This is a genomic window from Parabacteroides goldsteinii, assembly GCF_020091425.1.
In the GTDB taxonomy this organism is placed as follows: Bacteria; Bacteroidota; Bacteroidia; order Bacteroidales; family Tannerellaceae; genus Parabacteroides; species Parabacteroides goldsteinii.
In genome coordinates this window covers 4,844,399-4,902,069 of the sequence record NZ_CP081906.1, presented here as the reverse complement: position 1 = coordinate 4,902,069, position 57,671 = coordinate 4,844,399, and the positions used below count along the sequence as shown (strand labels likewise).

Below are 57,671 nucleotides of genomic sequence, written 5' to 3'. Positions count from 1 at the left end.
CTATCGAAACGAAATCTTCAATATCAGGTATCGGGTAATAAAATTTTGATAACTGTTTCTTCTGTGCAAACTCCGAAATCGACAGGAAAAAAAGAAGTTAGCGGAGTTGTTGTTGATGAAAGAGGCGAACCTGTTATCGGTGTCAATATTTCAGAGAAAGGAACGACTAACGGAACTATTACGGATATGGATGGTCGATTTTCTTTCAAAGTAGGCAATAACAGTAGTTTGCTAGTTTCCTATATCGGATATGACGGTCAGGAAATATCCGTTAGAGGGAAAAACCAGTTTAATATTACTCTAAAGGAAAATTCACAGGCTTTGGATGAAGTAGTCGTGATCGGATATGGTACGCAATCACGTGAATTGTTGACGACATCTGTTTCAAAGGTTGATAATAAGGTGTTGGAAAGCGTGCCTTATGGTAATCTGGCGTCTGCTTTGCAAGGATCGGTTTCCGGTGTGAGGGTGCAAAGTACTTCCGGACAACCCGGTGAAGCTCCCCGTATTGTTGTACGTGGCGGTACTTCTATTCAGAACCCGGACGGGGCTGCTCCTTTATATGTGGTCGACGGTATTACGCGCGACGACATCAATCATTTGTCAAGTAATGACATCGAGTCTATACAAGTATTGAAAGATGCTGCGTCTACTTCCATTTACGGAGCGAAAGGTTCGAACGGTGTTGTTATCGTAACGACTAAGTCGGCTAAGGCTGGTAAGGCTTCGGTTTCTTATTCATATGACTTTACCATATCAACGATAGGGAAGAAATATAAGATGGCGAATGCTAAAGATTATCTGACTATGCATCGTACGGGTATGATCATGCAGGATAAATTCCCGGATGCAAGCAGCGAATTAGGGATGGCACATGGTTATGGTACGGGAAATGATTTAACCAATCAAACAGCATTCACCACACAGTATTTGAATGATTCGAACCGACATAAACTGAATGAGGGTTGGCAAAGCATGCCGGATCCTGTAGATCCTTCTAAGACATTGATATTCCAAGATAATAAGACGTCGGATTTGGCTTATCGCACCGGCTTTTCACATAACCATCACGCCGAAGTGAGTGGTAGTTCCGAACGGGCAAAATTCCTGGCCGGTATAGGTTATCTGAAAAACGAAGGTACATTGCGTGCAACGGATTATAATCGTTTTTCTTTCAATATTAATGGCGAAGTAAAGGTATTGGATAATTTGAACGTTACGGGAAGAGTGTATTATTCCAATACAAGAACGCATTCATCGCCTTTCGGCACCGATGTTTCATTTTTCAGAAATGCTAGTTTAGCCCCGACTGCCAAGATTTATTTTGAGGATGGCTCGTATGCTCCCGGTGCGCAATGGGGGATGAGTAACCCGTTATATTCTATGTCGATTGCGAAATATACGGATAAATCGGAGAACTATACGTTGTCGTTGGGTGCGGATTGGACGATCTTGCCAGGGCTTTCCTTCAAACCTCAAATCGCCTTGTATAAAACGAATACCGATAAAAACCGTTTTATGCCGGCGTATTGGAATGGACCGAGTCAACAGATAAAAACGAGAGAGGCTTCTGCCTATCATACCGAATGGTCGCATTATCAGGCAGACGCTGTACTGGACTATACGAAGACGTTTTGGGAAGATCACAATTTGTCTGCCATGTTAGGATTGAATTACACGGAACGTATTATCGATTCGATCGAAGCTGCCGGTAGAGGCGGGGCTACGGATAATATTACGACTGTGAACGGTATTGCGGAAAGAACCAAGGCTTCAAGTTCGAGTACTATGCATAAGATGATGGGATATTTCGGACGAATTAATTACAATTACAAAAACAAATATCTGTTGACCTTTAGTGCCCGTTATGATGGCGCCTCTAACTTAGGACGTAATAACAGATACGGATTTTTCCCGGGAGTTTCGGGAGGTTGGCATATTGACCAGGAGAATTTTTATCCGGACGGACTGAAGAAAATCGTGAAAGCCAAATTGCGTGCCAGCTATGGTGTGAACGGTAATATCAACGGACTTGCCGATTGGGCCGCTGACGGTAATTATAGTGTGGGACAGACATTTTTCGGAAATCCTGCTATCCGTATCAGTATCCCGGCAAATAATGATGTGAAATGGGAACGCTCGAAGACATTCGATATCGGTGGTGATTTTAAATTCTTGAATGGCCGACTGAATATTACGGCTGATTATTTTAGAAGGAAGACCGATCATTTGATTACAATGCTTACGTTGCCGCCATCTACAGGTCTGGGGGAGGTTTATACTAATCTGGGAAGCCTCGAGAATAAAGGTGTAGAACTGGAAATCAATGCCGAAGTACTCCGTTTTGGGAAAGATGGCAGTTGGACGATCGGGTTTAACGCATCGAGGGTAAAGAACAAGATCTTGGAGTTACCGGAAAACGGTGTGGAAAACAATCGTATCGGAGGTGAATATGTATGGGATGCATCCAAAAAACAACATACCTGGCAAGGTGGCTTGCAGGAGGGAGGAACTATGGGGGATATGTTCGGATATAAACAATTGGGTGTTTATTCAACTGATGAAGAGGCAGCCAAAGCTCCGCAAGACATGCTTATAACTATTGAAGACAGAACAAAGTTCGGAGGTGATGTAAATTGGTTGGATGCAGACGGTGACGGTAAGATCGATTCGAAAGACCGGATATATATAGGAAATCAATATCCGAAATGGACGGGCGGTGTTTCCAGTAATTTGTCGTTCAGTGGTTTCGACTTCTATGTAAGGGCAGACTATACAGCCGGACATACGATTTATAACTGGGCGAGGATGTTTATGGATTACACGTTGTTCGGAAGCAACAATATGACGCAGGATGTTGTAAAATACTCCTGGAAAAAGCAAGGAGATGTAACGGATTATCCTCGTTTTTACAGAGGTAATTTTACTCAGTGTAATGCAACGGGAGCAAGACCCGGATCGATGTATTACGAAAAGGGTAATTTCCTGTGTTTCCGTGAGGTGACTCTTTCTTATTCTTTCTTGCCTGAGATATTTAAAAAAGCGAGAATCAGTAATGTACGTGTATCCGTAACAGGTAGCAACCTTTTGTATATTACAAGTTATAAGGGGCTGAACCCTGAAGATGGAGGAACCGATAACGGGCGCTATGCAATGCCTAGAAACGTGACTTTTTCAGCTAATCTTACATTTTAAAAACATGACGTTATGAAAAATAGAATCAGAATAATTAGAAACGCAATAATAGCCGTCTTGTTTACTTCGTTAGTAAGTTGTGATGTGCTGGATGTAGAACTACCGAGTGTAATCAGTGGCAATTCATTTTGGAAAACAGAAGAAGATATCAAGGCTGCAATTCAGGGAATGTATACTCACTTGAGAGAAGTTGACGAAGAATTGTTTTTATTGGGCGAATCCCGTGCCGAGACAACTGGTTTGAATGCAGCAGGTAGTGCCGGTGGGTATGATATTTATTTTAATAATACGCTTACCTCCGCAACGGTCGGGGCTGAGTGGAAAACCTTCTATTCGTTAATCAATTCGTGTAACTTGATTATCAAATATGCGGAAGGTGTCAATTTTAATTCCCAGGCAGATAAAAACTATTATTTGGCACAAGCTTATGTGATGAGAGCCTGGGCCTACTATGTAATGGTCCGCTCTTGGGGAGACTTGATTATCCGTACCGAACCGGTTGAGGGTACAGACCCTAAAGTGCTTTACAAAGAGAGATCGTCTGTCGCAGAAGTATTCACACTTATCAAAAGTGATATCGATAAATCGATTGAACTCTTTGCCGACCATCCGAATAGCGGCGCGCCTGCCAGTGGAAGAATCTATTGGAATAAACCAGCGGCAAATGCTTTAAAAGGTGATGTTTATCTTTGGACGGGAAAACGGCTGAATGGAGGGGAAAAGGATTTCACAATTGCTTTGAATGCTTTGAAGGAAGTTAAGCAACCGGGAGTTGATTTGATCGCTGATTTCGGTAAAATATTTGATGTAAGCAATAAGTTCAACTCGGAACTTCTATTTTGTGCTCATTATCAGAAAGACGAAAGAAATCATAACTTCTATTGGCATACTTGGATCATCCAGGCAGGCGTTCCGGGAAATATCGATGATGAAACCAGAAATATGCTTTTCCCGACAGGCGGCGGTCAGGCGCTTACTTGCCCCACGAAATTGTTGGTCGACTCGTATGATCCCGATGATACCCGAAAGGCAGGCACATTGTATGAAATATATACCTATGACGAAGCTGGCAACCGGGAATATTATCAAAGCGTGTGTATGAAGGGGAAAGGACTGGTTGAATCCGGACACAGATACTTTATGAGCCATGTTATTCTTTACCGCTATGCTGATGTTCTCCTGATGATGGCAGAAGCGAAAAATGCCTTAGACATGGATCCTTCCGATGAAATCAACCAGATAAGAAAAAGAGCATATGGAGAAAACTTCGACAAACATGTCTTTGTCAACGGTTCAAAAGAATATAATGATGAAGTGATTCTGAAAGAACGCTTGTTGGAGTTTGCCTTTGAATGTAAAAGATGGTGGGATTTATTACGTTTTGACAAAGCGTTCGATTTGGTTCCGTCTCTTCAGAATAAGAAAGGAAAAGATTATCTGAAATTATTCCCTATCAGCGATAATTTGATGAGTAAAGAACCCATGGTAAAACAAAACCCGGGATACGATAACTGACCAATAATAGTAAAATTCTCAAAGAAAAATTGAGTACAAAATTTTATTATTGAAGTCTATAATACAAAACAAATACTAAAAAAATGAGAATATTTTTGATAATACTCTTTGCTTTCTCCTGCTTTTCAGGCAATATACTGGCAAAAGAGTTGAACAAACAGCCGGGAGTACGAAAAATAAAAGATGTGGTTGTATACGACGACCCGCAGTTTTACGTAGCATTTCCTTCTGTTGTAAAAAGCGGTGATGATTATCTGGTCGCCTTCCGCCGTGCCCCTAACAGGGTTATGTTGAAAGAGCCGTACCCGACACATACCGATTTGAATAGTTACTTAGTAATGGTCCGTTCCAAAGATGGTGAAACCTGGACAAAAAATCCCGAATTAATTTATGCACATCCTTTTGGAGGATCCCAGGACCCCTGTCTGTTGACACTGAGAGACGGAACGTTGCTTTGTACGAGCTACGGTTGGACACATCTCCGGGAAGATGCCATTGCCCAGTTGGAGCAACCTGTCTACCACGAAGGAGGCTGGGTTGCTTTGGGCGGATATATCATGCGTTCTTTGGATAACGGCAAGACATGGGAAGGTCCCATTTATCCCACCCCTGTGAAAGGCGGAATCTATAAAGACCCGATGGGAAACCCCATATCCTCCTATAACAGAGGTGCCCTGTATGAAGGTAAAAGCGGAAGAATCTTTTGGGTAGTGGCTGCTATGGATGATTACCCGCTTACAAAAACCTCCAACCATCTGCTTTATTCGGACGACAAAGGGCTGACCTGGCAATACGCAAGTATCGTGGCAACTCATGAGAAATTCATATTCAATGAAGCTTCTGTTTATGAGACACCTAAAGGAGATATAGTCGCATTCATACGTACCGAGAACCCGGAAACACGTGCCTGCATCGCTCGTTCTACAGACGGTGGAAAAACGTTTAAATGGCAACCGATGGGTTTTTACGGACACCCGCTGGCGGCTGTAAGGCTACCGGACGACCGCGTGTTTCTGACATACGGTTACCGGGAGAAACCCTGTGGCGTACGGGCCCGGATTTTAAATGCAGAATGTACAGACTTTGCAACCGCAGAGGAAATCATACTTCGTGATGATAACGGACCCGGTACAGACGTGGGCTATTCATGGCCGGTTGTGCTAGATAATAACAAAGTACTGGTCGTTTACTATATAACCAAAGACGACGGTCAGCGCTATATCGGGGGTACGATCCTGGAAGTAGACCCAAAGAAAAAATAGCATATTGATTTTCTGCTTAAAATAAGAGGGGGAGAGGTCGACAGACCTCCCTCCGCTTTATAACTCCTAACATGTAAGATATAACTCAAAATGAAAAGATACTTCGTATATCTGTTTTTTTATTCTTTCATATCCTGCCATCTTTCTGTGGAAGATAAAGTGTACAATTCCGGAATACATATCATACCGGAACCCTTACAGCTGGAAGTTCGACAAGGCGTCTTTCCTGTCAGCAACTCGACCACTTTATCATTGGAAAATGGTGATTGGGAAAAAGAAGCCTCTATATTAATGAATAAGCTGGAAGAAGCAAGCGGATATAAACTCTCTTTTTCGGATAACTCTTCCAATAATTGCATTAGGTTCAAAACGAATGAAAACCTGGGAGAAGAAGGATACGAAATAGAAGTAGACGACCGGCAAATATCACTTTCGGCCGCCACAGAAAAGGGTATGTTTTATGCCATACAAACATTCTTCCAACTCTTACCGGCAGAAATCGAAAGTGCGAAACCATTGAAAATGAAACTATCTGTTCCTGCTGTTAAAATTGCAGACCATCCACGGTTCAGTTACAGAGGAGTGATGATAGACGTGAGCCGCCATTTCTTTACCGTGGAAGAACTGAAAAAACAGATATCCGTGATGGCCATGCTTAAACTGAACCGCCTGCATTTGCATCTGACGGATAATCAGGGATGGCGTATAGCTATCGATAAGTATCCGCAACTGGTTGAATATTCTGCCGTACAGGAAACATATAATGAAGAGTTATACGGTCCTTGCTATTATACAAAAGAAGATATAAAAGAACTGGTAGCCTATGCCGACCGTCATCATATAGAGGTGATACCCGAGATAGAGTTCCCGGGACACAGTTTGTCGGCCCTGGTTCCTTTCCCCGGATTGTCATGTAGTGGCGGACCTTTTAAAAGTGAACAGGTCTTTGGCTATGAAGAGAATGTCTTTTGTGTAGGCAACGACTCCGTATTCACTTTTATGGAAAATGTATTGACGGAAATAGCTGAACTATTTCCAGCCCGCTATTTACACATCGGGGGAGACGAATGTGTTAAGAGATATTGGCAAACATGTCCCCGTTGCCAGGCATTAGCCAAAAGGCTGAACCTCCGCCCAACTCCGGAGCACTCGGTGGAAGAACAATTGCAAAGCTATGCCATCAAACGGATGGAGCGTTTTATCTCCGGTACGTTGGGTAAACGCATGATCGGTTGGGAAGAAATTCTGGAAGGCGGATTGCCTGAAGATGCAACCGTAATGAGCTGGAAAGGCACCGAATGCGGAGCCAAGGCAGCAGCCACAGGCCACGACGTTGTTATGGCTTCCATGGCCGACGGTCTCTACCTATGTGCTGCACAAGGCGCCGATGAAGTAGAACCGGCTGCTATGGGCGGACAATCTTACCTGAAAGACGTATACGATTTCGAGCCGCTTCCAAAAGAGTTGGCTCCCGACAAAAGAAAACATGTAATCGGTACCCAAGCATGCTTATGGAGCGAATGGACGCCCTCCGGAGAACTGTTGGAATACATGCTCTATCCCCGAACCATGGCTTTGGCGGAAACAGCCTGGACAACACCCGAAAAGAAAAACTGGGACGACTTCCTGCGCCGTCTGGAAAACATGCAGGTCCGTTTGGATTTGAAAGGCATCAATTACCACATTCCGCTTCCGGAAGGAGAATTGACGACCAACAAAGTCTTTACCGGAGATTCTGTCGTGTTGCAATTTAAAAACAGCCGTTCCCTGCCTATGGTCTATACGACAGACGGATCAACTCCCGACATGCATGCTCCCTCTTTGCCGGAGCGGTTAGTACTGCACCAGCCTTGTACACTCAAAGTCTGTACAAAGACTGCAAGCGGCAAACTCAGTCCGATACGTACCATAAACGTTGACAAGCAAACACCCAGACCCGCAGTCGACGGTATCTGCAACGGACGAATCCACCTCCGGCTGGCAAACGGCCTTTTTAAGGATCATAACGACTTTGCAAAAGCAGTATACGAAACAGATACGATAATAAACTCTTTTGCTGCATATAATAACAATAAATTCGATTTCAAAACCCCCGGACTGGCATGCTATTCCGGCGAAATCGAAGTACCGGAGACGGGTATTTACACTTTTAAATCGAACGCGGATGAGTTGTGGATTGCACAAAGACTAGTAATCTGTAATCCCACCTCTTCCCGCTTTTATGAGCAGAAGACGCAGATCGCCCTCGAAAAAGGTATTCATTCTTTCGACCTCGTGTTTTCCAACCGCTTGAAAGAAGGATTTGCCACCTGCTGGTACCCAATCGATTTTCAATACCTTCCGCCTTCCGGTGGCGAGTGGATAAAAAGCAATTAAAATTTTGTATAAACCATGAAGCACATATATAAACTATTGTTGGCAACTATCCTGTTGGGAAGTTGCCAAACCGACGGAAGCCAGACGGATTTGAATATAAACAGAAATCCGGACGAACTCTTCCTGAATACAACTCCCCATAAAAAAATGATCGTCGACGTTGATATGTGTACCGATGTAGACGACGCTTGTGCCCTGCGGATCGCAACAGCACTCGACGACGACGGCATCATTGACCTGCAAGGAGTAGCCTTTTCCGTAAACGGACCCAATAACCTCGATGCCCTGCGCGGTTTTCTCCTTCACGAAGGCAAGCCCGATGTATTGATAGGAAAAAGCGCGGTAGCCAACCCGCCTGAAGAATCACCCTACTGGGATCTGATGGCCGAATATAGCGATGGTAAGGTGGATGCCTACGAAGCTGTAAAAATGTACCGCAAAATACTCGCCGAAAGCGATACCCCAGTCGATATCGTTACAACCGGCTACACCACCAACATCGAGTGCCTGCTGAAAAGTGAACCTGACGAATACTCCGAGCTTACGGGCCAGGAACTCGTCAAAAGAAAATGCGGACAACTCTACGTCGTAGGCGCAACCTATCCGGAAGGGCGTTGCAACAACATCTGGTTTGCCCCCGCAGCCCGTACGGCGGCAGATTATATCAGCAAGAATTGGCCCTATCCGATACTCTTTTTCACCAACAATGTAGGCGGATTGCTCGTATGCGGCGCCGGCTTGCAACAGGTAGACACCGAACGCAAAGACATCGTAACCCGTGCCTTATACGCCTTCGGAACCGATACCGGACGGCTTGCCTGGGACCCTTTCGGCGTATGGTGTGCCGGATATGCCTGTGGTAAAATCAACCGGCTGGGCTTCAAACGAGTAAATATATTCATTGATACCGAAACGGGGCGCAATACATTTACCGATGCAACCGATGGAAAGCATTACGTCATCTATCCGCTATGCAATAACAAAAACTATTATAATGCCATGATGGATCACCTGTTAATTAAAAAAGCCAAACTTTAATTGCTGACCGAATTATTTAATACCCATTTAAAACACATTTTTTAATACATAAAAGAATATGGAAAAGATAAACAGACGACAGTTCATAAGCCAGTTCGGACTGGCCACAGCAGCCATGTGCGTTTCGCCACGCTTCGCATTTGCCAAGCCACTCGCTTCGGATAAGAAAATCCGTCTGGGCGTAGTTGGAGGCAACTTCGGTTTAGGTTTTTTCTTCCACGAACATCCCAACTGCATCGTTGAAGCTGTGAGCGATCTGGACACCCAACGGAGAAACAAACTGATGGAAGTCTACCAATGTAAAAAATCATACGAATCGCTGGAGAAACTGCTCCGCGACCCCAAAGTCGAAGCCGTAGCCCTTTTCACTCCGGCACCCGACCATGTGCGCCACACAATCCAATGCCTCGAGGCCGGCAAACACGTGCTCTGCGCCGTTCCGGCCGCCATGAACGAAGAAGAATGCCATCAGTTGTTTGAAGCCGTGAAACGTTCCGGACTCACGTACATGATGGCCGAAACAACCACCTACCGCGAAGAAACCATGATGGCACAGGAATTCTATCGCGCAGGCAAGTTCGGAAACATCTTCAGCAGTGCGGCCCAGTACTATCATCCCGGCCTGGAAACCTTGTATTTCGACGACAACAAGAAACCGACCTGGCGGCATGGCCTTCCACCGATGCTATACCCTACGCATGTTACCTCTTTCCTGATCGCCGTTACCGGCGAAAGACTCGTAAGCGTAGCCTGCAACGGTTGGGGCGACGGAAGCCCGCTTTTGAACAACAACCCTTATGGTAACCCTTTCTGGAATGAGACTGCACTCTTCCGTACCGACAAGGGCAACTCCTTCATGGGCGAAGTATGCTGGCGAGGTGCGCTGGTAGGCGTTGAAAGAGGCCAGTGGCATGGCGACAAAATGAGTTACTATTCCGAATATAAAGGCCTGGGCTCGCATCAGGTAGTCTCCAGCGAAATGCAGGGCAAAGACGAAGGCGGTTTCGTTGTCGACGAACCCGAAATGCACTTTGTCGAAATGAAACCCTTCTGGAAGACCGGCTTGCCCGGAAAGATCAGCCATATCAGTGGACACGGCAACTCGCATTGTTTCATTACCCACGAGTTCATCAGCTCGCTTGTGGAAAACCGCAAGCCCGGGGTCGATGTACATGAAGCGCTGGCTTACACCATCCCTGGTATCATTGCCCACAAATCGGCCATGCACGACGGCGAGTTATTGAAGATACCGGTATTCGATTAAACATTTATACATGTATAAAATATACCATGACTAATACATTTTTACATTTTTTTTCATGCTATAGAATTGTGTGATAACCAATGCAGCCGGTCTGTGACAGATCGGCTGCATTCTTGTATGTTCTGCCTTCAGTGATGTTCCACTTGTAAGGAATGGCGTAATATAGGTAGTTCCCCGACTAATTCTCCTTCTTGGAAATAAAATTTGAAAAATTTCAGTAAGAAATTGAGTACAATTTTTTAATATTAAAGTCTGTATAATAAATAAAGGAAAATGAGCGACCAGATGCACATAGATAGTCTATGGAAGCGCTTTCTTAAAGGCGACGACCGAGCATATACAGAGTTGTACAACCTGTATATAGACGACTTGTTCGCCTACGGCATGCACTTTACCACCAACCGCGAGTCGGTTAAAGATTGTATTCAGGAGGTTTTTATCTCTCTATATAAAGATCGTTCCAAACAAAGGAAAGTAAATAATATAAAAAGTTACCTTTTTGTATCGTTGAAAAACGAACTGTTCGATCTGTTCAAAAAAAGTGTTGAATATTATCAGATAGAGACAATAGAACCTGTTTTTCAAACGGAATATTCCGTAGAAGACCAGTTTCTGAAAAATGAGACTGCTAGTAATAATGTTGCCAGGGTGAAAAAACTTTTGCAGGTCTTGTCGCCCAAGCAAAACGAAGTGATCTATTATCGCTATGTAGAAGAGATGTCGTACGATGAAATAGGAGAACTGATGCACATGAACAATCAATCTGTACGTAACCTGGTTCATCGCTCTATCCTGAAGATAAGAGAACTCATGCATAATGATATATTTGTTCGTTTTTGATAAATTGATTATTGGATTAACAAGATGGAGAAGAAATATAAGAAATATACAGTAGATGAATTATTGCAGGATGATTATTTCATATCATCTATCTTGCATCCTACACAGGAGAGCCGCGAGTTTTGGGATTTTCTGATACAAAGTGGCAACTTGTCGGCACAGGATTTTGAAGAAGCGGCTTTTTTTATCGAGGTAGTACACTCTCCTAAAGAAAAACTCCTTCGTAAAGAAAAAGAAGCATTGTGGAGTAAAATAGAAATAGAAAATAAAAGTTCTCTGAAGAAAAAAATACGGACGCTTTATGCCGCCTGCTTCTCGGCCGTGGCATGTGTATTTATTTTGTTGGGTGTATCGCTCTATTTCTTTTATGAAAGCAACCGGCAGGGAGATAATATGATTGATATGATTGCCGCTTTCAAAAAAGAGAAGAATGTACAGCCCGGATCAGACATTTGCCTGGTGTTGTCGGACAACAAACAAATGAGATTTGAAGAAGACAATACAGATGTCAAATACGACGATAAAGGACAAATCAAGGTCAATTCCCAAACGGTAATGGAGGGAAATAAGGATAAAAAGGCAGTTGGCGATAAAAAAGAAAAAGAGGCGACAGTTACCTATAACCAGTTAATCGTACCTAAAGGCAAACATTCCACCTTGTTGCTGTCTGACGGCACCAAACTTTGGGTGAATGCCGGATCGCATGTCATATTTCCCGTCTCGTTCAAAGGCGATAAGAGGGAGATTTATGTAGATGGCGAAGTCTTTCTCGACGTAACCCGCAACGAAGGCAATCCCTTTGTTGTGAAAACAGACCGGATGGCTGTCGAGGTGTTGGGAACCTCCTTTAATGTCAAGTCGTATGGTCATGAAGAGACGGATGATGTCGTATTGGTGACAGGTTCCGTACATGTCCGCACGGAAGCAGGCCGGAAAGCCGAGTTGATTCCTAATCAACGGTTCCGGTGTACATCGGCCGGCGATGTGGATATTCAGACTGTAGATGTATATGATTATATATCCTGGAAAGATGGTTTGTTGCAATATAAAAAAGAACGTCTATCCGTCATATTGCAGCGATTGTCGGATTATTATGGAAAACCGATCCAATGGGAACCGGAATTGGAACGCCTGACTTGCTCGGGTAAACTGGATTTGAAGGATGATATGGAAAAAGTCTTGAACGGATTAACCAAGATGATTCCCGTAAAGTTCGTGAAACAAGATGATTGCTATTATTTTAGCGTAACCCCCTTAAACAGCAAGCCTATGGAGTAATGAGTATAAAAAACCGGATAACATACCCCTACATTATCCGGCATAATTCAAATTGAAAATTTCACAGAGTATCAACTTAAATCAATACAAATGTATGATAAATAATTTAAAAGGCAGCCATACGCATGCCGTTTTTAGTAGATTCATTCGGATTATGAAACTGATAAACCTATTCTTCATAGCAGGTATATGTTTCGCGAATGCTGCAAGCAGTTATTCGCAGTCCACTTTGTTAACCTTGGAAGCAGACAACAATACCCTGGAAGAAGTATTCAAAATGATAGAAAAAAATAGCGAATATGTTTTTTTCTATAGTGACAAAGCTGTTAATCTAAAGAAAAAGGTCAGTATTAATGTGAAAGACCAGACGATCGACAAAATACTCGACCAGGTGTTGCTGCAAACCGGCAACGCTTATTCGATCGACGACCGCCAAGTATTCATCGGCGTCGCAGCAAAAAACAAACGAAACACCACTCCACTGCCCGCGGTTGCGCAGGTAGAGCGCATCGATGTGACAGGCGTTGTTCAGGATAAAGCAGGAGAACCTGTTATCGGAGCAACTGTTGTGGAGAAGGATAATCCGACGCATGGTACCATTACCGACCTGGACGGCCGTTTTGAGTTGCGTGGTGTACCTAAGAATGCTGTATTGCAGTTCTCTTTTGTAGGTATGCAAGCAAAGGAAGTGGCTGTGAACGGAAAGAAAATATTCAATGTCATTCTGGAGCCAAATACAGTACTGGATGAAGTCGTTGTCGTTGGATATGGCACACAGTCAAGGGCTACATTGACTACCTCTGTCTCCAAAATGGATACGAAAGCGCTTGAGAGCGTACCTTATTCAAACCTTGTTACAGCGTTGCAAGGAACCGTATCTGGTGTCAGAGTACAGTCTACTACCGGACAGCCGGGTGCAAACCCCCGTATCATCGTGCGTGGCGGTACCTCAATCAACAGCCCCGATGGCGCTGATCCGATCTATATCGTGGACGGTGTGATCCGTAACGACATCGATGGTATTAATTCGGATGATATCGAGTCTATGCAGGTACTGAAAGATGCCGCATCCACTGCCATCTATGGTGCACGCGGATCAAACGGTGTCGTTCTGATTACAACAAAAACAGGTAAAGCCGGAAAAACCAGTGTCACTTATAAATACGACCTTACACTTTCCCAGGTAGGAAAAAGATATGATATGGCATCTGCCCGCGACTATATCTATTATAGCCGTATCGGACATCAGATTGCCGATCAGCGCTGGGGATTCGGCCTGAATGATCTTTATACGGCCACAGGTGCCGGTACGGGTAACGACCTGACAGCGAATACAACTTATACAACACAATATCTGACTCCGGAAAACAAGCATAAATTGAACGAAGGATGGGAAAGTATGCCCGACCCGATCGATCCGTCGAAAACCATCATCTTCAAAGGGACAGACTGGCAGGATGTGTTGTTCCGTACAGCCGTTTCACACAATCATAATGTCAACGTTTCGGGTGGTTCCGAAACAGCTACTTTCAATGCCAGTGCAGGCTATATGAAGAATGAGGGTACCGTTATCACTACATACTATGATCGTTTGACATTCAACCTGGGTGGAGAAGTGAAGCTGCGTCCTAACCTGAAGATCGGCGGACGTGCTTCCTACAGTAAATATACCAATAATGGTGTGAATGAAACAAGTATCTTTGCTCGTGCCATCGGACAGGCGCCGACAACGAAATATACTTTCGAAGACGGTACGCTTTCTCCCGGTATCAAAGGGAACGGAAACCCGGCTTATCATTTGCATCGGAATACCAATAAGAATAGCGATGAGAATATTACGTTCATCTTCGATGGAAACTGGGAGATTATTCCGGGCCTGACATTCGCGCCGTCATTCTCTATTTGGAAAGAAGCTTTGGATACATATTCCTTTACCCCTTCTTACAAGGATGGTGTGAACAACGTGAATACAGTACGCCCGGCTAGTGCCAGTTATTCTAAATGGTGGCAGACACAGGCGGATGCCGTATTAACATACAATAAAGATTTTACGGATCATCACTTGAACGTCATGGCTGGTTATTCCTACTATTTCAAGTCGAGCTATGGTATGTCGGCCAGTGGGGATGGTGCGTTGACCGATTTGATTCCGACGTTGAACGCAGTTTCCAATTACAAGCATATGACCAGCAATTTGTCGAAACAGATTATGTTGGGTTATTTCGGAAGAATCAATTACAACTACAAACAGCGCTATTTGTTGTCGGTGAATGCCCGCTACGATGCTTCTTCCATGTTGGGTAGAGAGCATAAATGGGGGTTCTTCCCCGGCGCTTCTATCGGATGGAATGTGCATGAAGAAGCTTTCTGGAAAGATATGAATGCAGATGCTTTCCGTTTGAAACTGAGAGGCAGTTATGGTGTCAATGGTAATATTACCGGCATGGGACCGTATACGGCGCAGGGCGAATACTCTGTTGGCCAGGGAAGGTATATGTGGGTAAACGGAATTGCGAATACGGTTTTGCCGAATGAAGATTTGCAATGGGAAGAATCTAAAACGTTCGATGTCGGTGTGGATGTCGGTTTGTTCGATCAACGCGTGGATGTTATTTTCGATTATTTCAGTCGTAGGACCGATAATTTGATTACACAGTTGCCTATGCCTTTGTCGTCCGGTTTTGATGTGATTACCACTAACTACGGTAGTCTGGACAACCGTGGTATCGAAGTAGAGGTAAAGGTGCAGGTAATGCCGAAAAGATCCGAATTGCAGTGGGAGTTAGGTTTCAACGCCTCTCATGTGAAAACCAAGATTCGTAAACTTCCGGAAAACGGTGTGGAAAGAAACCGGGTAGGAGGTTATTATGCCTGGAATCCGGAAATCAATGACTACGACTGGGTAGGTGGTCTTCAGGAAGGTGGCCGGATCGGTGATCTTTTTGCCTGGAAGTCGTTGGGAATCTATGCTACCGATGAGGAAGCGAAGGCCGACCCCGTGGTTGATATGATGGACCCGTATGAAGATAAGACCAAATACGGTGGTGATACCCGCTGGTATGATGCCGATGGTAATGGCCAAATCGATGAGAAAGATATTTGTTATATGGGTAATACGTATCCGAAGTGGACAGGCGGTATTTCAAGCTCCTGGAGTTGGAAGAATTTCGATTTGTACCTGCGTATGGACTATATGACCGGACATACTATCTTTAACGAACAGAAAATCTTTCTTTGCGGACGCTGGGCTGGTAACCTCAATATACCGCAGGAAATGATCGACAAGAGCTGGAAAAAGCAAGGTGACATAGCTGCATTGCCGGTGTATATACCGAATGAAGATTATAACTTGTGGAGAGGTGGCGATTGGTATGGATTGGGTATGATGAACTCTGAATTTTATGAATCGGGTAATTACCTTTGCATCAGAGAGCTTACGTTGGGTTATAAACTGCCGCTTACAGGTATGATGAGTAAAATTTTTCAGAACCTGAAAGTGAATGTAACCGGAAACAACCTTCATTATTTCACGAAATATTCGGGTGCGAATCCCGAGTTCGGAGGAAAAGATTCAGGGCGTTATCCTCTTCCCAGAAATGTGATTTTCGGCGTATCTGCTACATTTTAATTTAATTTCGTAAAACTCGATAAGTTATGAATAAGTATAGTAATTTATTTATATGCCTGTTTGTTCTGTTATTTTGCTCATCATGTGGGGATCTTTTGAACCAGAAGCCTGAGAGTGCTATTACAAACGAGTCTTTTTGGACGAATCAAGATGATGCAACAGGGGTCTTGACGCATTCGTATGTACAACTCAGGTCGATGTCGTGCGGTGAGTTGTTTACGTTGGGAGAATCCAGAAGTGATGTGATTACGAGGGCAGTCACAGGGGATATCTATGAGCGGTATTATAAAAATACGTTGAGCCAGGAATTACCGGGTCCCGACTGGACTTCACTCTATAAGATTGTCAATGAGGCGAATCTGCTTATTAAATATATACCTCGTATCGATGCGGTTGAGGCCACAAAAAATAACTTGTTAGCAGAGGCTTATTCATTGCGGGCTTATCTGTATTTTGTGTTGGTTAAAACCTGGGGCGGTGTTCCGCTCCGGGTAGAGCCCACCGAAGGTTACAATCCGGAAACCGTACATAAAGGCCGGGCTACAGTGGAAGAGGTTTTCAAAGTGATAAAAGAGGATTTGGATAATGCGATCGCTTTGTTTCAGGACAATACTTTCTGGGCCTCCAGAAACCGTTTCTCCCAGCCGTTTGCCAATGCCTTGAAGGCCGATGTTTATTTGTGGACAGCCAAACGGTGCGGCGGAGGGAATGCCGATCTGGAGACTGCTTTGGCGGCTTGCAATGAAGTGCTGAAGGCTGATGTGGCGTTGCTTCCGAACTTTGCCGATCTGTTTGAATTTGGTAATAAAAGCAATGAGGAGATAATCATGTCTATTGCAAACACTATTTATGATGGTGGGGAGAATTATTTTAAGGATAACTATTCCGGAGCAGACGGCGGTATGATAGATCCAATTAGCGGAGAGGTGATAGGTACTACCGGGAATGGTATGGCTTGGACTGTAAGCGATTTGGTTAAAAATCAATTTACAGATGACGATAGCCGGAAAGAGGCTTCTTTTGTCGATGGGTTGAGATATGGTGAAAATAATGAGATGGAGTATCCGGCTTTGATTCGTAAAGGGCGGGGAGTCGTACAAAATGGTCAGAGGTATTTCAGGAGTGATTTCGTTTTATATCGCCTGGCAGACGTGCTGCTTATGAAGGCTGAAGCCAAGAATGCATTGGGACAGGATCCGTCTGAAGAGATGAACCTGATCAGAAAGAGAGCGTATGGTGATAATTTTGACAAACACATCTTTGTGAACCGGTCTAAAGAATTGAATGACGACGAGATTCTGAAAGAAAGATTGCTGGAATTGGTGTTCGAAGGAAAAAGATGGTGGGACCTCATACGATTCGGAAAAGCATTTGATATAGTGCCTTCATTGAATAATAAGAAAGGGCAGGATCACATGTTGTTATGGCCGCTTAGCTTGACTGTATTGACTCGTGAACCGCAAGTCGGACAGACTCCTGGTTGGGGAGACTGATTCTCTTGAAAATAGAATATAGGGATGAGATATTTACTTGTTAGTGTAATAATAAGTATTGGTATTGGTCTGTTTGGTTGTAAACAAGAACAGAATGCTGGGGAAAATACATCACTTCCCCAGCATGTTCAAGTACGAAACGTGATTATTGATGCCGATACGGATAATGAGCTGGATGACTTGCTTGCAATCGCTGCTGCTTTGAAGTCGCCTAAGCTGGAAGTCATCGGAATGACTGCTGCGCAATGGGATGGAAGGAATAATACGGTGCGGGAAGGACATGATCCTTGGTGGAATGATAATTCTGCCTATACCAGTTGGCTGATGAATGCCGTATTGGTGCAGTTATTAGACCGGACAGACCTTCCCTTACCCGTGGGAAGTGAGAGGAAGATCGTTTATAAAAAAGGGAGTCCTGAAAACAACCCTCGCAGAAGTGAGGCAACGGATTTTATTATCCGCAAAGCATCAGACTTGCCTCCGGGAGAAAAGTTGACAATCATCAGTACCGGAGCCCTAACGAATGTGGCATCTGCTGTAATGGTGAAGCCTGAAATAGCTAAAAAGATAGCGCTTTACTGGCTTGGGCAAACCTATGATTTTGAAAAGGATGTATGGATAGGCGAACATGAATTTAATGTGGCTAATGACTTGGAGGCCTTTGATCTTCTTTGCGATGCAGAAGATTTGGAATTTCATATTATGCCTAATAACGTAAGTGGATTACTGCGTTTTCATAATGCCCATTCGATCAATAAGCTTGAAAAGGTGGAAGGTATAGGTACTTTTATAGCGGATCGGTGGAGAAAGAGGATTGGAGACAATATGACTTCTTCCTGGACCATGTGGGATGTCGCTCTTGTTTATGCGATCATCAATCCGGAATGGGCGGAAGAAAAGAAGGTCGATACGCCTCCGGGTACAACCAAAAGAAAGGTCGATATATACACGAATATCGATGCGGAGAAAATGGAGAATGAGTTTTGGAATGCTTTAGGTTGTAATGTCCCTGAGGGACAGCAAGCGGCAGCACAGCCACAGATACGAAAAGTAAAAGATGTGGTTATTTATGAAGATCCTAAATTTCATGCAACATTTCCTTCGGCTGTAAAGCTGGGGCCCAATGAGTATACGGTGGCATTCCGGCGTGCACCGGACAGAAGAGTTTTTGGTGAACCTGGGAATGCGCATGTCGATCCTAACAGCTATTTGGTGCAGGTTCATTCGAATGATGGTGAAAACTGGACGAAAGATCCGGAGTTAATCTACGCCCATCCTTTTGGTGGTTCACAGGACCCTTGTTTATTGCAATTAAAGGATGGAACTTTGCTTTGTGCCAGTTACGGCTGGGCTTTTTCCTCTCAGGAGGGTATAGACAATTTAGGAAAACCTGTTTTGCATGAGAGTTGGCATGGTGGTGAAATTGCATTTTTAGGAGGATATATCTTGCGGTCTTTTGACAAGGGGAAAACATGGGAAGATCCGATTATTCCTCCAACGCTGGGTTCGGAAATTTATATCAGCGCAACGGGAGAGCCTCTGCCGACTTATAACAGAGGGGCCATGTGCGAAGGTAAAAACGGCAAGATTTATTGGATTGTGGCTGGTCATGATCCAGCCCCGTTAGGAAAAACCAGTAATCATTTGCTTGTATCTGAGGACAAAGGCGAAACCTGGCAGTATTCCGGACTGGTTGCTACCGATGATAGTGTTGCATTCAATGAAGCTTCCGTTTATGAAACACCGAAGGGAGATATAGTCGGTTTTCTACGGACTACTTTGTATGATCATGCATGTATTGCCAGGTCGACCGATGGAGGAAAGACTTTCGAATGGAAATCAATGCAATTCCAGGGGCATCCTTTGGCGGCTCTGAGGCTCCCTGATAATCGTGTGTTGTTGACATATGGCTATCGTCATAAGCCTTTTGGCATCCGGGCAAGAATTTTGAATGCAGAATGTACGGATTATGCCATTTCCGAAGAATTTATACTTCGTGATGATGGTGATGGACCGGATTTAGGTTATCCTTGGCCGATTATGCTGGAAGATAATAGAGTTCTTGTAGTTTATTATTATAATAAAAATGGCCATCGTAATATTGAAGGTACCATTTTGGATATAGACTGTAAAAAATAAAGAAATATATACCTTTAAATTCTAAGATCATGTAAAAGAACGCAGACAGAACAGATGACGCGGATAAACGCAAATTTATTTTATTAAATAACTTTGCCGTAATCTGCGTTCTGTCTGCCTTAATATCAATTATCTTCTGGCAGTGAGTGGATAAAAAATGAAATATGAGATGAAAGATAAATTTAAAATAATTTTGTTGGTCATCTTTTTGACCGGTTGTAAGACATACGAGAACCGGCAGGAAGACAGAAACGTGGATGAGCTGTATCTGAATACCACTCCCGGAAAGGAAATGATATTGGATGTCGATATGTGTACGGATGTGGATGATGTATGTGCGGTAAGGATTGCAACGGCACTTGATGATGATGGGACTATCGATTTAAAGGGTGTCGCATATTCAATAGTCGGAAAGAATAATCTGGAAGCATTGAGAGGTTTCCTGTTATATGAAAATAAACCGGATGTATTGATCGGAAAAAGTATGGCAAACAATCCGGATGAATCCCCTTATTGGGATTTGATGGCAGCATATAACGATGGTAATGTAAATGCGTATGAAGCTGTAAAAATGTATAGAAAGATATTGTCAGAAAGTAATACGCCTGTGGATATTGTCACTACCGGGTATACGACAAATATAGAAGCCCTGTTGAAAAGCCAACCGGATGAATATTCTGATTTGTCGGGGCTTGAGTTAGTAAAACAAAAATGCGGACAGTTGTATATCGTCGGTGGAACTTATCCCGAAGGGCGTTGTAATAATTTTTTCTTTACTAAGGAAGCCCGATTGGCTATTGATTATGTAAGTAAGACCTGGCCTTATCCGATACTATTTTTTACAAATGAAGTGGGGGGAATGCTCAGGTGCGGTGGTCAATTACAGGCTGTGGATATAGATAAGAGGGATATTGTAACTCGTTCATTGGTCGCGTTCGGGACTCAAAACGGTCGTCATGCTTGGGACCCTTTTGGAGTATGGTGTGCCGGGTATGCTTGCGGAAAAATTAACCGGTTAGGTTTCAAACGTGTAAATATAGCCATAGATACTGAAACGGGACGTAATACATTTACAGATGCCGCCGATGGAAAACATTTCGTGATATATCGGTTATGTGATGATGATAATTATTATAATATAATGATGGATCATTTACTAATAAAAAAAGCCAAACTTTAATTGTTAACACATCAAGGATTGAATTTAGTAATAACGTAACTTAATAAAAATAGTAGTATGAAAAACGTAAAAAAATGGTTGATACTAAGTATTTGTGTATTGGCCACAACTTCATTATTTGGCCAACAGGCAGTCGACTGGGCCAATTTCGAACGGTATGCAGAACAGAACAAGACTGTAAAAACACCTTCGAAAGTCGTGTTTATAGGAAATTCGATTACCGAAGGTTGGTGGTATGCTGATTCGTTGTTCTTTAAGAAGAATGAGTTTATAGCTAGAGGAATCAGCGGACAGGTCACATCTCAAATGTTGGTTCGCTTCCGCAAAGATGTGATCGACCTTAAACCTAAAGCGGTAGTAATCCTTGCCGGAGCTAACGACATTGCGGAGAATAACGGTTATATCTCTTTGGAGAATATCAAGGGAAATATTGTTTCTATGATTGAATTGGCGAAACTTCATAAGATAGATGTGATTCTGTGTTCTGTTTTGCCAGCTTATGACTTTAGTTGGCATAAGGGACTGGAGCCGGCGGAAAAAATTATCGAGCTGAATAAAATGCTTAAAGCATATGCAGACCGTAATAGAATTACCTATGTAGATTATCACTCTAAAATGGCAGACGAACGGAATGGATTACCTGAAAAGTATTCCGGAGATGGGGTACATCCTAATGCGGAAGGATATAAGGTCATGGAAAATATACTTCTGCCGGTGTTAAAACGGTACTAGCGTTGATTCTTTGATCAAAAAACAGTTTTTTTAATCCATAACTACTAAAATGAAAGATGAGGGTATCCGACGGATACCCTTTTTTCTGTTTTTTGTTTTGTCATTTGATAATTCTTTTACCTTTGCACAGGTAACTGCATACGTTATGGATAAGGAATCACAACACATCTGTAATCTTAGGAAAGGAGACACTACATCTTTTGAATATCTTTATACTGTTTGGAGCGGTAAACTCTATAACTTTGTTATGCGTATTTCGAAAGGGGATAGTTATTTGGCGGAGGAAATTGTACAAGCTGTATTTATCAAGGTTTGGGAAGGGAAGGAGTCTCTTGATCCCGGAAAATCGTTTGGAGCTTACCTTTGTACAATAGCCAAAAACCAACTCGTAAATATTTATCAGCACAGAATGCTGGAACAGCTTTATCAGGAAAAAGTAATAGCCTCCGAACCAACAGAAAACACAACTGAAAAAGAAGTCGATTATCACTTACTGGAAGAATACATTGACTCATTGATAGACCAACTGCCCCCTGCCCGTAGGGAGATATTTGTACTAAGCCGCCGGAATATGCTGACTAATAAGGAAATTGCAGAAAAACTCAATCTTTCTGAAAATACGGTAGAATCACAGTTAACCAAGGCTATTTCATTCATGCGTAGCCGGATAAATCAACACTACGGTTTATCTGTTTCTTTACTCCTTTATTTATTAATTGATTAATAAAAGTTAAATACACGAGGGCGGGTAACGGATTTGTATCTGTTGCCTGTATACCTAATAGACACAATAAAATGGAAAAGACTGATTACATACAATTATTTGATAAGTTCCTGTTAAAGCAGGCTTCTGCAGAAGAAATTCAGGTTCTCATCCAATGGCTGAAAAGCGAAGGTTCTTTTCTGGACTGGGCGGATGAGGAATGGAATGTAGCGGCTTCAGAAATGGATACGAAATTACAACGGCAGTTGTTTGGACAGATAAAAGAAAAGATCAGTCAGATAGATAAGACGTGTTTGCCGGAAAAAGAGAATAGACGTCGCAAATTCTATCTGTGGTTCGCCCGTGTTGCTTCTGTTATTTTATTATTGTTGATGACGGGCTTGTCCGTGCATTATTATACCATGAGCCAGATGATTATGCCTGATATGATTGTTTCTGTAGAGAAAGGACAAAAGGCAAATGTTGTACTCCCTGACGGATCGAAAGTTTGGGTTAATTCAGATTCCCGGTTGTCTTATGGTAGCCGATTCAATCAAAAAGAGAGAGTTTTGTCTTTGGAAGGGGAGGCCTATTTTGAAGTGACGCCGGATAAAGACCGTCCGTTTATTGTAGAGACGGACGAACTGGCTGTCCGTGCATTAGGAACCAGTTTTAATGTAAAATCTTATGAAGAAGAGAAAGATGTTTCAACTGTCCTCATGACCGGCAAAGTGGAAGTTACATCAGACTATGACCGTCTTGTCTTAAATCCGAATGAAAGGATCGTTTTCAATAAACAGACCGGACATATGGAAAAAAGTACTGTAGAGAATACCGGTGATTATATCAATTGGAAATATAATGCACTGACATTTAACGGTGAGACATTTGAAAATATTGTTCATACGCTGGAACGATATTATAATACCCGGATTGTATTCGAATCGGAAACATTGAAAAAATATCGTTTCACAGGAACTCCAGGTAATACCAGTCTGGAAAGTATATTGCAGATATTATCTCTGACTTCTCCTTTGTCTTATGAAGTAAGGGATAGTATGATTATTTTACGGGAAAATGTAAAACAGAAAGCTTATTATGAAAAAGCATTGAAATAGATAAATAATTTGTTTAACACTAAAGTATTGGAATATGGAAAACACGGGATAGAATGATAAAAAAGGGATAGTGTCAGACACCATCCCCTCTACTGTAATTTATAAACCGCACTTCGGTATCTCGCAAATAACAAGTGCAATTAATAAATACCTTTAATCTCTACAAATTTATGAATTATTTAATTAGTAGGACTATTTATGTCCTTAAAAAACGGCAATTTAGCTGGGTTAGATTAGTTTTATTAATATTGTTTATATCTCCTTCCCTTTTGGGGCAGATATCGATAAGTATACAAAAACAAACTTTACGTCAGGCTTTGAAAGCAATCGAACGTTCAGGTAATTATCAGTTTTTCTATAATGAAGATTTATTCAGTCTGGATAAAGTAGTGTCTCTGTCGGTAAAGGATGCTCCGATAGAAGATGTATTGGATAAACTATTGTCTGGTACGGATATCACCTATAAAAAAGAAAAGGAAAACCTGATTGTGCTGACATTGAAAGCAACATCTGTTACTCAGAAGCAAGAGAATCGGACTGTAAAAGGGACCGTTGTCGATGCTGCCGGCGAACCTGTTATTGGGGCAAATGTGGTGGAAAAAGGAACAACAAACGGTACAGTAACTGATTTGGATGGTAATTTTACATTGAATGTGTCTGCCGGTTCAACCTTAAGTATTTCTTATATTGGTTATACAGAACAATTTGTTTCAGTAGGCAACCTATCAACATTCAATATTAAATTGATGGAAGATACACAGAAGCTGGAAGAAATTATCGTTGTTGGATACGGTGCTCAGAAAAAAGTTAATCTGACGGGATCTGTTGCTTCTATTTCCAGTCAGGAACTGGTACAACGTCCTATTACATCGGTTGCATCCGGTATCCAGGGAATCGTTCCCGGTCTGACCATTACATCCGGTCAGGGTCGTCCGGGTTCCAGTGATAACACCAGTATCCGTGTACGTGGTACGGGTACATTAAACAATTCAGATCCCTATATATTGATCGATGGAATAGAGTCCGGTTCTATGAATCAGATTGATCCGAATGATATTGAGTCTATTTCTGTACTGAAAGATGCGGCTTCTGCTGCAATTTATGGTTCGAAAGCAGCCAATGGGGTAATTCTGATTACAACAAAGCGTGGTGTTTCCGGGCGTCCTGTTGTTTCTTATAATGCTACTTTCGGTTGGCAGACAGCAACTGGTTTTATCGAAAGAATGAACTCAGCTGATGCTGCAACTTATTACAATAAAGCATTGGAGTCAAGTGGTAAAGCCCCCCGCTTTACTGAAGAAGATATTAAGTTGTTTCGTGACGGCAGCGATCCTTACGGACATCCTGATACCGATTGGAATGATTTGGGTTTCGCGGGAAACGGCTTTATGCATCAACATAATATCAACCTGTCAGGTGGTTCGGAGAATATAAAGTATATGGCTTCTGTCGGTTACCTGAATCAAAATGGTATTATGAAACACAGTAACCGTGAGCAGTTCAATATGCGTACCAATTTGGATGCCAAATTATCGGATCATATTAATGTGCGTGCGAATATGTCGTTTATTCATAACGATTATGCAGACCCGACGAACTCGTATGTAGGAGGTGGTTCTGACCAGATTATCCGTCAGTTGAATCGTATCGCTCCCTGGATACCTTATAAGAATGAAGATGGAACATATGGAACCATCGGTGATGGAAATCCTGTAGCCTGGCTGGATCTGGATCAGACATTGAATCGTAACAATCAGAATTTCTCTGGTATCCTGGCTGTTGATTATAACATAATGAAAGGTCTGAAATTTACAGCGCAGGGAGCATATGTATCCGATGTTCAGGATAGAAAAGAATTTGTCAAGGATATTCAATATAATACGATCAAATATCATGGTCCCAACTCATTGGATGAACGTACTTACCTATGGGACCGTACTTCATTGGATCTGTTGGTCAATTATGACAAAAGTTTCGGGAATCATAACCTGAAAGCAATGGCAGGCTATCGTATTGAAAAATATAATTATAAGTATACGAAGGCTTATCGTCAGAGTTTTCCGAATAATGATATGACGGATATTAATGCCGGTACCCAATCAACCCAGACAAACGAAGGTTATTCCCGTGAATTGGCTATGATGTCTTATTTTGGACGTATCAATTATGACTATGCAGGAAAATACTTGTTCGAGGCGAATTTCAGGGCGGATGCTTCTTCCCGTTTCAGTCCGGATAACCGTTGGGGATATTTTCCATCTCTTTCTGCCGGATGGCGTTTGTCTGAAGAAGGTTTCATGGAAGGAGCCAGTGACTGGATGCAATCACTGAAAGTCCGTGCATCATGGGGCCAGCTTGGAAACCAGGAAGCATTGGATGATTATTATCCTTGGTTAATAACTTATGCGATTGGTTCAAGTAGTGGGGGGAACTATCCTTTTGACGGAAATGTAAACACTGGTATTATGCAGAAAGCTCAGAAATTATCTACCATTTCCTGGGAAAAGTCGTCAAACTGGGGTATCGGATTTGATTTGAGCGTACTTTCTTGTCTGGATTTTACAGTCGATTATTACAATCGTAAAACAACTGGTATTATTATGGATGTGCCTGTTCCCGGTAGTTTTGGATTAGATCCGTATAAAGATAATGTGGGAGCCATGCGCAATTCAGGTTTTGAAGTGACGGCTGCTTTTCGTAAACAATGGAATGACTGGAAATTCTCAGCAACAGGGAATATGGCTGTGAATAAAAATGAAATTCTGAATTTGGGCGGTGTCAATGAGATGTTGGATAAAAATAATAACTATTTTATCAATCGGGTAGGCTCTGCCTATAAATCATTTTATGGTTATGTTGCTGACGGCTTATTTAGAAGTCAGGAAGAGGCTGATGCTTATACTGAAAAATACGGTAATCCGTTTGGTAATGCATTTAAAGCCGGTGATATTAAATACAAAGATGTCAATGGAGACGGTAAGCTAACTTCAGCCGACCGTGATGTCTCCGGCTCAGAGCAGCCGAATGTTACTTTCGGTCTCAATTTATCTGCTTCCTGGAAAAATTTTGATCTGTCGGTATTTATGCAGGGAGCCTGTGGTGTGTCACGTTATTTTAACAATGAAGTATTTGGTGAATTTACAGGAGATAGTTCACATCCTTCGACAGCCTGGTTTGATGCCTGGTCGCCTGAAAATCCGAATGGAACTTTCCCGCGTGTTGCGGAGTCTGACCGGACCAGCAGTAGACCGAGTAACTATTCTACATTCTGGATCTTTAAGACAAATTATTTACGTGTCAAAAACATTCAGTTCGGATATAATCTGCCGGATAACTGGTTGAAAGGAATTGGCGTTTCACGTGCCAAGATTTATTATTCAGGTGAAAACTTGTTTAAGTTTGATAACCTGCCGGTTAATATTGATCCGGAAGCTCCTTCTGGTCGTGGTTCTCATTATCCGCAGGTATGTACAAATTCAATTGGAATAAATATAACCTTCTAATATACAGGAATTATGAAATTATTAAAATATCTTTCTCTTTCTTTGGTCGCATGTGGAGTTGCATTGAGCTCATGTGATGATTTTTTCGATACGAAACCGTACGATCAACTATCTCCTTCTACTTTCTGGCAAACAGAAGATGACGTCTATAGTGCAGCTACTGCATGTTATGATAAATGGAATGAGGCGAAAAACGGCTCTACAGATATTCTCTATGCCGATTGCCTTTCTGATATTGGATTTAATTATAGTAATACAAGTTCTCTGAAAGTGACAGGCAACGGAGCAATGACGCAGGCTGCGACTGTGACTTACTATAATTATGAAACGATCCGTCGGTGTAATACTTTTCTGGAAAATGCAGAGAGTGTGGCTTTTGCAGATGAGGCAGAAAAGAAAGACTTGTTTGCCCAGGTTCGTACGATCCGGGCATACCGTTATTTTCATATGAACTTTTGGTATGGAGGTGTTCCATTGATTACCGACCTGCCTCAAACATCTTCAGAAGCACAGGTTGAACGTGCTTCTGAAGAGACTGTGAAAAAGTTTATTTATGGCGAACTGGATGCTGCTATATCCGACCTGAAAGATAAACCGTCACAGCGTGGACGTATTGCCAAAGGAACGGCTTTGGCAATCAAAATGCGTGCAGCCTTGTATTGGGGCGATCTTGACCTGGCTATGAGTGCTGCTCGTTCGATCCAGAATCTGAACCAATATGAACTGGATCCTAATTTTCAGGAAATGTTCAGTATTAAAGGACAGGGATCGAAAGAGATTATTTATGCCATGCAGCATGTTAGCAATACCTATGCATTTTCCAATATGATCCGTATGTTTAATAATCAGGACGGAGGTTGGGCTTCAATGGTTCCTACCCAGAATCTGGTTGATATGTATGAAATGAAATCCGGGTTACGTCCGGAAGAAGAAGGCTCTGGTTATGATCCTGTGCATCCTTTTGCAAACAGGGATCCCCGTTTGGCTTTGACGATCCTGTATCCAGGTATGGATTGGGTCGGTTCCGACGGAAAACAGCGGGTTATTAATACCTTGGATAAAAGTATTGATGGCAGTTTGAATGCCGACTATATGGATGCCGCTGATAATTCATCAAGAACCGGTATGATCTGGGCCAAATATACAGTTCCGCTGTCTCAGTATTCGGCATCATTAGGAAATGAAAATACGTGTCCGATCCTTTTCCGTTATGCGGAAGTCTTGCTGACAATTGCAGAAATTAACGTAGAAAAGAATGAGAATACAACAGAAGTTTATGATATACTCGACCAGCTTAGAGCACGCTGTGGCCATGTCGCTGTTGACAGGGCGAAATATAATACGCAGGAAAAACTCCGTGAACTGGTTCGTCGCGAACGTTGTATTGAAATGGCAGGAGAGGGTTTGCGCAGAGCTGACTTATTGCGCTGGAAAGACCAGAATGGAAAAATGCTGGCAGAAACGCTTATGAACGGCACATTGTATCGTATGATAGGTACTGTAAATGTAAATGAACCTGACCGTGACTTACGAGCAACTATTTCTGCTCCGACAGCAGAAAATGAGTCGTTGCGTAAGATTGAAGATCGGGTGTTCCGTCCATACAACCGTTATTTGCCATTTCCACAGGCCGAATTGGATAAGAACCCGAATTTAAAACAGAATGAAGGATATGAATAATAATAAGTATATGAAAAGGCTATTTTTAAGTTTGATCTGTATCTGTATTTCTGTGCTTGGTTTTGCACAAGATCGTATTACAATAAAGCATGGTCCGTATCTTCAAAATTTGAAGGAAACGGAAGTAACGGTTGTATGGATGGTAGGCAAGCCGTCTGTCGGATGGGTAGAACTGGCACCGGATGACAATAGTGATTATTATCAACAGGAACGGCCGAAATATTTTGACTCGACTAATGGAGTAAAAAATACATCGTTATTGCATGCTGTGAAAATAACCGGTTTGACTCCCGGTACAAAATACCGTTACCGGGTATATTCGCAGGAAGTACTGGATCACCAGGGGGTGGAAGTTATGTATGGTAAGGTTGCTGCGACTGATGTTTATGGAGCTGAACCATTAATCTTTACAACCAATGACCGGAATAAACCGGAGACATCCTTTGTTATGATTAATGATATTCACGGTCGTACGGATGATATTCCTCAATTATTGAAGGTGGCTGATTATAAAAATACGGATATGTTGATTTTCAATGGGGATATGTTGAGTCAGTTGAAAAATGAAGAAGAATTGTTTACTGGTTTCATGGATGTATCGATCGATATGTTTGCCAAGGAAACGCCTATGTATTATGCCCGTGGAAATCATGAAACCCGCGGTATTTTCGCAACTTTCTTCCAGCATTATTTCTCACCGAAGGAGCCGCATTTGTATTTCCTGCTTCGCCAGGGTCCGATCTGTTATATTTTCCTGGATACAGGTGAAGATAAACCGGATTCGGATATTGAATATAGTGGCATAACTGATTATGATAATTATCGGACGGAACAGGCTAAATGGTTGGTAGAAGCTGTAAAATCAAAAGATTTTACAGAGGCAAAATACAGAGTGGTTATTGCACATATGCCTCCGTTGCCTGACAAAAGGTTATGGCATGGACAAAAAGAGGTCCTGGAAAAATTTGTCCCTGTTCTGAATAATGTAAATGTCGATGTCATGCTGAGTGGCCATTTACATCATTATTTTAATAATAAGCCGACATCTTCTGTGAAGTTTCCTGTAATAGACAATGCCCACAAAACAGTGGTAAAAGGTGTTACGAAAGATAATAAGCTGGAATTAAAAGTAATGGATCTGGAAGGAAAGATGGTTGATCAGATAACATTAATCGCAAAATAAACAGATTATCTATTGTTGTCCCTATACGGAAAATTAAAAAAGGAGATTATCCCGATGAAGCCGGAGATAAATCTCCTTTTTGTCTCTAATAAAATCAAGAAACATTGTGTGGAAAGAAATAGGTGCCTTTCATAAAGAAAAGTAATTCACGTTATATTATTATCTTTGCCAGATAAAGAAACAAGGAATATGGAACGCTTTGCCGCAATAGATTTTGAGACCGCCAATGGGAAACGCAGTAGTGTATGCAGTGTCGGGATTGTCATTATGGAAGATAATCATGTGATCGATCAGGTGTATAGCCTGATCCGCCCGTATCCTAACTATTATACTCAGTGGACAACGGCTGTTCACGGACTGACACCGGAAGATACGAATGAGGCACCTGATTTTGAAGAAGTCTGGGCGAAAATTGCACCGAAGGTTGCCGATTTGCCACTGGTAGCCCACAACAGCCCTTTCGATGAAGGATGCCTGAAAGCTGCACATATGGCCTACGAACTGGCCTATCCCAAATATCAGTTCTATTGTACCTGCCGACTGTCACGAAAAATGTATCCTTTTCTGGTGAACCATCAGCTACATACTGTGGCTGCCTATTGCGGATATGACCTGAGGAATCACCATCATGCAATGGCGGATGCCTATGCCTGTGCACATATCGCTATTACAATGATGCGGGAAAAAGGTGTAAATACTTTACAGGAATTATTATAAAGGTTTTTCGGATACACCTAGGTCTAATTCGATTTAGAGGTAGGTGTAAATGAATTTAGAGGTACGTCTAAATCAAAATAGACGTACCTCTTTTTTATTTTTCATTGGGAAGACTTTCAATGAATAATGTGATGTCTCCTGAAAAACTATTCGGTTATGTCGGGCGAAGTCTGTTGTTTTCCGGCAATCTTATCTACTACAATCGCAATGGCACCGTCTCCGGTTACATTGCAGGCTGTTCCGAAACTATCCATTGCAATGTAAAGTGCGATCATCAGCGCCTGCAATGTCTCATTGAAACCGAGCATACTTTGCAGCAATCCCAATGCCGCCATGATCGCTCCTCCCGGAACTCCCGGTGCGGCTACCATCGTTATACCCAGCATCATGATGAATCCTGCCATTCCGGCAAAGGTGACCGGTTCTCCGGCCATGTACATGATCGCCATGGCGCAGGCCGTGATCTTCATCGTACTTCCGGAAAGATGGATGGTCGCGCAGAGAGGCACTACAAAAATTGCGATTGTCTCACGGACACCGTTCTTTACCGTCTGGGCCAGTGTCACGGGAATAGTGGCGGCTGACGATTGAGTCCCTAATGCGGTGGCATAAGCCGGCAGCATATTCTTTAACAGGCGGAACGGATTCCTGCCACTGATGCTTCCGGCTACCGTAAACTGGATGAGCAAAAGCAGCACATGGAGCACGAATATCACAATGATCACTTTCAGGAACATCGTTATGATGCTCATTACCTGGCCGCTGACTGTCATATTCAGGAAAATACCGAAAATATGCAGGGGAAGCAACGGGATGATTACCGCTTCGATCAATATGGTGATAATTTTCTGGAAGTCATTAAATGCCTCCCGCAGTGTATTACCGCTGATATAGGACAGTCCCAGACCGATTGTGAATGATAGGAGCAGGGCTGTCATTACATCCATCAGAGGCGGCATGGCTACCGTAAAGTAGGGCGTCAGCATGAAATCTTCCGGATTATCCATGGCTGTCAGTTCCGTATTGGCCGGCAGGATATGAGGAAAGATCGCCGAGCTACTGAAAAAGGTAAAGAAGCCTGAAAATATAGTCGAGCCGTAAGCTATCAAAGCCGTAATGGCCAGTAGTTTTCCGGCACCTTTCCCTAAATCGCCGATAGCAGGCGTTACCAGCCCCAGGATGATAAGGGGGATGGAGAACGACAGGAAGTTGCCGAACAACGAATTGAAGGTCACAAAGATACGTGCGATACCATTCGGTAGAAACTGGCCGAATAATACACCGGCAGCAATGGCAATGACTACTTTAGTCAGTAGCGATACTTTCAGCTTTTTCATTTATTCGTTTGATTTTAAACCCGATGGCAGCAACAGTGATGCTCATTAACGGGCTGATTAGATTAAAGAAACAATAAGGTAAATATGTGAATGTGGCGACACCCAGGATGGTTGCCTGTGTCATACCACAAGTATTCCAGGGGATAAGAACAGAAGTGACAGTCACTGAATCTTCCGTCGTGCGGCTTAACAAACGGCTCTCATATCCTTTTTTCTGGTAAATATCCTTGAACATGTTACCGGTCAGGATGATAGAGATATATTGGTCGGCAGTGCAGATGTTCAGAAACAGACCGGAGGCAACCGTTGAAGCAACCAGTCCGACAGTCCGTTTCATAAAACGGATAAATACGGAAGTAATGCTTCCCAACATTCCGCTGGCCGTCATGGCACCACCAAAACACATAGCGCAGATAATCAGCCAGATCGTATTCATCATACCGCTCATACCCCGTGTGGAAACCAGGTCATTCAAATCCGGATTCCCCGTCTGGACCTGGGTACTGCCGTAGAAAGTCATGATCAACCCTTTGAACTGCGATTGCATATCCTGAACCGGCAGGCCGGATATTTCCTGTAACAGGTGGGGTTGGAAAAATAAGGCGAATATGCCGGCCAATGTAGCAGAAATGAACAGGGTGATGATGGACGGTATACGTTTGGCGATCAGAATCCCTGTTATGACGGGTACGATCAGCAGCCATAATGAAATATGGAAAGTCTCTTTCAGCGAGGCAGAATACATGGCGATCTGGTCGGTCGCAGTCGCTTCATGTGCGAAACCGGCTACGGTAAAGATTGTCAGTGTAATGATCATGGACGGCACTGTCGTGATCATCATATATTTGATATGCTTGAACAAAGGAGTATCCGTTACCGAAGAGGCGAGGACCGTCGTATCCGAGAGCGGAGATATCTTGTCCCCGAAATAGGCACCGGAGATAATCGCCCCTGCAATCCATCCGTCTTCAAATCCCTGTGCCTGCCCGATTCCCAGCAGGGCGATCCCGATGGTTGCGATTGTTGTCCAGGAACTGCCTGTCATAACGGATACGATCGCACAAATGATACAGGTTGATGCCAGAAAGAAACTGGGATGAATGATCTGCATCCCGTAGTAGATCAGTGTCGGGACGACTCCGCTAATCATCCAGCTGCCGGATAAAGCACCGATGATCAACAGAATGATCAGCGCGGTAGCCACACCGGAGATATTATTGACCATTGCCAGTTCGATCGCTTTCCAGCGCACTTTGCTGTATCCCATAGCAATCAGGCAGCAAACAGCCGTTGCCGTAAGTAATACTACCTGACTTCCTCCGCTTAGTGCATCACTGCCAAAAGTATGAATTGTAACAAATAAAAGGGTTACCAATACAAGTATGGGAACCAGTGAAAGTAAGGGAGAGGGTATCCTTTTGGGAGTATGATCCATTATTATATATATGCTTATGAATTATTTGCCTGCAAAAATACGGAAAATAATGTATATATTGATATCCTGGATTTCATTATCCCAATGACAGATCATCCAAATAAATAAAATTGACAAAATCCCGACTGTTTTTGATCTCATTCTCGTTTTAAACGAACCTTTTTTTCGTTTAAACCCAATAAAATCTCCGTTTAACTGAAATGTAAAAGAGTAGTAGTGGAGTTATGAAAAGGGTTTAAAGGATAATATTTGTTAAAGAATGTGATTTGTTTTTGTCTGGGAGGTCGGTTTATTTTGATTGGTGGGTTATGAATATTGTATATACTGTGTCATAAAGATTGTTTTAGTACGAATATTTAATCGTTTTGACTATTTTTCGTACGAGGCATAGGAGGCATTTATAAATCAATCTCAGAGTTTAATCTTTACTTTCTTTGACGTAAATAATGAGTGTAAAAAATAATTAGATCATAAATTCTTTCTATATTGCGCAATCTAGCACATCAAATAAAATAACAGCCATGAATACTATTCTAGATAAAGTATCATCTACCATGAAACAGGTAATTACCATGTATCAGTCGGCTTGTTCTTTAGGGGATCTGCTGCTACATAAACAAGCAGAAGCATTATTAAATAAGATAATAAGCCAAATATCCGTCATAATGCCTATGCAATTGGGCAATGGTATATTAGGAATAGCTTGTGGTGCTATTTATTTACATTATCACCATTATGTGGAAGGTGATATAGATGATTCTCTTTCAGAAATAGATCGGCAGATACTAATAAAATTGGATAATTATCTTAAAGGATCCTATCTACCATGGGCCGATTGGTTATATTATTTAAGGCTTCGTATCCTGTGTGAGAGATCGCCAAAAAGAAGGTTGTCCGAATTACGAATACATCAAGGTATAATTCTTTTATTTGATCACTTAGTTGAGGAATATCGAAGTGGATACATATTATCAGATTCAGAAATAGAAGAAATAAGGGCTTTACATTCAATGGGAATTTGTCCCTTACGAACTGGAGATTTACTTAGAGACTATGAAAAAGTGTGTTTTATTATCCCGGTACGGATTGACTCCAAGGAGCGTGAACGTAATTTGGATTTTGTAGTAGAACAATTAAGTCGAATAAAAAATGGAGAAATCTGTATCATAGAAGGAGACAGTCGGCAACATTATATGTTAAAACGTACCTATCCCAATGTATATTACCGGTTTATAAAGGATACTGATCCTGTTTTTTATCGTACACGTTATCTAAATGATGCCATTAGGCAAGTGCGATCATTGATTGTTGGCATTTGGGATACAGATGTATACGTTTCGGATTGTCAAATACAAGAAGCAATAGAAGCAATTAAGACAAAGAAAACAGTATTTAGTATTCCTTATAATGACCGGACTGTGATGTTATCACCGGAAAGTACAAATCGATTTATAATGGAGAAGACAGAAACGACTTTGCTTTATGAATATTTAGTGACTCATAGTTGCGGAGGCGCTTTTTTTGTAAACCGTAGTGTGTATGTCCAAGCTGGCGGAGAAAATGAACATTTTTATGGTTGGGGACCGGAAGATTTAGAACGCGTCAAACGAATGGAAATATTGGGATATTCGGTTACTCGGATAAAAGGTGACCTTTATCATCTTTACCATCCTCGAGGGAAAAATTCTCGTTATGCAAGTGAAAAATTGGAAATAAGAAATCGGGAAGAGTTTTTGAATATCTGTAAAATGGAGGTTGTCGAGTTGAGAGAGTATATTTCAACATGGGGCGATCGTTCTTCTATGAATCAGTTTATAGAAGGTTATCGGTTGGAGGAGAAGCGTAAAGCTGAAACTGACTTTTGGAAACAAGAGATCAGTCAATATTTACTATGGTATGATAATAAAATCTCTTATTTATATAATACACCAGCTCCTTTATCCGAACAGAAAATAATTATAAAAGATAATCCGATTTATTCTGCGATCCTGACGTGGACGGAATTACATCAACAACCTAAATACTTACATGATTTACAATTGCATTCTTCTATCTTTACAGGTAAAAAAGTATTGGATATCGGTGCCGGTCCGATACCTAGTGGCATCTGCTTTGAGGGATGCGAGTTGTATGCGGTAGACCCATTGATGTCGGATTATTGCAAGTTGGGATTTCCGCATCATCTATATCCTCAAGTCCGTTTTATAGAGGCTTATGCTGAACGATTACCTTTTGACGATCATTTTTTTGAAGTTATTATATCAGTCAATGCCATTGACCATGTAGATGATTTGGTAAAGGTATCCAAGGAGTTACAGCGAGTTGCCAAATCGGATTGTCTTTTTGCGATTCATACACATTATCACGAGGCTACAGTTTGTGAACCTATTGAAATAAATGATGAGATATTCGGAGATTTATTTAATTGGGTAAAAGGTCTTCGGATAGCGAATAAAACAAAATGCTCATTTAGTTCGAAGGTCGGTGAAGATGAATGGTATGTGTTATGGAGTAACATAAAAAAATAACGAAAAATGATATGAAAATACCACTAAATATACATCCTGATATTTTGTATGCGATTCGATTATTATCAAAAAGGAGAACAGAGAATATGGATAAGGCAATATCTATCATAAAGAATACCGTATCCGATTATGATACTGATCGCTATCCGGATTATTCGACAGGTTTGGCAGGGATAGGGTATGGAATTCAATATATGATTTGTACAGGTTTGATAGATGCGAATGGAGATGAAGTTCTTTCGGAATTTGATCGATATCTTTTTTCTACTGTCTGTTTACAACAGCATACGGACTTTAGCCATGCTACAGGCTTGCTGGGAATTGCTTCTTATTTTTTTGCCAGGCTAGAGGATCCTGGTGCTAACGATGAAAATTTGTCTACAGTAACGAATAGAACCATATTATTATCCATATTAGATATTTTATTAGCGAAGTTTGGAGTGAACGGATATTCTTCCTTCGAAAAGAAAGTAAAACCGCCGTCGAGTCTGCAAGAGCGGTCTGATATAGAAATGTTTATTCGAAAGTTTATTTCTCATGATATTTGTAATGAATTGGCATTGAAATTATTGAATAAAATAAAGCAAAATGAATCTTTGTCTGTAATGGTAAGTGATCAACCGATCGAAATAAATATGAGTGATGCCACAATTATCATACCAATACGTGCAGACAGTAATATACGAATTCAAAATTTGCAGACAATAATACGATTGTATACCGATTTAACAAATGCACATTTCATTATTCTAGAAGCAGATCAGATTCAACGCGTTCATTTAAATGATAGTGAACAGGTAAGATATCTGTTTCAAAAAGATGAAAATCCGATATTTTACCATACACATTACCGGAATGAGCTGATTAAGTTGGCCGAAACTCCTATTGTCATTGTATGGGATACAGATATATTAGTACCTGTAGTACAATTATACAAGTCTGTAGATGATATTAGAAAATGTCGAGCTGTATTATCTTATCCGTATGACGGCATTTGTTATACCCTCTCTCCCGATCTTAGCAATCGATTTCGGCAAACATTGGATTGGAAGGAATTAGCAAAGAAAAATAAGTGTCAAATGATGTTCGGTCAACTGACTGTTGGAGGCCTGTATGTAATTAATCGTGAAAAATATATGCAAGTTGGCATGGAGAATGAATATTTTGTCGGTTGGGGGCCGGAAGATGTGGAGCGTTTGAAACGGCTTACTTTATTGGATATACCTGTTTCCCGTGTGAGTGGTTGTATATATCATTTATATCATCCAAGAGAGTTGAATTCAGGTTATGTAAATCAATCTCGGAGTTTGACATTAAAGAAAGAACTCCTTCGAATATGCAGAATGGATAGAAGTGATTTATTTCGAGAAATTGCAACTTGGAAATGGCTAGTTTGATATTTGCTTTATTTAACATAAATGGCGGGCGCAAAAATGCTATGAATAATAAATTATTTTTATATTGCACAATCTGGAATTAAAGTAACCTTCATATGCCATTATTATATGAAACACGTTGGAATATATATATTTCTGTCCCTTTTTATAACCGTTACTATAATAAGAGGTAATGAAAAAGAGATTACTCCGGATTCTATTCCCGAATTCTTTTTGCAGCAACAAAACATTTTTCCTCAGGAGAAAATTTATGTTCAAACAGACAAGTCTAACTACTTGGTCGGCGACACTATTTGGTTTAGAGCTTTCCTGGTAGATGCCTGTATGCATACTCTATCCACATTGAGTAATTTCGTGTATGCCGACTTGTTGGATCCGCACAACCGATTGGTCGATAGAATTAAGATAATAAAAGAGAATGGGATCTTCCAAGGATATCTTGACTTGCCGGAAGATTTACATAGCGGAGATTATCGCCTGTGTGTTTATACCCGATATATGTATAAGGAGCAGAAAGAATACTTGTTTCAGAAGAAATTGACTATTGATAATTACATTTCTATGCGTTATTCGGTGGAATCCGTCTTTAAGTCCGGAGATAGAAAAGGAGAATTGATAGCCGATTTACATTTTAAAGAGTTTAACAACGGGAAATCAATTATACCGGATAAAGTTGAGTTTTACGAAAAGGAAGATAAAGTACGACAAGTGCCAACCGTTCAGGACGGGCATTTCGTGTTTAAGTTGGAGGATACTCCACCGGAGAACATGCTTCATTTTCAATATACGATCGGTGGACGTACACAAGGGCAATACATATATATTCCAGCATCGAAAAAAGACTATGATGTATCTTTCTTTCCGGAAGGAGGGGAGTTGCCTGGCGGTACCCAGTCACGAATCGCTTTTAAAGCTTTAAACACCGATGGTCTGGGAGAGGATATAAGGGGAGTGGTTTTAAATAGTCTGGGCGATACGGTAGTGAAGGAATTCCGTTCCTTGCATCTGGGAATGGGAATCATCCGTTTTTTTTATGACCCATCTCTTAGTTACTATATGGTCTGTTGGAACAGGCAGGGACTAAAAAAAGAATATACGTTGCCCTCTGTGACACCGAACGCCTGTACGCTTTCGGCTTATTGGCGGAAAGACAATCTTTATATTTCAATCAATAAGGATAGCAGAAATACGACAAATAAACCGTTATACCTGACTATCCTGTGTCGTGGTAAAATCCTATACAGTAAAAGATGGGAAAAGTATTGGGAAGACGGAAATTCTCTTCGTTTTTCTCAAAGATCGTTTCCGACAGGTGTATTACAGCTTCTGTTAACGGATGAGAATAATCTCCCATTAAGTGAACGATTGGTTTTCAGTCTCAACAAAGGAGAAAAAACGGTCGTGAATTTTCAAACAAATAAGAAGTATTACAGTAGTCGTGAACAGGTAAAAGCCAAGATTGAGGTTTTAGATCAACAAAACATCCCCCTGTCCACCACATTATCCGTATCGGTAACAGATCCAAATGTCGTAAGAATGGATACAGGAATGAATATCCTTTCCACTCTATTATTGACATCGGAGTTGAAAGGATATATTGAATCACCAGCCTATTATTTTTCAGGTGACTATGCCGAAAAGCAAGAAGAGTTGGATGCTTTGTTGTTGACACAAGGATGGAGCCGTTATAAAATAGCGGAAGTACTACAAGGTAAGGCGGGAATTCCGGGAAGTAGCCCTGAAACGTTCCAACAAATCAAAGGAATGCTGTATCAGGGAATATCCCAAAACAAGCCGGCTCCTAATTATCCTGTCCGCCTGTTTGCGACAGCGAGCGAGAAATTTGTGGAAAGTGAAACGCAGGAAAACGGTTCTTTCTGTTTTGACAATATCTTGTTTGCTGACGGTACGATCTTTGTAGTACAGGGAAGTACGCCGAAAGGGAAAAGTCAGGTTTTGCTGGAAGTCGAAAAAGATTCCCTGGGAATAACGGTAAATCCTTTTCCATTAGCGGTAAGAGAACCAGAAAGAGAGTGGATACAAGCAGAAACAGAGAAAAAAATTCAAATACTCAGTCAAGGAGATATCGCACGTACATACCAATTGGGTGAGGTGGAAGTAACGGCTTCAAGGATAAAAAAGAGACCATTTTTTTATATGTCAAAAAGTCCTTATTCTTCTGAATTCAATAAGTCTATTAGTGGAAAAGATTTAATAAATAGGTATCATCCAGGCAGTGTGATGGAGATGCTTCAACATCTAACCGGTGTATCTATTTGGAGGGATGGACCAACAGTTTATCCTTATATTCCATCTGAAAATCCTTTTAATGCAATACCTCCTCCTCGTGCATATTTATTGATGGACAATGTGCCGATAGATGCAAATGAGTTAAATGCCCTGATGCCGCAATACATAGCCGAAATGGAAGTTGTAAAAGGTGGTCGTATCGCAACAATGGGAGCAAATGGCGTAGCTGGAGCCATACTTATAACAACGAGTATGCTCCCTGTTGATCAGAAAGTTGTTTCACCAACAAATATTCAGACAATAGCGCCTATAGGCTATCAGGTTATAAAAGAATTTTATTCGCCGAAATACGAAGCAAAAGAACAAAAGAATTACTCGCAAAGAGATAACCGTTCTACGCTTTATTGGAGTCCGGATGTTCGGACAACAGAAAGTAAATCCGGCGAATTTCAGTTTTATACGTCTGATCAGACATTCTCTCCTTATATGATCGTATTGGAAGGATTATCTGAGGAAGGGAAATTGATCTATTGGAAGGGAGAGATTTCTGTAAAGTAAAAAGACTAAATTTATATATTTTATAAACTAATAAATTATTACAAACATGGGGAGTTTAGGTAAATTGAAATTAAATGATTCTCAGCGAGTAATGCAAGATGATGAGATGAAAGCTGTTATTGGTGGCTATACAGATTATGGAGGACATGTTGTTGATTATGGAGGTTGTACTCCTGATGCAGGTGTTTGTCAAGGTTCTTGTCCGGATTTTACTTATAATGATTCGAAGGGTATTCCTAGGTCAATGCCTAGATATTGTGTTCCATTAAACCATGTAAATGGTCCTGCTGTTAGTTGCGTATGTGCTACCAAAGATGCAACAGGTCCATGGGGATAGGTTTCCAATAAAAAATGGGAAGATGTGTTAAAAGTCTACGTTCCTTAATGGCTTTTTGACACATTTTCCAAATATTTTCTGTGATTTATGATCGATCGAAAAGAATTTTTACTCTCAAAAATTGCTGATAATTTATTAATCAGAAGTAGTTTTGAGGAAAATTTAGGACTTCTTCATGGAAGAATGGGGATTATTCTTTTTTTCTTCCATTATGCTTCTTATACAAAGAATAATCTCTACCAGCAAGTTGCAGAAGATTTGATTCATGATCTTTTTGAAGATATTCATAACGAATTGTCTTTTGATTTTAAAAATGGATATTGTGGTATTGGTTGGGGATTCGAATATTTGGCACAACACAATTTCTTATCTGATAATACCGGTGATCTATTAGAAGATATAGATTTGGAAATCATGAAAACTGATGTATATAGACTTACAGACGTAAGTTTAACTTCCGGTCTCTCCGGAATCTTACATTATGTATTGAGCCGCTTGTCAAATAAAATGTCATATTCTTTTTTTGATGAGATCTATTTAAATGATTTATATGAAGCAAGTAAAAATGTAATACGCAGGAATAGCACGAAAGAAAGTTTCGATCTTGCAAATTCTTTTATACTTTATAAAGAAAAAGGAATAATAAATTATTCTACAGACTTTCTTCTGGGAAATTTATTATCAAATAACCTTGAAGTGGATAAAATTGATCATAAGAAACTGGGATTAATAGATGGATATGCAGGTTGTGGATTAAATCTGATATTGAATGGATAAGAATGTCTACATATTAAATGAAACGTCTCTAGGAAATAATACAGGCGTTAATAGCTATATTAAACAGCTTGCAATCTATTTAACGAATAAGACTAATTTGAATGTTTATATTATAGATATATGCCTTGAACAAAAAGAATTTATTATTGAGTCGAAAAATTCTATATCTATTTATCATATTCCTATTCAATGGGAAATGTTGATAAAAAAGAAGAAGAGATACTATCGAAATATTTTTTATCTTTTAGAACCTTATTTAAAAAATACATCGGATAGTATATTTCTTGTTAATCTGTTTATACATGATGAAGTTATACGATTGCTCAAAGAGAAGTACTATAATATAAATATATTTTTTGTTGTTCACTATTTAGATCTTAATTACCTGGCAAAATGGGATACAAATATTCTAAATGACCTTTCTTCTTTAGAGGACACTATTGTCGATAAATTTAATATTCATCAACTAATAGAACGTGATAGGTTTATTTTCAATCATGTAGATAAGATCATCTGTTTATCTGAAGAAACGAAGAAGTTGTTGCAAACTTATTATCAATTAACAGAAAATAGAATATCTATTGTTTACAATGGATTGAAAGATGAAGCGATTTTTATTTCTAAAATGGAAAAACAATTATTAAAAATGCGACTGTCATTTAATAAAGATGATCGGATTATCTTATATGTAGGGCGTTTAGATCCGTATAAAGGAATATTTGAATTAATTCAAGCATTTAAGCAAATCGTAAACAAGACTCCTAATACACGTCTTGTTTTAGTAGGAGGTGGCGATATTAGTTTGTTTTTGAAAGAGTGTCAGGGTTTTTGGAGTAAAATAACTTTTACCGGACTAATCGATAAAGAATATGTATATAAGTTCTATCAAATAGCGACAATTGGCGTATTACCATCATATACGGAACAATGTAGTTATGCCGCTATTGAAATGATGATGCATGGATTGCCACTGATAGGAACAACTGCCGGTGGTATATCCGAAATGATCGAAGAGGGTAAAACCGGATATAAAATACACTTAAAAGAGGAAGATAATAAAAAAATACTAAATATAAACGAACTTGCTATTAAAATAGAAGAATTATTGTATGATGAAATAAAAAGATCTTTTTTTTCCAGGTATAGTAGAATGCGATATGAAAAATATTATCAGTTAAATATTATGGGGAATGAAATGGAGAAAATAATATATGGAAAATAACTTGTTGACTGCATTTTTAAAAGTGTTGAAAGTAAAACATACAAATGTATATAGTCAGAAATACTTTGAAGAACATCCCTATAATAATAGTTTATACGGACTTTCTACAATGCTAACTCATTATCGTATAGAAAACAGAGGGGTACGGGTGAAAGATATTTCAATAGACAATTTACCTCAAACTCCTTTTGTTACTAGTATCGGTAAGAGTTTTGTAATTGTTCTTGAAATTGCAAATGCAGAAGTAAAATGTCTATGGAATGATAAGAAGATCAATTTTACAATTGATAGTTTTCTGAAAGAATGGAACGGAATTGTTTTAATAGCTCAACCTGATGATTTATCGATAGAACCGAATTATTCAAAGAATAGAAGAAATGAGATATTCAAGAGATTATCCAAATCTCTGTTATTTTTATCTGCGATGTCATTTCTATTATTTTTCTATATTGATTATAGTATATATCTGAATATAAAAACAAGTATTTTATTGATATTGAGTCTGATAGGGGTATACATAAGTTTTTTGTTATTATCAAAAGAAATCAATGGATACAATCGGTCTGCTGATTATATATGCTCCATGTTAAAACAGGGAGATTGTAATAATATTTTGACATCTGAATATTCGCAGCTATTGGGATTAATAAGTTGGGCTGAAATTGGATTCAGCTATTTTGTATTCAATTTATTAGTAATTCTATTGAATCCCAGTTGGGTACGTTATTTATGCATCATGAACCTCTTTACACTCCCATATACGTTTTGGAGTATATGGTATCAAAAATACAAAATGAAGACTTGGTGTATACTTTGTCTTTCTGTTCAGTGTATATTAGGGAGTTATTTTATAACAGGACTATTTTCTGGTTATTTGACTTTTGTAAATTTCAATTTTATCGGATTCGGCATAGTCGGATGCTTATTTATTTTCTGTATAATCATTATAAATTTATTGTCTACATTATATCAACAGGCAAAACAAAAGAGAATACTTACATATAAAATAAATGCATTGAAAATCAATGAAGGTGTTTTTGTTACTTTATTAAAACAACAGCCCTATTATTCTGTGTCTGCAGATGATTCCAATATTCTTTTTGGAAATCCGGATGCAAAATTTAAAATAACAATTTTCTCAAATCCTCATTGTTCTCCTTGCAGGAAAATGCATACTCGTGTTAAAGTACTATTAGAGGCTAGAAACGATATCTCTGTACAATACATATTTTCTTCATTCAATGAATCTCTGGATATTTCAAATAAGTTCCTTTGCTCTGTTTATATAAATAAACCAATAGAGGTAGCCTCTCTCATCTATGATGAATGGTTTAGTAATGTTTCCCATACAAGTCAAGAGATATTTGACAAATATAAATTGGATTTGGAAAGCGTTGTGGTACAGGAAGAATTTGACAGACATATTAAATGGAAAAAAGTAACAGGAATTAGTGCAACCCCTACAATATTAGTAAATGGATATCAACTACCCACTCATTATGCTATAGAAGATTTGCTTTATTTAACAAAAGCAAATATATAAGCAACTATTCAGTAATTAATGAAAGTTTCTTGAACTATCTCACGATAGCTTCATAAGGTCTTTTACAATCAATAAATAACTTTCGAAGTAATTATTGTTTCTTTTACCTGTGTATCAAGCCTGAATGATCTTAATGCCCAATTGGTTCTGGAATATTGAAAGTTTATTTTAGGGGGTAATACATGAATTCAACCGCAAACCTCAGAATGAAGAAAAATTGTTGGTGAGTGGATTTATATGGAAAATATGAAAGTCCATATACCCTCCTTCTCTTTTTTTGCGCCTTTAATTATGATGGGGAAGTTTTTCTACTCATAAATTAAATAAATGGTGCAAATAGAAAACTACATACAATCTTTTCTGAATGGTACTTTAGATGCTGAAGGCCATGTTACATTGAAGCAATGGATCAAAGAAGCTCCGGAGAACAGAACTTATTTCCATGATACGGTTGCTGTCTGGAAAGCAGGCGGTATTGTATCTAATGCGGATGATTTTAATGTAGAAAAAGCTATTAGCAAATTTAAAAAGGAAAATAAATCATCCAACCGGATAAACTTCTATAAGTATGCATTCAGAGTTTCTGCTGTGGCGATTGTCTTTTTGCTCTGTGGTATTTCTTCTCTATTCTTTTTATGGCAATCGGAGAAAACGGCAGTGGAAGCGGTTGAGGAATACAAAGAATATGTAGTAGAGGTTCCTGCTGGGGCAAAATCTAAAGTTACATTCCCGGATGGCTCTGTTGTTTGGTTAAATGCCGGAAGTAAAGTTAAATATGATTCGAATTTTGCGAAGGAATCAAGAAATGTGGCATTATCGGGGGAAGGATATTTTGAAGTAAGTAAGAATGAAGAATTACCCTTTGTGGTGAATACCGGCAATTTATCAGTTAAAGTACTCGGTACAAAGTTCAATCTGAAATCCTATGAAGAAGACTCTGAGGTGAAAGTAACCCTCAAAGAAGGAGCGGTAAGGGTCGGAGATTTTCTGGCCGATGCCGCCCCGGTCGTGCTGAAACCGAACCAGCGGTTCACATTAAGGAAGGCAGATCTGGCAATGCAAGTCGATTTGGTGGATGCCAGCCATATAGAGAACTGGCGGAATGGAGCGATGATATTTGACAAAGTGTCGTTGGAAGAAATAGCTAAAGAACTGCAACGCCTGTATGATATACCTGTCCGGATAGAGAAAGAATCTTTGAAGAGGATAGTTTACTATTCGGATTTTCAAGAGAACGTAACCGTCGAAAAAGTTTTGGAAATATTATCCTCCGGAAATAAATTCAGATATGAGGTAAAGCCGGAACTTATTAGAATTTATAAATAACATTAAGTCTAATCTTTAAAATGAATGTGAATGAAGTAAAAGCAAATCTAACAAAAGGGGTAATAACCGTAAATACCCCATTTCTTAAGTAATTAAAAAGTTAAATCTTAAACAAGTGAAGTATGAAAAAAACATTTAGAAAATCTGTTCAGGACTTATTGGCTACAAGAGCAGGACGTCTGGCCAATCTTGCCGGTGTATTTCTTGTTGCCGGGACGCTTACATTAAGTGCAAGCACGTATGCGACTGAACATATGCTTTCCTTAAATCTTAAAAATGCCACGATTCGTGAGGCTATTGAATCCATCAAGAGCCAAAGTGAATTTTCATTCAGTCTGGATGTGAAAGACCTGAATCTGGATGAAAAAGTGTCTGTTTCTCTCGATAATAAATCGATCAATGAAGTATTGGCTGTGTTGTTTAACGGACGGAATGTGCGGTATGAAATCAACGATCGTCATATTGTGATTACTCGTGCCGGAAAAGTTGGACCGGAGTCAGTGATGCAACAGACTAAACGGATCACTGGTCGTGTTTTGGATGCAAACAATGAACCTGTTATCGGGGCAAACGTAGTAGTGGATGGAACGACAATCGGTACGGTTACAGATGTGGACGGAAACTTTACATTGGATGTTCCTGACGGAGCTACATTGAAGATCTCCTATATAGGTTATATAGAACAAACTATTCCGGTTGGAAAAAAGTCGGTTATCTCTGTTATTTTGAAAGAAGATTCACAGGCTTTGGATGAAGTCGTTGTGGTAGGTTTCGGTACGCAGAAGAAATTGAATCTGACAGGTGCGGTAACGGCTGTAACCGGTGAAGAAATGACGAAACGTCCGGTTACGAATGCGGCAACCATGTTACAAGGACAAGTTCCGGGTTTGCGTGTTAACCAGGGGTTGGGTGCACCGGGTGCTGAAGCAACCACTTTCCGTGTGCGTGGCCAGGGTACTTTCTCGAATGCCGGTTCCGATCCGCTGGTATTGGTAAATGGTGTTCCGGGCAGTATTTCTAACCTGGATCCGAGCATGATTGAGAGTGTTTCGGTATTGAAGGATGCTGCTTCTGCTGCTATCTATGGTGCGCGTGCTGCCAATGGTGTGATCCTTGTCACAACGAAACAAGGGGCAGAAGGGGATGGCAAAGCGCATATTGCTTATCATGGCAATGTAGCTATTTATAATCCGACCCGTATGTATGATTTGGTGACTAATTCTGCCGAATATATGGAATTGTATAATCTAGCCAAGAAGAATTCCGGTGCCGGAGAACGTTATACCCAGGAACAGATTGATGCTTACCGGAATGGAGGTGGTAGCGCACAATATCCTAATTTTGATTGGTTGGATTATATGTTTGATCCGGCTGTTGTTCAAAACCATAATTTGTCGATCGCTGGCAATGCAGGAAAGACTACATATAATGTGGCTTTGAATTTCGTAGACCAACCGGGTACGTTGAAAGGCTTCGATTATCAAAAGTATAATGCAACGGTCGATTTGACTTCACAAATTACGGATTTTATCAAGATTGGAACGTATACCAATTTGATGTATGGTGATCGTGATGAACCTCGTCAGGGACAAAGTGACGTGTTGTTGTCAACCTTGTCACAGGCCCCGACTTACATGCCGTGGTTGCCTGACGATGGTTCAGGGATGACCCGTTGGACAGGTTCTGCTTATTCGCACGAATCTCACAATAAAAATATGCCGGCTATCATTGGCACGGGTACGAATAAGAATTATCAGGATTTCGATGTGAATGCTCAATTGTGGTTGGATATCAATTTGGCTAAAGGGTTGACTTGGTACACGAAAGGTGCTGTTCGCTTACAATCTAACAAATGGAAGGAATGGGGAGGATCTGATGTCCCTATTTATGATTATCATACAGGTGAACAAACCGGTTATCTGGATAGAGGCGCAAACGGTTTGACGGTAGAAGACCAGCGTCGTTTTTATACGAATTTGTATACCTATTTGAAGTATGATTTTACAACTCCGAACCAGTATCATAACTTCAATATTATGGTAGGTTATAGCCAAGAGTCTGAAAAGTATGAAACGGTACGGGCATTTCGGAAAGAGTATGCGTTCGATTTACCGGTAATCGATGCTGGTTCTAATGCAAATTGGTCGAATTCGGGTACGTTGGAAGAATGGGCTATTCAGTCTGTTTATGCCCGTCTGAACTATAATTTTAAAGAACGTTATTTGTTTGAAGCAAATATGCGTTATGACGGTACGTCTCGTATCTCTTCAGAAAATCGCTGGGGTATCTTCCCGTCATTCTCTGCCGGTTGGCGTATTACCGAAGAAGATTTTATAAAAGATTTGAATCTGAATTGGTTGAATAATGCCAAGATTCGTGCTTCTTGGGGACAGTTGGGTAACCAAAACATTGGTTTGTATCCTTATCAGGCAATGATTGCCGGTGTTTCTAACTATCCGTTTGATAAGAAAACAGAAACAGTGGGTTATCAGCAGAAAGCGTATGCAAACCGTGATATCAAATGGGAAACGACTACAATTACCGACGTTGGCGTTGATTTGCAGGTTTTCAATGGATTGAATGTGACATTTGACTGGTATAAGAAAGTGACTTCAGACATTTTACGCTCTTCCCAAGTATCAGGTATTTTAGGTTTGGATGCTCCGACTGTCAATAATGGGGAAGTGGAAAACAAGGGCTTTGAAATTGCTTTCAATTATAACAACATGATTACGGATGGTGTCTTCAAAGGTTTGCAATACAATGCCGGTGTTTATTTTGACCGTTCAAGAAACAAATTGACTAAGTTTGGCGCGGAAGAAATCAGCGGTTATAATTTGAGAAGAGAAGGACTTCCTTATAATGAATACTATATGTTGGAGTGTATCGGTATTTTTGCGACGGAAGATGAAGTGAAAAATTCACCGAAACAATTTAATGATAATACGTTGCCAGGTGACCTGAAATATAAGGACCAGAATAATGATGGTGTGATTGACAACAATGACCGTGTGCCTATTTCCGGACGTTTCCCCGGATTTGAATATTCTGTAAATGCCGGTGCTAGCTGGAAAGGTTTTGACTTGTCTTTGCAAGGACAAGGTGTTTCGGGTAAGAAATGGTATACAAATGAGTGGGGAATTTATCCATTCCGCCAAGGTTCTGCTCCGACACGTGAATATGTAGAAGGCATGTGGACGGAAGAAAATCCGTATAATGCTAAGCATCCGCGTCTGTATTTTGATAATTTGGGCGGAAATAAGAATACCAGATCAAACACTTATATGCTACAGAATGCTTCTTATTTCCGTTTGAAGAATTTGACGTTCGGTTATACTTTGCCTAAATCAGTTACGGATAAAGTAAAGATGTCGAGAGTCCGGGTTTATTTCTCAGGGGATAACTTATTGACATTTACAAAATTTTATGGTTTGGATCCAGAACGTGAAGGAGATGGACGTGCTGCTGTTTATCCGCAGAATAGAATTTGTTCATTTGGATTGAATGTTGAATTTTAAAAGTAGAATGCAATGAAAAAAATAGTAAATATTATATTGGCTTCAGCTTTGTTGGTGGGTTCTACGACTTCTTGTAGTGATTTTTTACAGAAAGATCCTCCTACATCACCTTCACAGTCTATTTTCTGGCAGAAAAAGAGTGATTTCCAATCTGCATTGGCTGGTAGTTTTTCTATGGTATATGAATGGCCGGGAGTTATGTCGCAGATCGTGGCTTGTTTTGATAACCTGACTGACAACTCCATTTGCCAGCATGATGAGGATACCTACGGTAAGACTAAGACGATTGCTTTAGGTGATTTGGATCCGAATACTTCCGGGTATGTCACTTATATGTATAATCATTGTTATCGAGGCATTGCTCGTGTCCATTTGTTAATGGAAAACCTGGATGCTTATCAAGGAACTGATATGTCTGCTGACGAGAGATCTTTTATGCTTGCGCAAGCGAAAGCATTGAGAGGCTATTTTTATTCTTGGTTGTACCAGTGTTATCGGGAAGTGCCTTTGGTTACAGAGTCTTTGACAATGGATAACATGTATCAGCCAAAAGCTTCACGTGCTGATATTTATGCTCAGATAATGAAAGATTTCGATGATGCCATCGCCGCTTTGCCGGACAAACCTTATTCTGATGCTCAAATGTCCGGATATTTCTCTCCGGGTGCTTTGAAAGCATTTAAGGCTCGTTTGATGTTGGCCGAAGCCTACGATGATAAAGGAAATGCAGATCCTTCTAAAATGGGGGAAATTGTGTCTTTGCTGGAATCAATCAAGGGGTATGATTTGGCAGATCGGATGCGTGATAACTTTATATCTTCCATGCAACTGGCTTCTCCTGAGATTATGTTCTCTGTTCGTTACTTGGCTCCTAATACAACCCATAGTATGGACTTGTATTATGCAGCATGGACTACTTGCGGTGTGACTCGTGATTTGGTAGATGCATTCGAGTGTACAGATGGTCAGAAATGGGGTGAATCTCCGTTGACTGTCCCGGTCAATGAATCTTTACTGGCTACTGGAGAATTGGGAGATGCCAATAAAGCAGAAAGGGCTAAATTGTTCCAAAATCGCGATCGCCGTTTGTATGAAACGGTTTGCCATAGTGGCGAAGCTGATTTCTCGATGGATGGACAAGAAGGAGGTTCGGTGACAATTACCAATCAGATGCAAACCGGATTTGGTATGATGAAGTTGATTCAGCCGACCAAAGAAATGCCGAGCTATTCGACGATTTCTGATGCCGATGTTATCATTCTACGTTATGCCGAAGTTTTGATGATGATTGCTGAAGCAGAAAACGAAGCAAACGGGCCGACGCAGAAAGTGTATGATGCGGTTAATCAGATCCGTGTACGGTCAGGACAACCGGAGTTGCCTGCTGGTCTGACAAAAGATCAGATGCGTGAACGTATTCGTAACGAATGGCGTGTGGAATTTGTATTTGAAGGTCATCGCTATTTTCAGCTGAAACGATGGAAGTTAATGGACAAACTTGTGAATGGTGCGTCAGACCCTGCTTTGCCAACTTATGTAAAGGTCTTTAAGCCGGCATTCTATTATTTCCCATTACCACAAAGTGAAATTGATAAAGCCGGTGGCGTTTTGGTTCAGGATCCGAATTATAAATAAACCAATTCGTTAACAGTGATAGACAATACCGGATGAATAAATTTCTTTTATTCCATAAGTTGGGTATTGCTATTGAAAATTAACCGCTTTACATATGTACTATAGTGACTAAAAAAAACGGTCGTTTTTTCTAGTCATTTTTCATGTTGACCAGACAAAATCAATTCGGACATCTAAAAGTACTAAAAATCTGTGAGATACCATCTAATTGACAGCATAAAAATCAAAAGATTTTCTTGAAAAATAGTGACTAAAAAAAACGACCGTTTTTTCTAGTCACACATAGTTTTTACTAAAACTTTATGTGGTATGTATTGTGTTGATCTTTAAAGTAATACGGGGATTTATAGCAATATCTTTATTGTGTTATGATGGATACTCGTGATGAATTAGTGGAGTTGCAACAAGGAAACCATAAAATTTTTGAATGCTTATTCAAAAAGTACTATGTTTTTCTTTGCTATGAAGCACGTTCTTACATCACGGAAAAACACATCATTGAAGAGATTGTCGGAGATGTCTTCCGCTGGTTATGGGAGAACAGGGAAACGTTGGTTATTACAACTTCTATCCGGGCTTATCTGGTACGGGCTGTTCATAACGCTTGTTTGTCGTATCTGAGAAGAAATCAACCTGAATATATTGAAATTGATGACAATATAGCAGAAAGGAATACATTGTTTTCACTGGATGAATCTCCTCTCGATTATGTTCTCTCCAAAGAACTAATAGAGCGGGTTGGTAAAGCGGTGAAAGAATTGCCTCCTCAATATAAAAGGGTTTTTGAGCTTAGCCGATATAAAAATCTAACCTATGCGGAGATTTCGGAAGAAATGGGTGTTTCCGTGAATGCCGTTAAATTGTATCAGAAAAAGGCGTTGGCACAACTCCGGCAGGTTTTGAAAGAGTATTTACCGGCTTCTCCGGACTGATCGGATTGAAGTAAATTGTTATCATTCGGGCATAAATAGATCCTATTTCGTAGATTATTAACTTTTTTATGAACGAAAAGTAACATAATCTCAAAATATAAATGCATCTTTGTTGCGATAAGAAATGATCGGCTTATCAGTTGTCGGCTTGTTAACGCAACAACAATAATAAATACTTATGAAAAAGATTCTTATACTTATTGTTTTGTTGGGATTACTGTATCCTGACCGACCGCTTGCACAGAATAGTATCAAGCTGTATCCTTATCAAATGATCCCGTCTCATCATCCCGATTACCTGCGTCATCATGTGAAATCGCCGGATGCTTCTTTCTTTCATGACAAAATTCAATTTATAGCACTTCGTGACCTTTCCGGAGATTATAAACAAAAACTCGATCAGTGGGTGGATAAGGATAAGCTCGGGGATATTTTGTGGGTTTCCTATCCGCTGGTTTTTCAGGATAATCTGAAAGAGGTCGTTGCCGAGATAAAGAAAAGAAACCTGTATCTGTTTGACCTTTGGGGATATATCCCGGGTTCGGGGCCTGGCGGATATTGGACGCAGTTCGTTATTCCCGACGGCGTACTCGATCTTTTCGAGAAAGAACTGGGCGACCGTTGGCTGGGTATGGATAACGGTGAACAGGACGGTCGGTATGTCGGTAGTTTTGCTCCGCGAATGTATCCGTTGGGTGCAGACCGCAAACAACAATACTTTAACTTCCAGCGTCATTTCCAGGAAATGGGCGATCAGCTGGGGAATAAAATGGCAACTCTTGTCTCCCTGAACTTTGGACATTATTTCCTGAAAGAAGGAGTTTATACATTGATAGGGGCGGAAACGGCCCAGGGATTGCCTAACTCGCAGATTTATTATTCCTTTATCCGCGGAGCCGGTAAGCAATATGGCGTTAACTGGTTTGGTAATGCTTCCGTATGGAACCGTTGGGGATATAAGACATATGATTCGAATGCTACCGGTATAGATGATGACTACAACAGTGGCGGCCCGTTGAAAGGGACCTCGCTCGGATTGCTGAAACGGTTGATCTATACTCATTTGATGTACGATTGTGTGGCTGTCGGTTTCGAAGGGTCCATGCGGATAGACGACAAGAAGCTGAGTCCTATCGGCAAGATACAGCAGAGTGCGGTTAAATGGGTAGATAAATACGGTGATCCGGGTGTGATGTATACACCGGTTGCTTTGATGACCGATTTCTTTTCCGGCTGGTCTTTCCCGCGTCATCTATATTCCAGGCAGGCCTATAAAGTATGGGGGAATCTGCCGTATGAGTTGCCGGATTATCTGACGGACGGGATACTCGATATTTTATATCCCGGCTATCAGGATGCTTCCTATTATAAAGATGAAAGAGGGTTTATTGCCCCTAATCCTTATGGCGATATTGCCGATTGTCTGATGAGTGATGCGCCTCAATGGGTTTTGCAGCAGTATCCGGTACTGGTCATTGCCGATGAGCTTCGTCCGGGAAAAGAAATCAACGATAAACTGGAAACTTATGTGAATGAAGGAGGACATCTGATTATCACTGCCGGTTCACTGAAAAACATGCCGGACGGAATTGCCGGTGTCCGTGCCGGAAACAAAACGACCGTGTGCTCAGGTCCGGTGACTTACAAAGGACAGTCGTTAAGCGAACGTGTTCCTTATACGTTGGCTGAGTTGATTTATCCGGCATCTGCGACAATCCTGCAAAAATCTAACGAACTGCCGGCCGCTATCGAGTTGAATACCGGAAAAGGAAAGATTACTGTTATCGCATCACCTTACGGTGTTACCGAACAACCGCAATGTGAACTTCCTGTCAAGGTGAAGGAAGAAATGCCGCTGGATAAACCTTACCCGATATTAAATCATGTGAAAGCATTGATGGGAGATATTTTCTCTTCCGTACAACTGTTCGAAACCAACCCGGAACTGAGCCTTGTAACCTGTTCCAGAGGCAATGGCGAATATACTGTTCTGATATCCAACGAACATTGGACACCGAAGGAGTTTTCCATCCGGACAAAGACCGGAAAGATTGTTTCTATCAAAGAATTACCGACAGACTGTTCGGAAATGAAAGCCGTTGGATATACGCCTAAAGTGGCTGTGAATACCTCCTTCGGTAAAAATACCTCCAATACGATTGCTGGCGGTAATGTGCGCGTTTTCCGTGTCCGGTTGAATGATGAAGCGGATATAACCGTTATGCCGGAAAGTACCCCGGTACCGAATGTTACGGGGCGTTCGCTTGTTTTACGCAATATCTCGGATGTAAAGGAAGAGATTTTGTCGCGTCCGACTTTCTTCGAACATTATGACCGTGTGGTGATTGACTGGCGTTATCTGAATAATAAGGAAAAAGAAACGTTGAAGCATGAATCCGGTTGGTTGGGACGCCAGAAATTGAAAATAACGGTAGATTTGACTTCCGGATTGAATCTGTATCCTGATTTGAGGATCGTAAATAATGATCCTCCTTTCTATCAGAAGAGCATGGATATCATGAAGCGTGTTATTGATAAGATGGAAATATTGGGTGCCGATGAATTATTGATTTCTACCCAGCGGACCATTGAAAATAATTATACGATGGAACAGTTCTATGCTTCTTTGAAAGAATCGTTCCAGGTTCTGTCTGATTATGCTGCGGAAAAGAATATCCGGTTGGTATTGCGGCAAGCCGTTTCCCGTACCCCGGATACCATAGAGGGGTTGCAGAAACTGGTGAATGAGGTGAACCGTCCGAACTTTACCCTGGCTCCGGCTTTATCTTTGTTGTTGAACGATGAAGCGAACCTGGACGGTAATCTTTCCCGATTGAAACAGATGGATATAAAGGATCTTCTTATTTCCGTCCCTGAAAAAGATATTCACAATCAATTATGGAATACGAATGCTCCGCTTTATAAATCCGGGCAGACAGAAACTATACGTAAGATATTATCTGCATTCCCAGATGCGCATTATATTATGGATGGTCTGTATAATTCGCAGGATGAAGAATATCTGGACGGAAAAGAATTAGACAAACTTGTTACTAAAAAATAATCGCCTATGTGGAAGAAATTATTGATTACAGGATGTATGGCTTTCTGTCTGTTAGGAGGAAGCGCATTATCTGCACAACCGAGTTGTGAGACAAAGGAAGAAGTTACGTCCGAACAGCTTAACAGGACGAAGAAAGGCCTGGACGCTATGATGAAAGAGTTGAAGAACAACTCCTGGTATCAGTTTGAATTGAATAAGGTAGCATCGTTGGCTACATCGTCCGAACAGATGCAGGCTTATAAGAGCTTGGCCGGTCGTTTGATTTCCGTACTGGAAATACAGGCCGAACTGGAATGGATGAAACCGGAAGCTATTCAGGAGGCTTTGGGTATCATGAAAAAGAGTTCGGGCTTTGATGCAAATCTGGCCGAAAAACGTTTCAATGAATTGAAGTCTCTGCTGTCCGGAGGTTTTGCCGGAATCTATACCGGAGATCAACAAGCACTCGACAAGGCTAATAAGGCGTTGGCTCTGAAACGCGAGTTGATGCTGATGAGCCCGGATGTGAATGTCGATAAGATGTTGACCGTTAAATTCAATCTTGGAGAACGGGCCAACTTTGTCGGAGCCGGAAGCCTGGGTATCCAGCCGAACAACTGGTCGAATCTTAGCTCTGCCAGCCGTAAGAATTTTAAAGCGGAACTGGTGGAATTGTCCGGCCTGAAAAGCGGAAACCTTCAGGAAAAGACGGTTTATAAACCGGCAGTAGACGGTTCCTCCGTGACCGACCTGGTGTTGAACTGGGATGGGAAACGCTTGATGTTTACAGCATTGGATACGACACGTAGATGGCAGGTGCACGAAATCAATCTGGAAGGCGGCAATGCCCGGCAGGTAACCAACATTCCGGAGCCTGACCTGGAGTTCTTTGATGCGACCTATCTGCCCGATGGACGTATGCTGGCGATCTCCAATATCGGTTATCAAGGCGTACCTTGTGTAAACGGTAGTGATGCGGTGGGTAATATGGTTTTATATGATCCCAGTAACGGTGACCTGCGCCGTCTGACATTCGACCAGGATGCGAACTGGCATCCGGTAGTGATGGCAAACGGTAAGGTGATGTATGTCCGTTGGGAATATACGGATTTGACTCACTATTTCTCCCGTATCGTGATGCATATGAATCCGGACGGAACCGAACAGAAATCGTTATATGGTAGCGGTTCCATGTTCCCGAACAGTATCTTCGACGTGCAGCCGCTGCCGAAGCGGACGAACCGTTTTGTCGGTGTTATCTCCGGTCACCACGGGGTAGCCCGTTCCGGCCGTCTGATGATTTTCGATCCGGCAAAGAGCCGTAAGGAAGAGAAAGGTATGATACAGGAATTGCCGTTTCGTGGCCGTCCGATTATTCCGGAGGTAAAAGATGAACTGGTAAACGGTGTGTGGCCGCAATTCATCAAACCGTATCCGCTGACCGACGAGACTTTCCTGGTAACGGCCAAACTGTCTCCGTACAGCCGTTGGGGAATCTATCTGGTGGATATTTATGATAACCTGACATTAGTTGCCAATGCCGACGATGCCGGTATGATCTATTCCGTTCCGGTGAAAAGTACTCCGGTTCCTCCGGCAATCCCGGATCGTATCAAACCGAATGAAAAGGAAGCGACTGTCTTTATCCAGGATATTTATGAGGGGGAAGGACTGAGAGGCGTTCCCCGCGGACAGATCAAGTCATTCCGTGTCTATGCGTATGAATATGCTTATCGCAGAACGCTGTCCGACCATTATAATCACGGTATCCAGGCCGGATGGGATATCAAGCGTCTGCTGGGAACCGTTCCGGTAGAAGAGGATGGCTCTGCTATCTTTAAGATTCCGGCCAATACGCCTGTCTCCCTCCAACCGCTCGATGCGGACGGACGTGCCGTACAATGGATGCGTAGCTGGCTGACCGGTATGCCGGGCGAAGTGGTATCCTGTGTGGGCTGCCATGAAGATCAGAACACCATTCCGGTTCCGAAAAGGGTTGCTGCATCTACCCGTAAGCCGCATGAATTGAAGATTGCCGATGGTGGTGTCCGTTCTTATACCTTTAAATATGAGATACAACCGATTCTCGACCGTGCCTGTGTGGCTTGCCATGACGGAAGCAAAGCCGGCCGGCCGAACTTTAAAGACACGACCTCGGTCGGTATAACCGACTGGAGCGGTACGCGTTATTTCCAGAAGAGTTATCTGGCTTTCCATCCGTACGTAAACCGTCAGGGACCGGAAGCGGATATGTATGTGATGACTCCCTACGAATATCATGCTTCTACCAGCGAGATCGTTCGTATGTTGGAACGTGGCCATTATAATGTGAAATTGACTGATAACGAATGGGATCATCTCACGATGTGGATCGATATGAACGCTCCGGGACGTGGCGAATTTGATGCTGATCCGTTGAATGGATACGAACAGTACGGCCGTCGCCTTGAACTGACCAATAAGTATGCGAACGGTGCCGGTGCCGACTGGCGCAAGGAGCTGGCTGATTATGCAAGTTTGCTGAAAAGCAAGGGAGAGATCAAACCCGAATTGCCGGAAAAGGTTGCTCCTGTCAAGCATAAAGAGGTAAAGATGAAAGGCTGGCCTTTGTCTACCGACGATATTCAGAAGATGTTGTCGAAAGAAAAATCGTTACGCAAGGAAATAGAGGTTGCCGATGGTGTGAAGATCGCCTTTGTCCGTGTTCCGGCAGGTAAATTCGTAATGGGTACGAACGACGGTTATCCCGACCAGGCTCCTGAATTTAAGGCAGAAGTGAAGAAAGGCTTCTGGATGTCTGAAAAGGAACTGACCAATGAGCAGTATAATGCACTGGTTCCCGACCACGACAGCCGTATCTACGCACAGTTCTGGAAAGACCATACGACTCCCGGTTATCCGGCAAATAAACCGAACCAACCGGTCATTCGTGTAAGTTATGAGGAAGCAGTGAATTATTGCCGGATGCTTTCAGAAAAGACCGGCCTGA

34 protein-coding genes (1 of these 34 cut by a window edge) are annotated in these 57,671 nt (G+C 41.2%); 32 read left to right on the top strand and 2 right to left on the bottom strand.

The genetic code is table 11. From position 1 onward, the window contains the following. The first annotated feature begins 63 nt into the window (after positions 1-63). The 19 genes from K6V26_RS20630 to K6V26_RS20540 all read left to right on the top strand — a co-directional run bounded on the left by K6V26_RS20630 (position 64) and on the right by K6V26_RS20540 (position 30,844). A complete protein-coding gene (locus K6V26_RS20630) occupies positions 64-3,195 on the top strand; it encodes a SusC/RagA family TonB-linked outer membrane protein (RefSeq protein ID WP_224263711.1) in 3,132 nt (1,043 codons plus the stop codon). A 12-nt stretch (positions 3,196-3,207) separates the two neighbouring features. Further along, the gene (locus K6V26_RS20625) at positions 3,208-4,710 is read left to right on the top strand and encodes a RagB/SusD family nutrient uptake outer membrane protein (RefSeq protein WP_046145660.1); all 1,503 of its coding nucleotides are present in this window, start codon (positions 3,208-3,210) and stop codon (positions 4,708-4,710) included. An 83-nt stretch (positions 4,711-4,793) separates the two neighbouring features. Continuing rightward, positions 4,794-5,972: a sialidase family protein gene (locus K6V26_RS20620; protein ID WP_195586129.1), complete on the top strand. Its 1,179-nt coding sequence runs from the start codon at positions 4,794-4,796 to the stop codon at positions 5,970-5,972. A 90-nt stretch (positions 5,973-6,062) separates the two neighbouring features. Beyond that, positions 6,063-8,348 carry a family 20 glycosylhydrolase gene (locus tag K6V26_RS20615; protein WP_195586130.1) on the top strand — a complete coding sequence of 762 codons (2,286 nt, stop codon included), beginning with the start codon at positions 6,063-6,065 and terminating at the stop codon, positions 8,346-8,348. Positions 8,349-8,363: 15 nt separating this feature from the next. Further along, a complete protein-coding gene (locus K6V26_RS20610) occupies positions 8,364-9,386 on the top strand; it encodes a nucleoside hydrolase (RefSeq protein WP_224263710.1) in 1,023 nt (340 codons plus the stop codon). Positions 9,387-9,501: 115 nt separating this feature from the next. Then, positions 9,502-10,650 carry a Gfo/Idh/MocA family protein gene (locus tag K6V26_RS20605; protein ID WP_224263709.1) on the top strand — a complete coding sequence of 383 codons (1,149 nt, stop codon included), beginning with the start codon at positions 9,502-9,504 and terminating at the stop codon, positions 10,648-10,650. Positions 10,651-10,935: 285 nt separating this feature from the next. Then, a complete protein-coding gene (locus K6V26_RS20600; protein ID WP_044215198.1) occupies positions 10,936-11,490 on the top strand; it encodes an RNA polymerase sigma factor in 555 nt (184 codons plus the stop codon). A 24-nt stretch (positions 11,491-11,514) separates the two neighbouring features. Then, on the top strand, positions 11,515-12,768 hold the full coding sequence (locus K6V26_RS20595) for a FecR family protein (RefSeq protein WP_010801423.1): 1,254 nt from the start codon (positions 11,515-11,517) through the stop codon (positions 12,766-12,768). A 154-nt stretch (positions 12,769-12,922) separates the two neighbouring features. Next, positions 12,923-16,396: a TonB-dependent receptor gene (locus K6V26_RS20590; protein ID WP_224263708.1), complete on the top strand. Its 3,474-nt coding sequence runs from the start codon at positions 12,923-12,925 to the stop codon at positions 16,394-16,396. 26 nt (positions 16,397-16,422) lie between these two features. Further along, complete coding sequence (locus tag K6V26_RS20585) at positions 16,423-17,889, top strand: RagB/SusD family nutrient uptake outer membrane protein (protein WP_007655855.1); 1,467 nt, start codon at positions 16,423-16,425, stop codon at positions 17,887-17,889. 24 nt (positions 17,890-17,913) lie between these two features. Continuing rightward, complete coding sequence (locus tag K6V26_RS20580; RefSeq protein WP_082150407.1) at positions 17,914-20,028, top strand: nucleoside hydrolase; 2,115 nt, start codon at positions 17,914-17,916, stop codon at positions 20,026-20,028. 169 nt (positions 20,029-20,197) lie between these two features. Continuing rightward, complete coding sequence (locus K6V26_RS20575; protein ID WP_010801427.1) at positions 20,198-21,208, top strand: nucleoside hydrolase; 1,011 nt, start codon at positions 20,198-20,200, stop codon at positions 21,206-21,208. 57 nt (positions 21,209-21,265) lie between these two features. After that, positions 21,266-21,940, top strand: coding sequence for an SGNH/GDSL hydrolase family protein (locus K6V26_RS20570; protein ID WP_007655849.1), 675 nt, complete (start codon positions 21,266-21,268; stop codon positions 21,938-21,940). Positions 21,941-22,085: 145 nt separating this feature from the next. After that, positions 22,086-22,664, top strand: a complete 579-nt coding sequence (locus K6V26_RS20565; protein ID WP_046146445.1) for an RNA polymerase sigma-70 factor — start codon at positions 22,086-22,088, stop codon at positions 22,662-22,664. 71 nt (positions 22,665-22,735) lie between these two features. Next, positions 22,736-23,761 carry a FecR family protein gene (locus K6V26_RS20560; protein ID WP_046145653.1) on the top strand — a complete coding sequence of 342 codons (1,026 nt, stop codon included), beginning with the start codon at positions 22,736-22,738 and terminating at the stop codon, positions 23,759-23,761. Between the two features lie 317 nt (positions 23,762-24,078). Beyond that, entirely contained in the window at positions 24,079-27,264 is a 3,186-nt protein-coding gene (locus K6V26_RS20555; protein WP_224263707.1) for a SusC/RagA family TonB-linked outer membrane protein, read from the top strand. 12 nt (positions 27,265-27,276) lie between these two features. Then, positions 27,277-28,944, top strand: a complete 1,668-nt coding sequence (locus tag K6V26_RS20550; RefSeq protein WP_087880765.1) for a RagB/SusD family nutrient uptake outer membrane protein — start codon at positions 27,277-27,279, stop codon at positions 28,942-28,944. A 10-nt stretch (positions 28,945-28,954) separates the two neighbouring features. Then, the gene (locus tag K6V26_RS20545; protein WP_195586132.1) at positions 28,955-30,127 is read left to right on the top strand and encodes an FN3 domain-containing metallophosphoesterase family protein; all 1,173 of its coding nucleotides are present in this window, start codon (positions 28,955-28,957) and stop codon (positions 30,125-30,127) included. A 189-nt stretch (positions 30,128-30,316) separates the two neighbouring features. Next, the gene (locus K6V26_RS20540) at positions 30,317-30,844 is read left to right on the top strand and encodes a 3'-5' exonuclease (RefSeq protein ID WP_048315730.1); all 528 of its coding nucleotides are present in this window, start codon (positions 30,317-30,319) and stop codon (positions 30,842-30,844) included. Between the two features lie 146 nt (positions 30,845-30,990). On the opposite strand, the gene K6V26_RS20535 is transcribed toward K6V26_RS20540, so the two are convergent. Both K6V26_RS20535 and nhaC read right to left on the bottom strand, forming a co-directional pair. Further along, on the bottom strand, positions 30,991-32,181 hold the full coding sequence (locus K6V26_RS20535; RefSeq protein WP_007655843.1) for a dicarboxylate/amino acid:cation symporter: 1,191 nt from the start codon (positions 32,179-32,181) through the stop codon (positions 30,991-30,993). Next, complete coding sequence (gene nhaC / locus K6V26_RS20530) at positions 32,150-33,616, bottom strand: Na+/H+ antiporter NhaC (RefSeq protein WP_224263706.1); 1,467 nt, start codon at positions 33,614-33,616, stop codon at positions 32,150-32,152. The genes K6V26_RS20535 and nhaC overlap by 32 nt, the downstream gene beginning before the upstream one ends. Positions 33,617-34,137: 521 nt before the next feature. On the opposite strand from nhaC, the gene K6V26_RS20525 reads away from it, so the two are divergent. From K6V26_RS20525 to K6V26_RS20465, 13 genes are all read left to right on the top strand, one after another. After that, positions 34,138-36,144: a methyltransferase domain-containing protein gene (locus tag K6V26_RS20525; RefSeq protein ID WP_052334433.1), complete on the top strand. Its 2,007-nt coding sequence runs from the start codon at positions 34,138-34,140 to the stop codon at positions 36,142-36,144. Positions 36,145-36,155: 11 nt separating this feature from the next. Beyond that, positions 36,156-37,541, top strand: a complete 1,386-nt coding sequence (locus K6V26_RS20520) for a galactosyltransferase-related protein (protein ID WP_010801430.1) — start codon at positions 36,156-36,158, stop codon at positions 37,539-37,541. A 108-nt stretch (positions 37,542-37,649) separates the two neighbouring features. Beyond that, positions 37,650-40,349 (top strand): MG2 domain-containing protein, encoded by a 2,700-nt coding sequence (locus tag K6V26_RS20515; protein WP_224263705.1) that lies wholly within the window; start codon positions 37,650-37,652, stop codon positions 40,347-40,349. 46 nt (positions 40,350-40,395) lie between these two features. Continuing rightward, the gene (locus K6V26_RS20510) at positions 40,396-40,686 is read left to right on the top strand and encodes a hypothetical protein (RefSeq protein WP_010801432.1); all 291 of its coding nucleotides are present in this window, start codon (positions 40,396-40,398) and stop codon (positions 40,684-40,686) included. Between the two features lie 87 nt (positions 40,687-40,773). Further along, positions 40,774-41,463: a lanthionine synthetase LanC family protein gene (locus K6V26_RS20505; RefSeq protein WP_010801433.1), complete on the top strand. Its 690-nt coding sequence runs from the start codon at positions 40,774-40,776 to the stop codon at positions 41,461-41,463. After that, positions 41,456-42,685: a glycosyltransferase gene (locus K6V26_RS20500; protein ID WP_010801434.1), complete on the top strand. Its 1,230-nt coding sequence runs from the start codon at positions 41,456-41,458 to the stop codon at positions 42,683-42,685. The genes K6V26_RS20505 and K6V26_RS20500 overlap by 8 nt, the downstream gene beginning before the upstream one ends. After that, positions 42,675-44,228 carry a vitamin K epoxide reductase family protein gene (locus K6V26_RS20495; protein WP_048315728.1) on the top strand — a complete coding sequence of 518 codons (1,554 nt, stop codon included), beginning with the start codon at positions 42,675-42,677 and terminating at the stop codon, positions 44,226-44,228. The genes K6V26_RS20500 and K6V26_RS20495 overlap by 11 nt, the downstream gene beginning before the upstream one ends. 327 nt (positions 44,229-44,555) lie before the next feature. Next, positions 44,556-45,554 carry a FecR family protein gene (locus tag K6V26_RS20490; RefSeq protein ID WP_010801436.1) on the top strand — a complete coding sequence of 333 codons (999 nt, stop codon included), beginning with the start codon at positions 44,556-44,558 and terminating at the stop codon, positions 45,552-45,554. Between the two features lie 122 nt (positions 45,555-45,676). After that, a complete protein-coding gene (locus tag K6V26_RS20485; RefSeq protein WP_122329044.1) occupies positions 45,677-49,072 on the top strand; it encodes a TonB-dependent receptor in 3,396 nt (1,131 codons plus the stop codon). A 12-nt stretch (positions 49,073-49,084) separates the two neighbouring features. Further along, positions 49,085-50,707, top strand: a complete 1,623-nt coding sequence (locus K6V26_RS20480; protein ID WP_195586137.1) for a RagB/SusD family nutrient uptake outer membrane protein — start codon at positions 49,085-49,087, stop codon at positions 50,705-50,707. Positions 50,708-51,075: 368 nt separating this feature from the next. Then, positions 51,076-51,639 (top strand): RNA polymerase sigma-70 factor, encoded by a 564-nt coding sequence (locus K6V26_RS20475; RefSeq protein WP_010801439.1) that lies wholly within the window; start codon positions 51,076-51,078, stop codon positions 51,637-51,639. A gap of 178 nt (positions 51,640-51,817) precedes the next feature. Beyond that, positions 51,818-54,703, top strand: coding sequence for a sugar phosphate isomerase/epimerase family protein (locus K6V26_RS20470; RefSeq protein WP_224263704.1), 2,886 nt, complete (start codon positions 51,818-51,820; stop codon positions 54,701-54,703). Between the two features lie 6 nt (positions 54,704-54,709). Then, positions 54,710-57,671, top strand: the 5' portion of a protein-coding gene (locus K6V26_RS20465) for an SUMF1/EgtB/PvdO family nonheme iron enzyme (protein ID WP_224263703.1). It continues 500 nt past the right edge of the window; only the first 2,962 of its 3,462 coding nucleotides appear in the window; its start codon is at positions 54,710-54,712; its stop codon lies off the right edge, out of view.

What these genes read in the sequence shown, in the direction of transcription:
- K6V26_RS20625 (WP_046145660.1), top strand. Translation starts at nt 3,208, where the DNA reads ATGAAAAATAGAATCAGAATAATTAGAAACGCAATAATAGCCGTCTTG.
- K6V26_RS20620 (WP_195586129.1), top strand. Translation starts at nt 4,794, where the DNA reads ATGAGAATATTTTTGATAATACTCTTTGCTTTCTCCTGCTTTTCAGGC.
- K6V26_RS20615 (WP_195586130.1), top strand. Translation starts at nt 6,063, where the DNA reads ATGAAAAGATACTTCGTATATCTGTTTTTTTATTCTTTCATATCCTGC.
- K6V26_RS20610 (WP_224263710.1), top strand. Translation starts at nt 8,364, where the DNA reads ATGAAGCACATATATAAACTATTGTTGGCAACTATCCTGTTGGGAAGT.
- K6V26_RS20605 (WP_224263709.1), top strand. Translation starts at nt 9,502, where the DNA reads ATGTGCGTTTCGCCACGCTTCGCATTTGCCAAGCCACTCGCTTCGGAT.
- K6V26_RS20600 (WP_044215198.1), top strand. Translation starts at nt 10,936, where the DNA reads ATGCACATAGATAGTCTATGGAAGCGCTTTCTTAAAGGCGACGACCGA.
- K6V26_RS20595 (WP_010801423.1), top strand. Translation starts at nt 11,515, where the DNA reads ATGGAGAAGAAATATAAGAAATATACAGTAGATGAATTATTGCAGGAT.
- K6V26_RS20590 (WP_224263708.1), top strand. Translation starts at nt 12,923, where the DNA reads ATGAAACTGATAAACCTATTCTTCATAGCAGGTATATGTTTCGCGAAT.
- K6V26_RS20585 (WP_007655855.1), top strand. Translation starts at nt 16,423, where the DNA reads ATGAATAAGTATAGTAATTTATTTATATGCCTGTTTGTTCTGTTATTT.
- K6V26_RS20580 (WP_082150407.1), top strand. Translation starts at nt 17,914, where the DNA reads ATGAGATATTTACTTGTTAGTGTAATAATAAGTATTGGTATTGGTCTG.
- K6V26_RS20575 (WP_010801427.1), top strand. Translation starts at nt 20,198, where the DNA reads ATGAAAGATAAATTTAAAATAATTTTGTTGGTCATCTTTTTGACCGGT.
- K6V26_RS20570 (WP_007655849.1), top strand. Translation starts at nt 21,266, where the DNA reads ATGAAAAACGTAAAAAAATGGTTGATACTAAGTATTTGTGTATTGGCC.
- K6V26_RS20565 (WP_046146445.1), top strand. Translation starts at nt 22,086, where the DNA reads ATGGATAAGGAATCACAACACATCTGTAATCTTAGGAAAGGAGACACT.
- K6V26_RS20560 (WP_046145653.1), top strand. Translation starts at nt 22,736, where the DNA reads ATGGAAAAGACTGATTACATACAATTATTTGATAAGTTCCTGTTAAAG.
- K6V26_RS20550 (WP_087880765.1), top strand. Translation starts at nt 27,277, where the DNA reads ATGAAATTATTAAAATATCTTTCTCTTTCTTTGGTCGCATGTGGAGTT.
- K6V26_RS20545 (WP_195586132.1), top strand. Translation starts at nt 28,955, where the DNA reads ATGAAAAGGCTATTTTTAAGTTTGATCTGTATCTGTATTTCTGTGCTT.
- K6V26_RS20540 (WP_048315730.1), top strand. Translation starts at nt 30,317, where the DNA reads ATGGAACGCTTTGCCGCAATAGATTTTGAGACCGCCAATGGGAAACGC.
- K6V26_RS20535 (WP_007655843.1), bottom strand. Translation starts at nt 32,181, where the DNA reads ATGAAAAAGCTGAAAGTATCGCTACTGACTAAAGTAGTCATTGCCATT.
- nhaC (WP_224263706.1), bottom strand. Translation starts at nt 33,616, where the DNA reads ATGGATCATACTCCCAAAAGGATACCCTCTCCCTTACTTTCACTGGTT.
- K6V26_RS20525 (WP_052334433.1), top strand. Translation starts at nt 34,138, where the DNA reads ATGAATACTATTCTAGATAAAGTATCATCTACCATGAAACAGGTAATT.
- K6V26_RS20520 (WP_010801430.1), top strand. Translation starts at nt 36,156, where the DNA reads ATGAAAATACCACTAAATATACATCCTGATATTTTGTATGCGATTCGA.
- K6V26_RS20515 (WP_224263705.1), top strand. Translation starts at nt 37,650, where the DNA reads ATGAAACACGTTGGAATATATATATTTCTGTCCCTTTTTATAACCGTT.
- K6V26_RS20510 (WP_010801432.1), top strand. Translation starts at nt 40,396, where the DNA reads ATGGGGAGTTTAGGTAAATTGAAATTAAATGATTCTCAGCGAGTAATG.
- K6V26_RS20505 (WP_010801433.1), top strand. Translation starts at nt 40,774, where the DNA reads ATGATCGATCGAAAAGAATTTTTACTCTCAAAAATTGCTGATAATTTA.
- K6V26_RS20500 (WP_010801434.1), top strand. Translation starts at nt 41,456, where the DNA reads ATGGATAAGAATGTCTACATATTAAATGAAACGTCTCTAGGAAATAAT.
- K6V26_RS20495 (WP_048315728.1), top strand. Translation starts at nt 42,675, where the DNA reads ATGGAAAATAACTTGTTGACTGCATTTTTAAAAGTGTTGAAAGTAAAA.
- K6V26_RS20490 (WP_010801436.1), top strand. Translation starts at nt 44,556, where the DNA reads ATGGTGCAAATAGAAAACTACATACAATCTTTTCTGAATGGTACTTTA.
- K6V26_RS20485 (WP_122329044.1), top strand. Translation starts at nt 45,677, where the DNA reads ATGAAAAAAACATTTAGAAAATCTGTTCAGGACTTATTGGCTACAAGA.
- K6V26_RS20480 (WP_195586137.1), top strand. Translation starts at nt 49,085, where the DNA reads ATGAAAAAAATAGTAAATATTATATTGGCTTCAGCTTTGTTGGTGGGT.
- K6V26_RS20475 (WP_010801439.1), top strand. Translation starts at nt 51,076, where the DNA reads ATGATGGATACTCGTGATGAATTAGTGGAGTTGCAACAAGGAAACCAT.
- K6V26_RS20470 (WP_224263704.1), top strand. Translation starts at nt 51,818, where the DNA reads ATGAAAAAGATTCTTATACTTATTGTTTTGTTGGGATTACTGTATCCT.